Source organism: Streptomyces polyasparticus (genome assembly GCF_014493765.1).
GTDB lineage: Bacteria > Actinomycetota > Actinomycetes > Streptomycetales > Streptomycetaceae > Streptomyces > Streptomyces polyasparticus.
In genome coordinates this window covers 169,815-226,979 of record NZ_JACTVJ010000014.1, presented here as the reverse complement: position 1 = coordinate 226,979, position 57,165 = coordinate 169,815, and the positions used below count along the sequence as shown (strand labels likewise).

Annotated in this window: 47 protein-coding genes, 1 pseudogene and 1 riboswitch (1 of these 49 cut by a window edge); of the genes and pseudogenes, 26 read left to right on the top strand and 22 right to left on the bottom strand. The window is 71.7% G+C overall.

Annotated elements, in window-relative coordinates:
* The first annotated feature begins 183 nt into the window (after positions 1–183).
* The gene (locus tag H9Y04_RS28820) at positions 184–1,449 is read left to right on the top strand and encodes an extracellular solute-binding protein (RefSeq protein WP_438818158.1); all 1,266 of its coding nucleotides are present in this window, start codon (positions 184–186) and stop codon (positions 1,447–1,449) included.
* A gap of 202 nt (positions 1,450–1,651) precedes the next feature.
* Here H9Y04_RS28820 and H9Y04_RS28815 read toward each other — a convergent pair whose 3' ends face one another.
* The gene (locus tag H9Y04_RS28815; RefSeq protein ID WP_187816978.1) at positions 1,652–1,897 is read right to left on the bottom strand and encodes a DUF3263 domain-containing protein; all 246 of its coding nucleotides are present in this window, start codon (positions 1,895–1,897) and stop codon (positions 1,652–1,654) included.
* A gap of 396 nt (positions 1,898–2,293) precedes the next feature.
* Here H9Y04_RS28815 and otsB point away from each other — a divergent pair, with 396 nt between their 5' ends.
* Positions 2,294–3,154 carry a trehalose-phosphatase gene (otsB, locus tag H9Y04_RS28810; RefSeq protein ID WP_187816977.1) on the top strand — a complete coding sequence of 287 codons (861 nt, stop codon included), beginning with the start codon at positions 2,294–2,296 and terminating at the stop codon, positions 3,152–3,154.
* A gap of 137 nt (positions 3,155–3,291) precedes the next feature.
* On the opposite strand, the gene H9Y04_RS28805 is transcribed toward otsB, so the two are convergent.
* The 3 genes from H9Y04_RS28805 to H9Y04_RS28795 form a co-directional block, all read right to left on the bottom strand.
* Positions 3,292–4,752 carry an alpha,alpha-trehalose-phosphate synthase (UDP-forming) gene (locus H9Y04_RS28805; protein ID WP_187816976.1) on the bottom strand — a complete coding sequence of 487 codons (1,461 nt, stop codon included), beginning with the start codon at positions 4,750–4,752 and terminating at the stop codon, positions 3,292–3,294.
* Positions 4,753–4,848: 96 nt separating this feature from the next.
* A complete protein-coding gene (locus H9Y04_RS28800; protein ID WP_236071577.1) occupies positions 4,849–6,834 on the bottom strand; it encodes a DUF7927 domain-containing protein in 1,986 nt (661 codons plus the stop codon).
* 139 nt (positions 6,835–6,973) lie between these two features.
* Positions 6,974–7,924, bottom strand: a complete 951-nt coding sequence (locus tag H9Y04_RS28795; protein WP_187816974.1) for a glucosyl-3-phosphoglycerate synthase — start codon at positions 7,922–7,924, stop codon at positions 6,974–6,976.
* A gap of 150 nt (positions 7,925–8,074) precedes the next feature.
* Positions 8,075–8,221, top strand: a riboswitch (SAM riboswitch).
* A gap of 18 nt (positions 8,222–8,239) precedes the next feature.
* Between H9Y04_RS28795 and thrC the strand changes: the two genes are divergently transcribed.
* The 7 genes from thrC to H9Y04_RS28760 all read left to right on the top strand — a co-directional run bounded on the left by thrC (position 8,240) and on the right by H9Y04_RS28760 (position 16,281).
* Positions 8,240–9,526, top strand: coding sequence for a threonine synthase (gene thrC / locus H9Y04_RS28790; protein ID WP_187816973.1), 1,287 nt, complete (start codon positions 8,240–8,242; stop codon positions 9,524–9,526).
* Positions 9,527–9,558: 32 nt separating this feature from the next.
* Positions 9,559–9,834 carry a MoaD/ThiS family protein gene (locus tag H9Y04_RS28785; protein WP_119103018.1) on the top strand — a complete coding sequence of 92 codons (276 nt, stop codon included), beginning with the start codon at positions 9,559–9,561 and terminating at the stop codon, positions 9,832–9,834.
* 436 nt (positions 9,835–10,270) lie between these two features.
* On the top strand, positions 10,271–10,474 hold the full coding sequence (locus tag H9Y04_RS28780) for a cold-shock protein (RefSeq protein WP_003986833.1): 204 nt from the start codon (positions 10,271–10,273) through the stop codon (positions 10,472–10,474).
* Between the two features lie 336 nt (positions 10,475–10,810).
* Positions 10,811–12,433: a chaperonin GroEL gene (gene groL / locus H9Y04_RS28775; protein WP_187816972.1), complete on the top strand. Its 1,623-nt coding sequence runs from the start codon at positions 10,811–10,813 to the stop codon at positions 12,431–12,433.
* Between the two features lie 333 nt (positions 12,434–12,766).
* Positions 12,767–13,645, top strand: coding sequence for a preprotein translocase subunit SecD (locus tag H9Y04_RS28770; protein ID WP_308801136.1), 879 nt, complete (start codon positions 12,767–12,769; stop codon positions 13,643–13,645).
* A 50-nt stretch (positions 13,646–13,695) separates the two neighbouring features.
* Entirely contained in the window at positions 13,696–14,955 is a 1,260-nt protein-coding gene (locus H9Y04_RS28765) for an SLC13 family permease (protein WP_187816971.1), read from the top strand.
* Between the two features lie 183 nt (positions 14,956–15,138).
* Positions 15,139–16,281 carry an NADH:flavin oxidoreductase gene (locus tag H9Y04_RS28760; RefSeq protein ID WP_187816970.1) on the top strand — a complete coding sequence of 381 codons (1,143 nt, stop codon included), beginning with the start codon at positions 15,139–15,141 and terminating at the stop codon, positions 16,279–16,281.
* Between the two features lie 190 nt (positions 16,282–16,471).
* Here the strand turns inward: H9Y04_RS28760 and H9Y04_RS28755 are convergent, their stop codons facing one another.
* The 3 genes from H9Y04_RS28755 to H9Y04_RS28745 form a co-directional block, all read right to left on the bottom strand.
* Entirely contained in the window at positions 16,472–16,738 is a 267-nt protein-coding gene (locus H9Y04_RS28755; RefSeq protein WP_187816969.1) for a DUF4031 domain-containing protein, read from the bottom strand.
* Positions 16,735–17,112, bottom strand: coding sequence for a DUF8819 family protein (locus tag H9Y04_RS28750; RefSeq protein WP_187816968.1), 378 nt, complete (start codon positions 17,110–17,112; stop codon positions 16,735–16,737). The genes H9Y04_RS28755 and H9Y04_RS28750 overlap by 4 nt, the downstream gene beginning before the upstream one ends.
* 126 nt (positions 17,113–17,238) lie before the next feature.
* Complete coding sequence (locus tag H9Y04_RS28745) at positions 17,239–18,474, bottom strand: Cmx/CmrA family chloramphenicol efflux MFS transporter (RefSeq protein WP_187817095.1); 1,236 nt, start codon at positions 18,472–18,474, stop codon at positions 17,239–17,241.
* Between the two features lie 157 nt (positions 18,475–18,631).
* Here H9Y04_RS28745 and H9Y04_RS28740 point away from each other — a divergent pair, with 157 nt between their 5' ends.
* The 3 genes from H9Y04_RS28740 to H9Y04_RS28730 all read left to right on the top strand — a co-directional run bounded on the left by H9Y04_RS28740 (position 18,632) and on the right by H9Y04_RS28730 (position 22,139).
* Positions 18,632–19,555 carry a MurR/RpiR family transcriptional regulator gene (locus tag H9Y04_RS28740; protein ID WP_187816967.1) on the top strand — a complete coding sequence of 308 codons (924 nt, stop codon included), beginning with the start codon at positions 18,632–18,634 and terminating at the stop codon, positions 19,553–19,555.
* Positions 19,556–19,621: 66 nt separating this feature from the next.
* Positions 19,622–20,590 (top strand): N-acetylmuramic acid 6-phosphate etherase, encoded by a 969-nt coding sequence (gene murQ, locus H9Y04_RS28735; protein ID WP_187816966.1) that lies wholly within the window; start codon positions 19,622–19,624, stop codon positions 20,588–20,590.
* Between the two features lie 40 nt (positions 20,591–20,630).
* On the top strand, positions 20,631–22,139 hold the full coding sequence (locus H9Y04_RS28730) for a PTS transporter subunit EIIC (RefSeq protein WP_187816965.1): 1,509 nt from the start codon (positions 20,631–20,633) through the stop codon (positions 22,137–22,139).
* Between the two features lie 165 nt (positions 22,140–22,304).
* Here the strand turns inward: H9Y04_RS28730 and H9Y04_RS28725 are convergent, their stop codons facing one another.
* On the bottom strand, positions 22,305–22,958 hold the full coding sequence (locus tag H9Y04_RS28725; protein ID WP_187816964.1) for an HD domain-containing protein: 654 nt from the start codon (positions 22,956–22,958) through the stop codon (positions 22,305–22,307).
* Between the two features lie 41 nt (positions 22,959–22,999).
* Between H9Y04_RS28725 and H9Y04_RS28720 the strand changes: the two genes are divergently transcribed.
* From H9Y04_RS28720 to H9Y04_RS28705, 4 genes and pseudogenes are all read left to right on the top strand, one after another.
* Positions 23,000–23,977 carry a hypothetical protein gene (locus tag H9Y04_RS28720; RefSeq protein WP_187816963.1) on the top strand — a complete coding sequence of 326 codons (978 nt, stop codon included), beginning with the start codon at positions 23,000–23,002 and terminating at the stop codon, positions 23,975–23,977.
* A 185-nt stretch (positions 23,978–24,162) separates the two neighbouring features.
* Positions 24,163–24,830, top strand: a pseudogene (locus tag H9Y04_RS28715) (maleylpyruvate isomerase family mycothiol-dependent enzyme).
* A 204-nt stretch (positions 24,831–25,034) separates the two neighbouring features.
* On the top strand, positions 25,035–26,483 hold the full coding sequence (locus H9Y04_RS28710) for an MFS transporter (RefSeq protein ID WP_187816962.1): 1,449 nt from the start codon (positions 25,035–25,037) through the stop codon (positions 26,481–26,483).
* Positions 26,484–26,671: 188 nt separating this feature from the next.
* On the top strand, positions 26,672–28,288 hold the full coding sequence (locus H9Y04_RS28705; protein WP_187816961.1) for a class I tRNA ligase family protein: 1,617 nt from the start codon (positions 26,672–26,674) through the stop codon (positions 28,286–28,288).
* Positions 28,289–28,340: 52 nt separating this feature from the next.
* On the opposite strand, the gene H9Y04_RS28700 is transcribed toward H9Y04_RS28705, so the two are convergent.
* Together H9Y04_RS28700 and H9Y04_RS28695 are read right to left on the bottom strand one after the other, a co-directional pair.
* On the bottom strand, positions 28,341–29,375 hold the full coding sequence (locus H9Y04_RS28700) for a helix-turn-helix transcriptional regulator (protein WP_187816960.1): 1,035 nt from the start codon (positions 29,373–29,375) through the stop codon (positions 28,341–28,343).
* A gap of 101 nt (positions 29,376–29,476) precedes the next feature.
* Positions 29,477–31,747 (bottom strand): heavy metal translocating P-type ATPase, encoded by a 2,271-nt coding sequence (locus H9Y04_RS28695; protein ID WP_187816959.1) that lies wholly within the window; start codon positions 31,745–31,747, stop codon positions 29,477–29,479.
* A gap of 165 nt (positions 31,748–31,912) precedes the next feature.
* Here H9Y04_RS28695 and H9Y04_RS28690 point away from each other — a divergent pair, with 165 nt between their 5' ends.
* The 3 genes from H9Y04_RS28690 to H9Y04_RS28680 all read left to right on the top strand — a co-directional run bounded on the left by H9Y04_RS28690 (position 31,913) and on the right by H9Y04_RS28680 (position 35,482).
* Positions 31,913–32,824: a DUF8832 domain-containing protein gene (locus H9Y04_RS28690; protein ID WP_187816958.1), complete on the top strand. Its 912-nt coding sequence runs from the start codon at positions 31,913–31,915 to the stop codon at positions 32,822–32,824.
* Positions 32,825–32,952: 128 nt separating this feature from the next.
* Complete coding sequence (locus H9Y04_RS28685) at positions 32,953–33,642, top strand: copper homeostasis protein CutC (RefSeq protein WP_187816957.1); 690 nt, start codon at positions 32,953–32,955, stop codon at positions 33,640–33,642.
* 196 nt (positions 33,643–33,838) lie between these two features.
* Positions 33,839–35,482: a DNA repair helicase XPB gene (locus tag H9Y04_RS28680; RefSeq protein WP_187816956.1), complete on the top strand. Its 1,644-nt coding sequence runs from the start codon at positions 33,839–33,841 to the stop codon at positions 35,480–35,482.
* A gap of 8 nt (positions 35,483–35,490) precedes the next feature.
* Here the strand turns inward: H9Y04_RS28680 and H9Y04_RS28675 are convergent, their stop codons facing one another.
* Both H9Y04_RS28675 and H9Y04_RS28670 read right to left on the bottom strand, forming a co-directional pair.
* A complete protein-coding gene (locus tag H9Y04_RS28675) occupies positions 35,491–36,432 on the bottom strand; it encodes an AraC family transcriptional regulator (RefSeq protein WP_187816955.1) in 942 nt (313 codons plus the stop codon).
* A gap of 61 nt (positions 36,433–36,493) precedes the next feature.
* Complete coding sequence (locus H9Y04_RS28670) at positions 36,494–37,423, bottom strand: NADP-dependent oxidoreductase (RefSeq protein ID WP_187816954.1); 930 nt, start codon at positions 37,421–37,423, stop codon at positions 36,494–36,496.
* A gap of 287 nt (positions 37,424–37,710) precedes the next feature.
* Between H9Y04_RS28670 and H9Y04_RS28665 the strand changes: the two genes are divergently transcribed.
* Positions 37,711–38,367 (top strand): hypothetical protein, encoded by a 657-nt coding sequence (locus H9Y04_RS28665; protein WP_187816953.1) that lies wholly within the window; start codon positions 37,711–37,713, stop codon positions 38,365–38,367.
* A 22-nt stretch (positions 38,368–38,389) separates the two neighbouring features.
* Here the strand turns inward: H9Y04_RS28665 and H9Y04_RS28660 are convergent, their stop codons facing one another.
* The 3 genes from H9Y04_RS28660 to H9Y04_RS28650 form a co-directional block, all read right to left on the bottom strand.
* Positions 38,390–38,746, bottom strand: a complete 357-nt coding sequence (locus tag H9Y04_RS28660) for a hypothetical protein (protein ID WP_187816952.1) — start codon at positions 38,744–38,746, stop codon at positions 38,390–38,392.
* Positions 38,747–38,750: 4 nt separating this feature from the next.
* Entirely contained in the window at positions 38,751–39,899 is a 1,149-nt protein-coding gene (locus H9Y04_RS28655) for a glycosyltransferase 87 family protein (RefSeq protein ID WP_438818162.1), read from the bottom strand.
* Positions 39,900–40,022: 123 nt separating this feature from the next.
* On the bottom strand, positions 40,023–40,217 hold the full coding sequence (locus H9Y04_RS28650; protein ID WP_187816951.1) for a hypothetical protein: 195 nt from the start codon (positions 40,215–40,217) through the stop codon (positions 40,023–40,025).
* Between the two features lie 385 nt (positions 40,218–40,602).
* Here H9Y04_RS28650 and H9Y04_RS28645 point away from each other — a divergent pair, with 385 nt between their 5' ends.
* Positions 40,603–42,678 carry a HelD family protein gene (locus tag H9Y04_RS28645; RefSeq protein ID WP_498067169.1) on the top strand — a complete coding sequence of 692 codons (2,076 nt, stop codon included), beginning with the start codon at positions 40,603–40,605 and terminating at the stop codon, positions 42,676–42,678.
* A gap of 66 nt (positions 42,679–42,744) precedes the next feature.
* On the opposite strand, the gene H9Y04_RS28640 is transcribed toward H9Y04_RS28645, so the two are convergent.
* Both H9Y04_RS28640 and H9Y04_RS28635 read right to left on the bottom strand, forming a co-directional pair.
* Entirely contained in the window at positions 42,745–43,875 is a 1,131-nt protein-coding gene (locus H9Y04_RS28640; protein WP_187816950.1) for a DUF6282 family protein, read from the bottom strand.
* A gap of 360 nt (positions 43,876–44,235) precedes the next feature.
* Entirely contained in the window at positions 44,236–45,396 is a 1,161-nt protein-coding gene (locus H9Y04_RS28635) for a hypothetical protein (RefSeq protein ID WP_187816949.1), read from the bottom strand.
* Between the two features lie 313 nt (positions 45,397–45,709).
* Between H9Y04_RS28635 and H9Y04_RS28630 the strand changes: the two genes are divergently transcribed.
* Positions 45,710–46,612, top strand: a complete 903-nt coding sequence (locus H9Y04_RS28630) for an aldo/keto reductase (RefSeq protein WP_187816948.1) — start codon at positions 45,710–45,712, stop codon at positions 46,610–46,612.
* 101 nt (positions 46,613–46,713) lie between these two features.
* Entirely contained in the window at positions 46,714–49,131 is a 2,418-nt protein-coding gene (locus tag H9Y04_RS28625) for a helicase-associated domain-containing protein (RefSeq protein ID WP_187816947.1), read from the top strand.
* A gap of 9 nt (positions 49,132–49,140) precedes the next feature.
* Here H9Y04_RS28625 and H9Y04_RS28620 read toward each other — a convergent pair whose 3' ends face one another.
* From H9Y04_RS28620 to H9Y04_RS28610, 3 genes are read right to left on the bottom strand one after another with little or no spacing between them, the layout of a single operon-like run.
* Entirely contained in the window at positions 49,141–49,956 is an 816-nt protein-coding gene (locus H9Y04_RS28620) for an ABC transporter ATP-binding protein (protein ID WP_187816946.1), read from the bottom strand.
* A complete protein-coding gene (locus H9Y04_RS28615) occupies positions 49,953–51,014 on the bottom strand; it encodes a FecCD family ABC transporter permease (RefSeq protein WP_187816945.1) in 1,062 nt (353 codons plus the stop codon). The genes H9Y04_RS28620 and H9Y04_RS28615 overlap by 4 nt, the downstream gene beginning before the upstream one ends.
* Positions 51,011–52,042, bottom strand: a complete 1,032-nt coding sequence (locus H9Y04_RS28610; RefSeq protein WP_187816944.1) for a FecCD family ABC transporter permease — start codon at positions 52,040–52,042, stop codon at positions 51,011–51,013. Before H9Y04_RS28610 ends, H9Y04_RS28615 begins: the two co-directional genes overlap by 4 nt.
* 116 nt (positions 52,043–52,158) lie before the next feature.
* Between H9Y04_RS28610 and H9Y04_RS28605 the strand changes: the two genes are divergently transcribed.
* A complete protein-coding gene (locus H9Y04_RS28605; RefSeq protein WP_187816943.1) occupies positions 52,159–52,785 on the top strand; it encodes an HAD family hydrolase in 627 nt (208 codons plus the stop codon).
* A gap of 23 nt (positions 52,786–52,808) precedes the next feature.
* On the opposite strand, the gene H9Y04_RS28600 is transcribed toward H9Y04_RS28605, so the two are convergent.
* Together H9Y04_RS28600 and H9Y04_RS28595 are read right to left on the bottom strand one after the other, a co-directional pair.
* Positions 52,809–53,045, bottom strand: coding sequence for a hypothetical protein (locus H9Y04_RS28600; protein WP_187816942.1), 237 nt, complete (start codon positions 53,043–53,045; stop codon positions 52,809–52,811).
* Between the two features lie 92 nt (positions 53,046–53,137).
* Positions 53,138–54,319 carry an acetyl-CoA C-acyltransferase gene (locus H9Y04_RS28595; RefSeq protein WP_187816941.1) on the bottom strand — a complete coding sequence of 394 codons (1,182 nt, stop codon included), beginning with the start codon at positions 54,317–54,319 and terminating at the stop codon, positions 53,138–53,140.
* Between the two features lie 247 nt (positions 54,320–54,566).
* Between H9Y04_RS28595 and H9Y04_RS28590 the strand changes: the two genes are divergently transcribed.
* Complete coding sequence (locus H9Y04_RS28590) at positions 54,567–56,357, top strand: fatty acyl-AMP ligase (RefSeq protein ID WP_187816940.1); 1,791 nt, start codon at positions 54,567–54,569, stop codon at positions 56,355–56,357.
* A 14-nt stretch (positions 56,358–56,371) separates the two neighbouring features.
* A protein-coding gene (locus tag H9Y04_RS28585) for an acyl-CoA desaturase (protein WP_187816939.1) crosses the window boundary here: on the top strand, positions 56,372–57,165 show its 5' portion. The gene runs 124 nt beyond the window's last position; 794 of the gene's 918 nt are visible here — the first part of the coding sequence; it begins with the start codon at positions 56,372–56,374; its stop codon lies beyond the right edge, outside the window.

Sequence of the window (57,165 nt, the reverse complement as noted above, 5' to 3'; positions counted from 1 at the left end):
TTCCCGTACGCGCGGCCGTGGATTCGCGTGCGCGGGGCGACGGATTCCCGTACGGGCATTGGCCAACGGATGCGACAACGGTGACCCTCCGTTGCCGAAGTGATATCTGAGTGGTGTAGACCTGGTGAAGGACACAGGACGTCACGGGGGACTGACTGGATCACGACGAGGGTGGGAACAGCTGTGCAGCGGCGCACAAACGTACTGATCGCGGCGGGTGCCGCGCTGGGCCTCACGATGACACTGGCGGGCTGCGGCAGCACCGGCTCCGGCGAGGTGACCCTCAAGCTCGTGGCGGCCGATTACGGCGACTCCTCGGCGAACAGCTCCGAGCACTACTGGGCGGACCTGGTCGAGAAGTTCGAGGCCAAGCACCCGGACATCAACGTCGAGGTGACCGTCCTCTCCTGGAACGACGTCGATGCCGAAGTGGCCAAGATGGTCAAGGCGGGCGAAGCGCCGGACATGGCGCAGATCGGTGCGTACTCGGACTTCGCGGCGCAGGACAAGCTCTACCCCGCGGACGAACTGCTCTCCATCCCGACCCAGGGCGACTTCCTGTCCTCGCTCACCTCGGCCGGTGAGGTCGACCGGATCCAGTACGGCATGCCGTTCGCCTCGTCGACGCGCCTGATGTTCTACAACAAGGACCTCTTCGCCGAGGCGGGCATCACCAAGCCCCCGACGACCTGGGAGCAACTGGCCGCCGATGCCGAGCAGTTGAAGGAAAACGGTGTCAAGTACCCGTTCGCCCTGCCGCTCGGCAAGGAGGAGGCGCAGGCCGAAAGCCTGATGTGGCTGCTCGCCGGCGGCGACGGCTACACCGACCAGATCGGCTCGTACAACCTCGACTCCGAGCTGAACGTCAAGACCTTCGACTGGCTGAAGACCGACCTGGTCGACAAGGGCCTGGTGGGCCCGGTCGCGCCCGGCAAGCTCAACCGCCAGGACGCCTTCAACGCCTTCTCCAACGGCGAGGTCGGCATGCTCAACGGGCACCCGACGCTGATCGCCCAGGCGAAGAAGAAGGGCGTGGACTTCGGGATGGTGCCGCTGCCCGGCCGCAGCGGCAAGGCGAAGGCCACGATGGGTGTGGCCGACTGGATGATGGCGTTCAAGCAGAACGGCCACCGCGACCAGATCGGTGCGTTCCTCGACTTCGTCTACAGCAAGGAGAACGTCCTCGACTTCTCCGAGCGCTACAACATCCTGCCGGTGACCAACTCGGCGGTCGACGCGATGAGCGAGGACGCCAAGTTCAAGCAGCTCGAACCGTTCCTCAACGCGCTGCCCACCTCGCAGCTCTACCCCGTCGGCAACACGTCCTGGGCGCAGGTCAGCGCGGACATCAAGGAGCGGATCGGCAAGGCGGTCGCGCCGGGCGGCTCGCCGGCCGCGGTCCTGACCGACATCCAGAACAAGGCACGGGCGGCGGAGGCGGCGGAGTAACTCCGCGCCGCGCGGAGCGGCTTCGGATTGCTTTGCGCCGCGCGGAGCGGGTTCGGAACGCCTTGCGCTGCGCGGAGCGGGTTCGGAACGCCTTGCGCTGCGCGGAGCGGCTTCGGATTGCTTTGCGCTGGCGGAGCGGCTTCGGAGCGCTCCGCGCCCCCGCCGAGCAGGCCTCCTGCTGCGGAGAGCACCGCGCCCAGGGTCACCTGCGGGCGCGGCGCTCTTCGCGTATCCGGCGCAGGCGGTTGATCGTCACCGGGTCGTGGGCCAGGGCCCGCTCGTCGTCGAGCAGGGCATTGAGCAGCTGGTGATACCGCGTGGGCGACATCCCCAACTCCTCCCGCACGGCGCGCTCCTTGGCCCCGGGCGAGGACCAATTCCGCGCGGCAAGCGCCAACACGGCCCGCTCCCGCTCATTGAGCCCGTGCGTCTCAGCCTGATCGGCCATGGACCCCGCCTTCCGTGCGCTGAACAGACCCCGCCCTCCCGGGGGCCGAGCCCTCTCAAGGCTATCGGCGCGCACTGACATCGCCCGGCTGCGGCGGTGGCACCGCTCGGGAGCGAGGTGTGGGGCCCCGCCCCGGCAGGGAGGAGCCCCGCCCCGGCAGGGAGGAGCCCCGTCCCGGCAGGGAGGGGTCCTGCCTCGGTCGGGAGGCGGCCCGCCCGGCCGGTAGGCGTGGGCGCTGCCTTGGCTGGGAGGGGGCCTGCTCGGTCGGGAGGCGGAACACCATCCCGCCCCGAGGGCCCCGCCCCGACCCCGAGGCGCGGGCCGCGACCGGTCGTCGAGCGCAGATGACGTGATACGCCATGGGCCGCCCGGCTGACGCCTGGATAGGGTCGGGTCATGGGCAGCCTTCCGTATCGCACGTTCGATCTGCCGACGCCGTCCACGCCCGAGGGGCGGGACGGGCTTGCCGCGTTGCTCGCGCGGCCCGGGCACGCCGTGATCGCCCTCGACTTCGACGGCACGCTCGCCGAGATCGTCCCCGACCCCGAGCAGGCCCGGGCACACCCCGACGCCGTCCCCGCACTCGCCGCGCTCGCTCCGCGCGTGGCGTCCGTCGCGGTGGTCACCGGACGCCCGGCGGGAGTCGCGGTCCGCTACGGCGGATTCGCGGGCGTGCCCGGTCTGCAGCACCTGGTCGTGCTCGGGCACTACGGCGCCGAGCGCTGGGACGCGGTCTCCGGCACGGTCCACGCGCCCGAGCCGCACCCCGGGGTGGCCGCGGCGCGGGCCGAACTACCCGGATTCCTGGACTCGTTGGGCATCTGGCACGGCACCTGGATCGAGGAGAAGGGCCGTGCGGTCGCGGTCCACACCCGCCGCGCGGAGGACCCCGCGGCGGCCTTCGAGGCCCTGCGCGCCCCGTTGGCCCGGCTCGCCGCGCGCCACGGCCTGATCGTCGAACCGGGGCGTCTCGTCCTTGAGTTGCGTCCGCCCGGCATGGACAAGGGGGTGGCCCTGGCCGCGTACGTGCGGGAGGTCGGTGCGTCGTGCGTGCTGTACGCGGGGGACGACCTGGGGGATCTGCCCGCGTTCGCCGCGGTGGAGAAGCTTCGCTCGGAGGGGTTGCACGGGTTGCTGGTCTGCAGCGGTAGTGGGGAGGTTGCGGAGTTGGCCGAGCGTGCGGATGTCGTGGTGGACGGGCCGGGTGGGGTGGTGGGGCTGCTGCGGGGGCTGGCGGCGGCGGTGGCCCAGGCCTGAGGTCTCGTCGCCGTCTGCGGGCCGGTTGCGCCTGCGGCGGGCTTCTCTCCCCGCCCCGCCCCTTCCCGAAACCGGGGGCTTTGCCCCCGGACCCCCGCATCCGAACTCCGTTCGGATCTGCTCAAGCGCCGCAGGGGCTAGTTGCGCAGCGCCTCCACCTGCTCCAAGAACCAAGCCCCCGGCGGCAGCGCCGTAGCCGCCGCCGCCAAGCGCTTCGTGCGTTCCGCGCGTTCCTCCGCGGGCATCGTGAGCGCGGCGAGCAGTGCCTCCGAAGTGCCCACCACGTCATAGGGGTTGACCACCAGCGCGTCCTCGCCCAGCTCCGCGTACGCGCCCGCCTCCCGCGAGAGCACCAGGACGCAGCCCTCGTCGGAGACGACCGGCACTTCCTTGGCGACCAGGTTCATGCCGTCGCGGATCGGGTTCACCAGGGCCACGTCCGCGAGGCGGTACGCCGCCAGCGAGCGGGCGAAGTCGTCCTTGACGTGCAGGATCACCGGGGTCCAACCCTCGGTCCCGTACTCCTCGTTGATCTCCGCCGCGAGCCGCGAGACCTCCGCCGTGTAGTCGCGGTAGACGGCCAGGTCCTGGCGGGACGGATAGGCGAACGCGACATGCACGACCCGCTCCCGCCACGACGGGTGCTCCGCGAGCAGCAGCCGGTACGCGTGCAGCCCCCGCACGATGTTCTTCGACAGCTCGGTCCGGTCCACGCGCACGATCACCTTGCGCTCGCCGTCGCCGCCGATCTGCTCGCGCAGCCCCGCGAGGCGCTCCGCCACATCCGGCCGCTGCGAGCGCTCGCGCAGGAAGTCCGCGTCGGCGCCGAGCCCGTGCACCCCGAGCAGGGTGCGGTGGAAGCGCCCGTCCGGCGTGCGGAAGCCGACGCTCGGCGTCGCGTCCTTCGGCCAGTACGTCATCACCTCGTACGACCCGAGCACCGCACCGCAGCACCCCTGGAAGGCCTCCAGCCAGCGGGTCGTCAGGAAGCCGAGCCGGTCCGCGCCGAGCATCCCGAGAAGCAGCTCCTCGGCGATGTCGTCCGGCAGCATGCGGAAGTAGTCCACCGGCGCCCACGGCGTGTGCGAGAAGTGGCCGATACGCAGGTCGGGGCGCAGCGCGCGCAGCATCCCGGGCACCAGCGCCAGGTGGTAGTCCTGCACCACGACCGTCGCCCCCTGCGCCGCCTCCTCGGCGAGCGCCGTGGCGAAGGCCCGGTTGTACGTGCGGTACGCCTCCCACTGCCGCCGGAACTCCGGCCCGAACGAGGGCTCCAGCGGGGTCTGGTACAGCAGGTGGTGCACGAACCACAGGACCGAGTTGGCGATCCCGTTGTACGCGTCGGCGTGCACGTCCGCGTCGATGTCGAGCATCCGCACGCCCGGCTCGCCGGCCCCGCGCCGTACGGCCTCGCGGTCGCCGTCGCTCAGCGCCGAGCACACCCACAGGGAGTCCTCGTCGGATCCGATCGCGGAGAGCCCGGAGACGAGACCGCCGCCGCCGCGTCGCGCGTCGAGGGTGCCGTCCTCCCGTACTGCATACGAAACGGGGCCGCGGTTGGACGCGACGAGAACCTGCGCACCGTGCTCGGAGACCATGACGCGAACCTAGCCCGTGGCGTAAACGCTCAAACGTACGGATGGCCGGGTCCCCGTCACAGGGACCCGGCCATCGAGGTGGGGAGAGGTCAGCGATCAGTCACGGCGTGACCGGGACGCCGCCAGGGCCAGCGCGCCCAGACCGCACATCACGATCGCGAGCCCGCCGTACAGCATCATGTTCGAGTTCCCGCCCGTCTCGGCCAGCGCCGGCGGGACCGGCCGGGCCTGGGTCCGCTTGCTGACGACCACGGCGACGCACGGATCCGTACCGCCCGCCCTGGTCTTCACCGGGGTGCAGGTGGTCTTCGGGACATCGCCCGTCACCGGGATCACCAGGACGCCGCCCGGGGTGCAGGAGGCCTTCACCGTCTGCTTGATGGTGACCTTGCCGCGGGCGGGCACATCGCCCGTCCACACCCAGTTCGAGCCGCTCTTGGTGATCTTGCCGCTGCTCGCCGTCGGGGTGCCGTTGCCCGCCGTCACCGGCCAGTGGATCTTCGCGGCCCGGCGGACGTACGCCGAGTCGTTCGAGATCGTGATGGTGTTGGTGGTGCTCGCACACGGCGGGACGACCGGGGTCTGCGGTTTGACGACGATCTCCAGGAACGGTGTCGGCTTCGGCGGCCGCGGGTCCTCGATCACCGGCGTGGCGCCGCAGGCCGGGTCGGTGGAGCCCTCGTCGCAGTTGGTGCGCGGGGACTCGACGTCGATGCTGTTGCGCATCCTGCCGTCGCCGGTGCGCGGGTTGTTGATGGTCACCGAGTAGGTCACCGTCACGGTCTCCCCGGCCGGGATGTCCCCGGTGAAGGAGATCTTCGGCTCGTCGTAACTCACGTTGCCCGACGGCTCGGCCCGCGCGTCGTTGTTGTACGTCGCGTCGTCGAGGTTGTCCGTGAGGTCGTCGGTGAACTTGGCGTTCGGATACGGCAGCCGGCTGATGTTCTTCGCCGTGACCGTGTACGTCAGCGTCCCGCCGGGTGCGACGGTCGTCGGCGAGGCCGTCTTGGTGATCTCCACGTCCGGCACGGGAACGGAGAACGCGAGCGCCGAGGGCACATACGTGTCACTGCGCGTACGGAAGGTCAGATCCGCCGTCGTGGCGCCCTGCGGGATGGTCTGCGCGGGGATCTCGACCGTCTTCGCGTCGATGCTGAAGTTGTTGGGGTCGCAGGGGTTCACACACCCCATGGCGTGGCTGTCGAAGAAGTTGTTGGTCGCGCCTTCCTCGTTCGGGATGTTGGTCCCGTTGACGAGGAACGTGTCCCGCAGGACGTTCGCGTCGCCCTCGAACGCGGTGACACCGGCGCGCAGCGGACCGTCGCCGGAGCGGTAGAAGCCGTCGACCGAGATCGTGGTGTCCGGGTCGCTGGAACGCTGCACCACGTGACCGCCGTAGAGGTACACGTGCTTGCGGTCCGGCGCGTGGTCGGCGTTGGGGGCGTCGTACTTGTAGACGACGTAGAGCGACCAGCCGCCGACACAGCCCTTGCCGGTCGGCGCCCAGATGTCGCCGACGGCGATCTCCACGTCGGAGCCGGTGGGCACCGAGGCGAACTGGCCGGTGACGTCGGCTTCGGCGGTGTAGTAGTGCGGGCCGCCGGTCGCCTCCGGCGTCCTGACCGCGTTCTGCACGGTCACCCTGGTCTCGGCGCCGCCGCCGACCCTGAGCACCGGCTGCTTGGTGAGCGGGTCGCCCGCGGGCTTGGTGCTGGGGCCCGCGGTGTCGCAGACATCGATCAGCTGGGTGCCGAACCTGCGGTACGTACCGGTGTTGCCGCCCCAGTACATCCGCGCGTACGCGACCTCGGCGCCCGGCGGGATCTGCACCTTGCCCGTGCTGGAGTTGATCACCGTCGAGGTGAGGCCGGCGGTGTCCGTGTACTGCATCGTGAACTGGTTGTTGTTCAGATTGCTCGCGCCCGACTGCGCGTCACGGCAGGCCGTGGCCTCGGCGGGCGGTGCGGACGGGCAGTCGAGCACCGCGTTGCCCAGCGTGATGAAGTCCCCGTACAGGGCCTCGTCATAGCGCTTCGCGAACGGCTCGACCACCACGGCGGCGGCAGGAGTAAGTGCGGTCAAGGAGGTGGCCACCGTCGCGGCGGCCACGAGAGCGCCGACCGTGCGACGGCTGACCTTCCCCAAAGCTTTTTTAACCCACATAAATGGGAAATTTAGGGAATACCATTGATCGTTCCGGGCTCCGCCACGCGCGGCGGCCTTATGCCACCCGGCCGCGCGCCCGATACTCGGCGATCTCCGCCATCGGCGGCCGCTCCTCGGTGTCCACCTCGTGCGTCCGCGGCTCGAACCCGTCCGCACCCCGCTCGAACTGCGTGAGCTTCGGCCGTACGAGATGGCCGCGGGCCAGCCGCAGCTGGGCGGTGCGGTAGATCGCCGCCGCCATCCGGCCGAGCGCCCGCCCGTCCTGGTGCCGGTGCTTGCGCACGCCGACATCGACCTGCGCCAGGGCGTCGAGGCCCATGGAGTGCAGCGCGTCGACGAGGAGGCCGAGCTCCACCCCGTATCCGACGGGGAAGGGCAGCTGTTCCAGGAGCGAGCGCCGGGCCGCGTACTCGCCGCCCAACGGCTGGACGAATCCGGCCAGTCGGGGCCAGTGCAGATTGAGCAGCGGGCGGGCGACCAGCTCCGTGACCCGCCCGCCCTGCCCCACCTCGTCCCCGAGGGGCCGGTCGTACATCGCCTTCACGAACTGCACATCCGGCTCGGTCAGGAGCGGGCCGACGATCCCGCTGACGAAGTCCGGCGAGAACTCGCGCAGATCCGCGTCCACGAAGCACACGATCTCGCCGCTGGTCACCAGGAGCGAGCGCCACAGGACCTCGCCCTTGCCGGGCACGGCGGGGATCCGCGGCAGGATCGCGTCGCGGTGCACCACGCGCGCGCCGGCCGCGGCCGCCACCTCGGCCGTACGGTCCGTGGAACCCGAGTCGATCACCACGAGCTCGTCGACCAGCGGGGCCTCGGCGGACATCAGCTCACGCCGGATCACGGTCACGATCTGCCCGACCGTGGCCTCCTCGTCGAGGGCGGGCAGCACGACGCTGACCGTCGTCCCCTGCCGCGCCTTCTCGGCGAGCAGCAGGTCGAGCGGCCGGTCCTTCGCCGACCAGGAGCGCTCCCGAAGCCAGCGCTCCACCTCTTCGAGCACGTCTGCTTACCTCTCGTGTGTGATCCATCTCGCCGTTCGGACGACTATCTCAACGGTCGGGGCCTTCGGTTACAGTCTTGAACAGCGCACATCACCACCGCATGTCGGGGTGCATGACGCCATAAACACCTGGCGGACACCAGGTCATACCGCTCATCCAGAGGGGCAGAGGGATACGGCCCGTTGAAGCCCCGGCAACCCTCCAGTCAGTCACTCGCACCGCGCGACGCGAGGTCCCTGACTCGGGAAGGTGCCAAATCCGTCTTACGGCGAAGTGCGTCGTAAGGAAGATGAGGAGAAAGGGCCTCGCCTGCCATGGCTGTTCAGACTGTTGAAGCCACCGCTACTTCCGTAGACCTCGGCCCCGCCGCCGCACTGTCCTGCCGGGAGTGCGGCCACCGGGTACCGCTCGGTCCGGTCTTCGCCTGTGAAGAGTGTTTCGGTCCCCTTGAGATCGCCTACGACTTCTCCGCGTACGAGACCGAAGAGCTCCGCGCCCGTATCGAGGCCGGTCCCGCGAACATCTGGCGTTACGCGCCGCTCCTGCCCGTCCCCGCGGACGTGGCCGAGAAGCCGAACCTGAACCCGGGCTGGACCAAGCTCGTCAAGGCCGACAACCTCGCCCGTGAAATCGGCTTCGAGCAGGGCAAGCTGTTCATCAAGGACGACTCCGGCAACCCCACGCACTCCTTCAAGGACCGCGTCGTCGCCCAGGCCATCGAGGCCGCCCGCGCCTTCGGCTTCACCACGCTCTCCTGCTCCTCCACGGGCAACCTCGCGGGCGCCGTCGGCGCCGCCGCGGCCCGCGCCGGCTTCCGCTCCTGCGTGTTCATCCCGCACGACCTGGAGCAGGGCAAGGTCGTCATGGCCGCCGTCTACGGCGGCGAGCTCGTGGCCATCGAGGGCAACTACGACGACGTGAACCGCTTCTGCTCCGAGCTCATCGGCGACCCGCTCGGCGAGGGCTGGGGCTTCGTGAACGTCAACCTGCGCCCGTACTACGCCGAGGGCTCCAAGACCCTCGCGTACGAGATCTGCGAGCAGCTCGGCTGGGAGCTGCCCGACCAGCTGGTGATCCCGATCGCCTCGGGCTCGCAGCTCACGAAGATCGACAAGGGTCTGCAGGAGCTGATCAAGCTCGGTCTGGTCGAGGACAAGCCGTACAAGATCTTCGGTGCCCAGGCCGAGGGCTGCTCCCCGGTCTCGGTGGCCTACAAGGCCGGCCACGACGTGGTCCGCCCGCAGAAGCCGAACACCATCGCCAAGTCCCTCGCGATCGGCAACCCGGCGGACGGCCCGTACGTCCTCGACATCGCGCGCCGCACCGGTGGTGCGGTGGAGGACGTGAACGACGAGCAGGTCGTGGACGCGATCAGGCTGCTCGCGCAGACCGAGGGCATCTTCGCCGAGACCGCGGGCGGTGTGACCGTCGGCGTGACCCACAAGCTGGTCAAGGACGGTGTCCTCGACCCGTCGAAGACCACCGTGGTGCTCAACACCGGTGACGGCCTCAAGACCCTCGACGCGGTCGCCGGTACGGGCGCGACCGCGACCATCCGCCCGAACCTGGACGCCTTCCGCGCCGCGGGTCTCGCGAGCTGACCTCCCCACACTTCCCGAAAGGCATCGGTCCCATGAGCGTGAACGTCCGTATCCCCACCATCCTGCGCACCTACACCGGCGGGCAGGCCGAGGTCGCCGCCGAGGGCGCGACCCTCGCCGAGGTCATCGCCGACCTGGAGAAGAACCACACGGGGATCGCCGCCCGCGTCCTCGACGACCAGGGCAAGCTGCGCCGCTTCGTGAACGTCTACGTGAACGACGACGACGTGCGCTTCGAGCAGGGTCTGGAGACGGCCACCCCGGACGGGGCCGGCGTCTCGATCATCCCCGCCGTCGCGGGCGGCTGACCGTCTGTCTCTTCTTTGTGAGTTGCCCTCTCCGCGCAGGAAGCGGAGGGGGCAATTCTGCATGGTTGAGAGAGGTACAGTTGGGAATGCTGTTTCGCCCTTTTACGCGGGTGCGGTGAGAGTGTGCCGGGAGCATATGAGAACTCCTCGCGTACACGGACAAGAACTGGCCTTCCTGTGCGCACCGTTCGCACGATTCACGCCCTTTGTCTGGCCCGACTTGCCCTGAACTCCGGTGAATTCTCCGTAAATTCCCGATCGGTCGTGCCCAGAATTCTCGTCCGATTGACCTGTTGCAGACGGCAGTTGGACAGATACATTCAGCGGCGGTCGACGCGTTCCGGCGCACACACACCCCTACCTGTCGGGGGGTGAGTTCTGACCCGGATCCGCGAAGTGCGGATCTGTGCAAGGGCCAGTAATAGGGGAGTTAGGCATGGCTCAGGGCACCGTCAAGTGGTTCAACGCGGAGAAGGGCTACGGCTTCATCGCGGTCGACGGTGGTGCGGATGTATTCGTCCACTACAGCGCGATTCAGATGGACGGTTACCGCACCCTTGAAGAGGGCCAGCGGGTCGAGTTCGAGATCTCGCAGGGTCAGAAGGGGCCGCAGGCGGACATGGTCCGTGTGGCTGGCTGATCGCGCCGGAGCAGTCTGCAACGACGTGATGAAGGGTCCGCATCCCGGAGACGGGGTGCGGGCCCTTCTGTTTGTGCGCCTCCCCTGCGTTCGTGCGTGCGCCTTGTGTGCCTATGGGTGAGGTGCCCGATCTTCGGGAGCCGCTTGCACTCGACAGGGGCGAGTGCTAATCATTGGCGTTAGCACTCTCCCAGTGAGAGTGACAGAAACTTGGATCGGACCGATGAGGTCCACTGGGCCGGGTGGGGCAAGGAACCATCGGGGCCGGGGGCCGTCCGTCGCGGGCATCGCGCTCGATCCGGAGCAATCCACCCCTGTCCGGGAGGACCACTTCACATGGCCAAGATCATCGCGTTCGACGAGGAGGCACGGCGCGGTCTCGAGCGCGGGATGAACCAGCTCGCCGACGCCGTCAAGGTCACCCTTGGCCCCAAGGGCCGCAACGTCGTCCTCGAGAAGAAGTGGGGCGCCCCCACGATCACCAACGATGGTGTTTCCATCGCCAAGGAGATCGAGCTCGAGGACCCGTACGAGAAGATCGGCGCCGAGCTGGTCAAGGAAGTCGCCAAGAAGACGGACGACGTCGCCGGCGACGGTACGACCACCGCCACCGTTCTCGCCCAGGCGCTCGTCCGCGAGGGTCTGCGCAACGTGGCCGCGGGTGCCAACCCGATGGCCCTCAAGCGCGGCATCGAGAAGGCCGTCGAGGCCGTCTCCGGTGCGCTGCTCGACCAGGCCAAGGAGGTCGAGACCAAGGAGCAGATCGCTTCGACCGCCTCCATCTCCGCCGCCGACACCCAGATCGGCGAGCTCATCGCCGAGGCCATGGACAAGGTCGGCAAGGAAGGCGTCATCACGGTCGAGGAGGCCCAGACCTTCGGTCTGGAGCTGGAGCTCACCGAGGGCATGCGCTTCGACAAGGGCTACATCTCGGCGTACTTCGCGACCGACATGGAGCGCATGGAGGCCGTCCTCGAGGACCCGTACATCCTCATCGCCAACTCGAAGATCGGGTCCGTCAAGGACCTGCTCCCGCTCCTCGAGAAGGTCATGCAGTCCGGCAAGCCGCTGCTGATCATCGCCGAGGACGTCGAGGGCGAGGCGCTCTCCACCCTGGTCGTCAACAAGATCAAGGGCACCTTCCGCTCCGTGGCCGTCAAGGCCCCGGGCTTCGGCGACCGCCGCAAGGCGATGCTGAACGACATCGCCATCCTCACCGGCGGCGAGGTCATCTCCGAGGAGGTCGGTCTCAAGCTCGAGAACGCGACCGTGGACCTTCTGGGCCGTGCCCGCAAGGTCGTCATCACCAAGGACGAGACCACGATCGTCGACGGTGCCGGTGACAGCGAGGCCGTCAACGGCCGCGTGAACCAGATCCGCGCCGAGATCGAGCAGTCGGACTCCGACTACGACCGCGAGAAGCTCCAGGAGCGCCTCGCGAAGCTCGCCGGCGGCGTGGCGGTCATCAAGGCCGGTGCCGCGACCGAGGTCGAGCTCAAGGAGCGCAAGCACCGCATCGAGGACGCCGTTCGCAACGCGAAGGCGGCCGTCGAAGAGGGCATCGTCGCCGGTGGTGGCGTGGCCCTGCTGCAGGCCTCCACGGTCTTCGAGAAGCTGGAGCTCGAGGGTGACGAGGCGACCGGCGCCAACGCCGTGCGTCTCGCGCTCGAGGCCCCGCTGAAGCAGATCGCCGTCAACGGTGGTCTCGAGGGCGGCGTCATCGTCGAGAAGGTGCGCAACCTTCCCGTCGGCCACGGCCTGAACGCCGCGACCGGTGAGTACGTCGACATGATCGCCGAGGGCATCATCGACCCGGCGAAGGTCACGCGTTCTGCCCTGCAGAACGCCGCGTCCATCGCCGCGCTGTTCCTCACCACCGAGGCTGTCATCGCCGACAAGCCCGAGAAGGCCGGTGCCCCCGCGGGTGGCGGCATGCCGGGTGGTGACATGGACTTCTGATCCTCGCGGATCGGTTGTTCTGTCGAGCGTTCGCTCGTTCGCAGGGGCGGTGCTTCTTCCTTCGGGGAGGGGCGCCGCCCCTGTGGCGTTTCCGGTGCGGGTGGGTGGGGGTGCGGGTGGTGCGCCTGCGGCGGGCTGATTTCCCCTACCCGCCCCTTCCCGAAACCGGGGCTGCGCCCCGGACCCCCTTGGGGCTTCGCCCCTTGCCCCCACTGGGGGCTGCGCCCCCAGACCCCGCCTGCTCAAGCGCCGCAGGGGCTGGATGGTCTGCTCAAGCGCCGCAGGGGCTGGATTTGCCGGACCGGCCGGGGTGTTCGCTGGCACCATGGCCGGGTGAACTCGGGGAAGCGGCGCCTTCGGGGCGTGAAGTGGGGTCTCGTGCCGGCGGGCGTGGTGCTGGCGCTCGCGGCCTGTGGTGGGGCCTCCTCGGGCGACGGGGACTGGCTCGGGCGTGCCACCGGGGCGGGGTCGTCCGCGCCGGCGGACGGATCCTCCTCGGCGTCTGCGCCACCGGCGTCCGGCGGGAGTATCAGCGTCACGTTCACGCCCCGGGGCAGTGCGGGCCCGCCGCCCGCCGAGGCCCTCGAGCAGACCGCCGCCCTGATGCGGAAGCGGGCCGAGAGCGCCGGGCTGCGGGGTGTCGAGGTCGCCGTGAAGGACGGCGGAATCGTCGTCAGCGGGGGAGGCGGCGACGAAGAGGCGCTCAAGTCCCTCGGCCGCACCGCCGAGTTGGGCTTCCGGCCTGTGCGGAACGCACAGATGGTGGCGAAGGACGCGTGCCAGGTGCGCGAGGCCGCAGCGGCCGAGCCGCTCACCACCTGCGGCACGGACGCGAGCGGCGCCACCACGCAGTACGTCCTCGAACGGGTCGCCCTGCCGGGCACCGAGATCGCCCGCGCGCAGGCGGCGCACGACAAGGCCATGGGCACCTGGACCGTGAACCTGGAGTTCACCGCGCAGGGCACAGCCCACTTCGCCGACGTCACGGCCGAGCTGGCGCAGCAGCAGCCGCCGGCCAACCAGTTCGCGATCGTCCTCGACGGCGAGGTCGTCTCCGCGCCGTCGGTGCAGCAGGCGCTCACCGGCGGCCGGGCACAGATCTCCGGCTCGTTCACCGAGCGCAGCGCACGGGAGCTGGCGGCCCAGCTCTCCTCGGGTGCGCTGCCGGTCGACCTGGAGGCGTCGAGCGTGACGCGGGTGCCGGGCAGCTAGGCGCGCCGCCTTGCCGCGGGCTGCCCACCGGGTGTCCGTGCGCAGGAGCGATGATCGGGTACGTGCTGATCGAGTCCCTGGCCGTGGCCGCCCTCGTCGTCGTCCTCGTGTGTGCCGTCGTACGGCCCTTCGGGAGGGCCGAGGCGTGGTTCGCCGTGCCCGCCGCGGCCGTCGTGATCGTGGCCGGTGCGCTGCCGCTCGCGGAGGTGGAGGAGGAGGCCGCCCGGCTCGGACCCGTGATCGGGTTCCTCGCCGCGGTCCTCGTCCTCGCCAAGCTCTGCGACGACGAAGGGCTCTTCCACGCCTGCGGTACATGGATGGCGCGCTGGGCCAGGCACCGTCCGCGGCGGCTGCTCGGCTCGGTGTTCGCGCTCGCCTCGCTGATCACCGCCGCGCTCAGCCTGGACGCCACCGTCGTCCTGCTCACCCCGGTGGTCTTCGCCACCGCCGCGCGCATGGGCGCACGGCCCGCGCCCCATGTGTACGCGAGCGGCCACCTCTCCAACACGGCCTCGCTGCTGCTCCCCGTATCGAATCTGACGAACCTCCTCGCGTTCGCCGCCACCGGTCTCAGCTTCACGCGGTTCGCGCTGCTCATGCTGCTGCCGTGGCTGGTGGCCATCGCCGTCGAGTACGGGGTGTTCCGGTGGTTCTTCGCCGCCGATCTCGATGCGCCCGCCGCGGCCACGGACGCCGACGAGCCGCCCGAGCTGCCGCTGTTCGCCCTGGTCACGGTGTGCGCGACGCTCGTCGGGTTCGGTGTCGCGTCCGCGGTCGGCATCGACCCGGCCTGGGCGGCGGCCGCGGGTGCGGCGGTGATGGCGGTACGGGCGCTGAGCAGGCGGCATGTCACGCCGGCCGGGATCGTGCGCGCGACGCACTGGCCGTTCCTGCTGTTCGTGCTCTGCCTCGGCATCATCGTGCGGGCCGTGGTCGACAACGGACTCGGTGTCGCCCTCGCCCATGTCCTGCCCGACGGGAGCTCCCTGCCGGCGCTGCTCGGCACGGCCGCGCTCGCCGCGCTCCTCGCGAACCTGATCAACAACCTGCCCGCGGTCCTCGCCCTGATCCCGCTCGCCGCCCCGTCCGGTCCGGGTGCGGTCCTCGCCGTGCTGCTCGGCGTGAACATCGGGCCCAACCTGACGTACACCGGCTCCCTGGCCACGCTCCTGTGGCGGCGGATCGCGCAGCAGCACGACCACGACGTACGGCTGCGGGAGTTCACCGTGCTCGGGCTGCTCACCACGCCGGCCGCGCTGTTCGGGGCGACGGTGGCGTTGTGGGTGGGATTGCGTGGATTGGGGGTCTGAACGGCTCCCAGGGTGGCGCGGCGCACGTATCCGGGATCACACGGGCAGCGCCTCGGGAGACGGAATGCGGTGCGGGATGCGGCCGTTGCAGTGGACACCGACCGGTACATGCACACCGGTCGGTATGTTCGTGCCCGCCCTGTCCGTGCTCGTCCATGAGCCCCCTTCCCAAGGAGCCCCCACGTGACCCTCGCCGATGCCTCCACGCCCGTCGGCACCTCGGGCCGTGCAGCCGAGGTCCTGTCCCGTCCCCTGCGGCTTGCCGGTCTGACCGTCCCGAACCGCATCGCCATGGCGCCCATGACCCGGATGTTCTCGCCGGGCGGCATACCCACCGACGACGTGGTCTCGTACTACGCGCGCCGTGCCGCCGCGGGCGTCGGCCTGATCATCACCGAGGGCACGTACGTCGGTCACGCTTCGGCCGGCCAGAGCGACAGCGTGCCGCGCTTCCACGGCGAGGAGCAGCTCGCCGGCTGGAAGAAGGTCGTGGACGCGGTGCACGCCGCGGGCGGCACGATCGTGCCGCAGCTGTGGCACATCGGCATGGTCCGCAGGGCCGGCGAGCCGCCGTTCGCGGACGCCGAGCCCATGGGTCCGTCCGGCATCTACAAGCCAGGTGCGAAGCCCACCGGCAAGGCGATGGAGCAGGCCGACCTCGACGAGGTGATCGCGGCCTTCGCGCAGGCCGCGGCCGACGCCGAGCGCCTCGGCTTCGACGGGGTCGAACTGCACGGTGCGCACGGCTACTTGATCGACCAGTTCCTGTGGGAGGGCACCAACCGCCGCACCGACGCGTACGGGGGCTCCGCGGTGGCCCGGACGAAGTTCGCGGCCGAGATCGTCGCGGCGGTCCGTGCCGCCGTCTCGCCGTCCTTCCCCGTCCTCTTCCGCTTCTCGCAGTGGAAGCAGCAGGACTACACGGCCCGCCTCGCCGAGACCCCCGAGGAGCTGGCGTCGATCCTGACCCCGCTCGCCGAGGCCGGTGTCGACGTCTTCCACGCCTCGACCCGCCGCTACTGGCTCCCCGAGTTCGAGGGCTCCGAGCTGAACCTCGCAGGCTGGACGAAGAAGATCACGGGCAAGCCCGTGATCTCTGTCGGTTCGGTGGGTCTGGACGGCGAGTTCATCAAGGCCTTCCAGGGCGAGGGCTCGCAGCTGCGCTCCCTCGACGACCTTCTCGACCGCTTCGAGCGCGACGAGTTCGACATGGTGGCGGTGGGGCGGGCGCTGCTCCAGGACCCGGAGTGGGCGGCGAAGGTGCTGTCGGGGCGGGGGTCGGAGCTGAGGGCTTACGACGCGGCGTCGCTCGGGTCGCTCAGCTGACGCCCCGGGGGCCGGCCGGGTGCGGGCCGCGGCCGGCCGGTGCCCCCGCGGGCGGGTGGCCCCTTCTTGTCACAAGGTGACCAACGTCCTAGGTGGCGTGGGGAGTTGATGTCGCTCTGGGCCGGGACCGCTCCCTCCACGCGGCCTATGTCACGGGAGGAGTCCGTCGGGGCGGCCTAAGGAACCCGACTCAGGCCGGCCGCCCCTTGGGGCGGCGCAGGCCGGAGGTGGTCAGGAGGCGGACGACCTCGCGGGAGGAGACCTCGACCGCGCCCGCCCGCACCGCGTCCGCGTAGCGGGATTCCGGGATGTCGTAGTGATCGCGTTCGAAGGCACGTGCGGGGCAGCCGATCCGGGCGGCGAACGCGTGCAGTTCCTCGTACGAGGAGTCACTCACCAGGTGCGACCACATCCGCCCGTGGCCCGGCCACGTGGGCGGGTCGATGTAGACCGTCACCGCGTCACCTCACCGAGCGCCCCCACCCGCGCCACGACCACTGCGGCCTTGGCGCAGACCCAGTGCGGATCGGGGCCGAGCTCCGGCTCCACCTCGAGGGCGTGCGGATCGCCCGATCCGCAGACGGGACACAGGGGCCAGCGCCCGTACCGTTCGAGCAGCGCGTCCTGGACGTCCTGCGCCACCAGACCCGCCAGGTACTCCGCACCGTCCGGCCACTGCTCGACCCACCAGCGCCGGTGCGCCACCGAGTCCTCGACCAGCGAGACGACATCGGCTTCGGCCACGTCACCGGCCACGAGGTCGGCGAGCACGAGGGCGCGTGCCGTGTGGAGTGCCTGCTCCAGGCGGGGCTTGTGTTCCGCGTCGTCCATACCGCCATTGTGCTCCTGGCCCGATGGGCCGTGTCGGCCCGGATCGGACCCGCCCACTAGGACCGCACCCCGACCGTCACGTGCCCGCCCATCACGACCGCACCCCGACCGACACGTGCCCGCCGCCTAGGACCGCACCTCGACCGCCGCACCCCCGGCCGCGTCTGCGGCCGTGCTCCCGGCCACCTTCCGCGAGCGGGACACGCCGTCGCCGCCCCGGCTCCGCTGCAGTCGCAGTGCCGCGTACGCCGTCAGCAGGGCCGTCACCGTCATCGCCGCCCCGGCCCACGCCGGCGAACGGAAGCCGAAGCCCGCGTCGATCACCGTGCCGCCGAGCCAGGGGCCGCCGGTGTTGCCGAGGTTGAAGGCCGCGGTCGTCGTCGCGCCCGCGAGGGTGGGCGCGGCACCGGCGAGGTTGAACATCCGGGCGTTGAGCGCGGGCGCCGTGTAGAACGCGGAGAAGCCGAGCAGGAACGACAGCGCGACCACCGCCACCGCACTGCCCGCGAACAGCGCGAACGCACCGAGGAAGACCGTCGACGCGGCGATCCCGCTGAACATCACGCCGAACAGGTGCGCATCCGCGATCCGCCCGCCGACCGCCGTACCGATCAGCGCGCCCACACCGAAGAGCCCGAGCACCCACGGCACCCAGTGCGAGTCGAGCCCGGCCACGTCGGTGAGCAGCGGTGCGAGATAGCTGAACGTGCAGAAGACACCGCCGGCCGCGAGCGCGATCAGCGCGATCTGCAGCCAGACGGCACGGTCCTTGTAGATCGCGAGCTCGCGCCGCAGCTGCGGCTTCTGCTCGGGGAGCGGGATGCGCGGGATCAGCATGACAACGCCGACGAGCGCGATCGCGGAGGAGACGGCCACGGCCCAGAACGCCGAGCGCCAGCCGAGGGTCTCGCCGAGGAAGGCGCCGGCGGGGACGCCGAGCACGTTCGCGACCGAGAGCCCGCCGATCATCACGGCCATCGCGCGGGCCCGCTGCCCGAGGTCCACCATCGCGATGGCGACGGCCGCGCCGACCGCCCAGAAGCCCGCACAGGCGAGGGCGGCGATGACCCGGGAGGCGAAGAGGATCTCGTACGAGGGGGCGAGGGCGCCCATGATCTGGCCGAGGCCGAAGACGGAGATCAGGGTGATGAGGGTGGTGCGGCGCGGCAGCCGCAGCGTCGCCACGGCGAGCAGCGGCGCGCCCACGACCATGCCGATCGCGAACGCCGAGATCAGCAGTCCGGCCTGCGGGATGGTGACGTCCATGTCCCGGGCGATCTCCGGGAGCAGCCCGGAGAGCATGAACTCGGCTGTCCCCAGGGCGAATACGGCCACCCCGAGGGTGTAGACGGCTATGGGCATACGGGTGCGCGTAGCGGGTGCGGGCATGTCAGGTGCAAACACCTGTGAGGCGGCTTTCATTCCGGGGCCCGTGAGGAAACCGTGACCCAGGTCCTGTGATGAAGCCGGGACCAAGGGCCTCTTGACGACATAAGAAGACGGAAAATATCTTTCAAGCGTGAGCAGTGACCTGAAGGAAATTTTCACGGGCGGCACCCAGGCGCCGGCACCGGCGGCCCTCGCGGCCAAGGTGCGTACGCTCGCCCCGTCCATGACGCGCTCCATGCAGCGCGTCGCCGAGGCCGTCGCCGGCGACCCGGCCGGCTGTGCGGCCCTGACCGTGACGGGCCTGGCCGAGCGCACCGGCACCAGCGAGGCGACCGTGGTGCGCACCGCGCGTCTGCTCGGCTACCCCGGCTACCGCGATCTGCGCCTGGCGCTCGCGGGCCTCGCGGCCCAGCAGCAGTCGGGCCGCGCGCCGGCCGTCACCGCCGACATCGCCGTCGACGATCCGCTGCCCGACGTGGTCGCCAAGCTCGCGTACGACGAGCAGCAGACCCTCGCCGACACCGCCGCCGGTCTGGACATGGCCCAGCTCGGCGCCGCCGTCACCGCCCTCGCGGCCGCCCGCCGCGTGGAGATCTACGGTGTGGCCGCCTCGGGTCTGGTCGCGCAGGACCTCGCGCAGAAACTGCTCCGTATCGGGCACATCGCCTTCGCCCACTCCGATCCGCACCTGGCCGTCACCAACGCGGTGACCCTGCGCTCCGGCGACGTGGCCATCGCGATCACGCACTCGGGCTCGACCGGCGACATCATCGAGCCGCTGCGCGTCGCCTTCGAGCACGGCGCGACGACGATCGCGGTCACCGGCCGCCCGGACAGCCCGGTCACGCAGTACGCGGACCACATACTCACCACCTCCACCGCGCGCGAGAGCGAGCTCAGGCCCGCCGCGATGTCCTCGCGCACGTCCCAACTGCTCGTCGTGGACTGCCTGTTCGTCGGCGTCGCGCAGCGTACGTACGAGACCGCGGCGCCCGCGCTCGCCGCCTCCTACGAGGCGCTCGCACACCGGCACAGCCCGCGTACGACCCGCTAGGGACACCCACAGCCCCCCGCAATTCCTGCCGCCACCCCTCACCCGCACATGGAAGAGCACCCCGTCATGACCTCCACCACGCCCGAAACCGCCGATGCCGCCGGTTCGGACAGCACCTACGGCGAGCTGCGCGCGCAGCTGGCGACGCTGACGACCGAGGCGTTCCGGCCCGAACTCGCCGAGATCGACCGGCAGTCCACGCTGGAGATCGCGGCCACGATGAACGCCGAGGACGCCTCCGTGCCGGCCGCCGTCGCCGAGCGGCTGCCGCAGATCGCGGCCGCGATCGACGGCACGGCCGAGCGGATGGCGCGCGGCGGACGGCTGATCTACGCGGGCGCCGGTACGGCGGGACGCCTGGGCGTGCTCGACGCCTCCGAGTGCCCGCCGACCTTCAACACCGACCCGTCCGAGGTCGTCGGCCTGATCGCGGGCGGCCCCTCCGCCATGGTCACGGCAGTGGAAGGCGCGGAGGACTCCAAGGAGCTGGCCCGCGAGGACCTCGACAACCTCGGCATCACCGCCGACGACACCGTGGTCGGCATCTCGGCCTCCGGCCGCACCCCGTACGCGATCGGCGCCGTCGAACACGCCCGCGCGAAGGGCGCGTTGACCATCGGCCTGTCCTGCAACGCCGACTCGGCCCTCGCGGCCGCGGCCGAGCACGGCATCGAGGTCGTGGTCGGCCCTGAACTCCTCACCGGCTCCACCCGGTTGAAGGCGGGCACGGCCCAGAAGCTCGTCCTCAACATGCTCTCCACCATCACGATGATCCGGCTCGGCAAGACGTACGGGAATCTGATGGTGGACGTCCGCGCCTCCAACGAGAAGCTGCGGGCCCGCTCCCGGCGCATCGTCGCCCTCGCCACCGACGCCTCCGACGAGGCCATCGAGGCGGCCCTCACCGGAGCGGACGGGGAGGTGAAGACCGCCATCCTCATGATCCTCGCGGATATCGACGCCGCTACCGCGAACAGGCTCCTGACCGGCTCGCACGGCCATCTGCGCGCCGCGCTGCAGGCAGCCGGCAGCTGACCCACCCCGCACTTCCCCCCAGAGCAAGGCACCACCGCACATGAGCACCGAAGACAAGAACCGCGCCACTGCCGCCGCGATCCTGCCCCTCGTCGGCGGCGCGGCCAACATCACCTCGATCGCCCACTGCATGACCCGCCTCAGGCTTGGTCTGCGGGACCGCTCCCTCGTCCAGGACGAGGCCCTGAAGGCCGTACCGGCCGTGATGGGTGTCGTCGAGGACGACACGTACCAGATCGTGCTCGGCCCGGGCACGGTCGCCCGGGTCACCCCCGAGTTCGAGGCGCTGGTCGCCGAGGAGCGCGAGAACTCCCCCGAGGCCGAAGCCGAGGCGCACCCCGTCTCGGCCGACGAACTCGCCTCCCAGGGCGCGGCGATGAAGGCGGCGCGGAAGGCGAAGAACCAGACGCCGTTCAAGCTGTTCCTGCGCCGGATCGCGAACATCTTCGTCCCGCTGATCCCGGCCCTCATCGGCTGCGGCATCATCGCCGGCCTCAACGGCCTTCTCATCAACCTGGGCTGGCTGCCGTCGGTGACCCCCGCCCTCGCGGCCATCGCCTCCGGCTTCATGGCCCTGATCGCCGTCTTCGTGGGCTTCAACACGGCCAAGGAGTTCGGCGGTACGCCGATCCTGGGCGGCGCGGTCGCGGCGATCATCGTCTTCCCCGGTGTCGCCAACGTCGAGGCCTTCGGCCAGCAGCTCTCGCCCGGGCAGGGCGGTGTGCTCGGCGCGCTCGGTGCGGCGGTGCTCGCCACGTACATCGAGAAGTGGTGCCGCAAGTGGGTCCCGGAGGCGGTGGACGTGCTGGTCACCCCGACCGTCACGGTGCTGCTCTCCGGCCTGGTCACGATCTTCGGCCTGATGTTCCTCGCCGGTGAGATCTCCACGGGCATCGGCACGGCCGCGAACTGGCTCCTGGAGAACACGGGCGGCTTCGCCGGCCTCGTCCTCGGCGGCCTCTTCCTGCCCCTGGTCATGCTCGGCCTGCACCAGGCCCTGATCCCGATCCACACCACGCTCATCGAGCAGCAGGGCTACACCGTCCTGCTGCCCATCCTGGCGATGGCGGGCGCGGGGCAGGTCGGCTGCGCGATCGCGGTATTCAAGCGCCTCAAGCACAACACCTCGATCCGTACGACCATCAAGTCGGCGCTCCCCGCGGGCTTCCTGGGCGTCGGCGAGCCCCTCATCTACGGTGTCTCGCTGCCCCTTGGCCGCCCCTTCATCACCGCCTGCATCGGCGGCGCGGCGGGCGGCGCGTTCGTCGGCACGTTCTCGATGCTCGGCGACAAGGTCGGCTCGACCGCGATCGGCCCGTCGGGCTGGGCCCTGTTCCCCCTCCTCGACGGCAACAAGGGCCTCGGCCTGACCATCGCGATCTACGCGGGCGGCCTGCTCGTCGGCTACCTGGTCGGCTTCTTCGCCACGTACTTCTTCGGCTTCAGCAAGCAGATGCTGGTGGATCTGAACGTGCCGCAGGAGTCGGTCGTGGCGTCGGCCCCGGCCGCTCCGGCCGCGAAGCCGGCCACGGAGCCCGCACGGCTCTGACCTGACGATACGGACCCACGAAGGGCGGCACCCCCAGGTGCAGGGGATGCCGCCCTTCGTCTGCCGACCGCAGGGGCTGTATCTGCCGGACCGGCTGGAAGCCCCACCGGGCCGCAGCCGCGGAACCGGCCCCAAGACGAAGCAGGGGCGGCGGACCAGCCGACGTCAGGACTGCGAGGCCGTCAGGGAACGGAGCTCGCGCTCCAAGTTGGCCCGGGCCCGGGGCTCCCACTCCCTCACCCCGTGCGGCGTGTGGAAGAGGCGGGGGAGGGTCAGGAGCTGGGAGAGGATCTGGGCTCGGCCCGAGCGGAACGCGTCGTCCGGGACGAAGGCGTACTCCTCGCGTACTGCCTTCGTATACGCCGCATACGACGCGGGCTCCGAGGCCAGGATCGCCAGGTCCGCATCACAGAGCACCTGCCCGTCACGGTCGTCCGCGTCCGGCGCGTGCGTGACCGTCAGACGCACCAGGCGGGCCACCTCGGACACGGCCGCGGGCGCCAACCCCGCCTCGGCGAGCGCGCGTTCGGCCAGGCGGGCCGAGCGCTCCTCGTTCTCCGAGCGTTCGGGCAGGTAGACGGCGTCGTGGAACCACGCGGCAAGGCGCACGAGTTCGGGCGAGTGGGCATGCTCGGCCAGCGCCTCGACATGGTCGAGCACCGCGGTGAGGTGCGCGAGCGTGTGATAGCGGCGCTGCGGTTCGGCCCAGCGGGCCAGGAGATTGTCCGCGTACGGCAGCGGGTCGGGCTGCTCCGCCCCGCCCCGGGCCCGGATGAGCGCCTCCGACCAGCGGCTGCGCAGTTTGTCGTAGTCGGCCATGGCGGCAGCCTAGGCCCCGGGCCCGCGGGTAGGGACGCGCCATGGAGAGCAGGCCGTACGACAGCGGACAGGGCGAGCCGGGCGGGCCGGGCGAGCCGGGCGAGCAGGGCGAGCGGGGCGGCGAGCAGGGCCGATGGAACGACAACGGGCTGAGCGGCCGCGGGCAGGCGGACTACGGACGTGCCGACCGCGGGCAGGCGGACTACGGGCAACCCGACCACGAGCCAGACGGCCACGGACAACCCGACAATAGGCAGGCCGACCGCGAGCAGGCCCAACTCGACGCCGCAAGGCTTCTCGCCGTCCGCCGCAACGGATCCGGACACGCCGCCTTCTGGCTGGGCTGCGCCGCCGCCCTCCTCGCCGCCCAGGGCGTCCGCCTCCTCGGCTCCCCCGAGCTCGGCCGCGAGGGCGACCTCACCTCCGTGGGCGACCTCGCCTACTTCACGCTGGTCACCCTGCTCCTGACCGGCCTCTCCCTCTACGCGACCCTCGTCACCGTGCGCCGCACCCGCGCGGGCCGCGCCACCAACAAGGCCTACGCCCTGGCCGGCGGTGCACGCGCCGTGGTCGCCCTGGTCCTGACCGCCGTCGCCGGCCCGCTGCTCCTCGGCGAACTCCGGGACGCACCGGACGACTTCAGGCCGCAGAGCGCCACATCGGTCAGGTCACCGGCCGGTCAGGGCGCAAGCGTGCGGTACGGCAACGGTCTCGAAGTCACCGTACGGACCACCGCCTCCGCGACACCGGGCCGCTACAACGTCACGGCCACGATCCACAACACCTCCGCCCGCGACATCCCCGTCGACCAGCAGTGGGCGGTCGCGTACGGCCCGCGGGGCGTCCTCGACGAGACGGCCTACCCCAGCCGGGTGCTGTGCGGCGACAGCAGCATCGGCCCCGGCATGCGCCGTACCACGGTCTTCGGTTTCGTCGGGACGCCCCAACAGCCGCCCGTGGCCATCGAGTTCGCCCCGGGCGGCGACTACGAGGCCGCGTACTGGGCGAGCGCGACGTGACCCCCACCATGAAGCCACCTGCCACCCCGCCACGCAGCCCACCCCGCCACGCAGCCCACCCCGCCCACCCCGCCACGCAGCCCACCCCGCCACCCAGTCGCCCGGCCACAGAGCCGCCCGGCCACAGAACCGCAGAACCGCACCCTCTCTGGAACACGCAGCCCCCGCCCTCTACCCTCCGCCGCATGACCGACACCACGGACACCCACGACCCGGAACTCCCCGGCCGCCTGCTGCGGACCGAACGCGACGCCCTCGTACCGCTGTTGAGGTCCTGCCGGACGAGGACTTCGCGCGGTACACGAGCTGCCCCGGCTGGACCGTGCGCCATGTGATCGCGCACTGCGGCTCGGCCCTGATGCGGGTCGTCGAGAGCCGGTTCGAGCCGGATGTCTTCTCGCCGGAGTGCAACGAGCGCGATATCGCCGACCGCGCCACCTGGTCCCACGCCGAGGTGATCGACGAGCTGGAGCGGACGATGACCGAGGCCGGTCCTGTGATCGCGGCGGCGGGCGGCCTGTTCGACGTGATCGCGCTCGGCGAGTGGCTGCACGCCGGTGACGTACGGGAGGCGGTGGGCGCTCCCGGTGCGTACGCAGGAGCGGGGATCGAGGACGCGCCGGCCCTGACCCCGGCGGCCTTCGCGTACGCCAAGACGGCCGTCCCGGTCCACGCGGACCTCGACGGCCGTGACGAACCGCTGGTGCTCGGCTCGTCGGGCGAGCGCCCGCCGGCCCGCTTCATCGGGTCCGCGCCCGTGTTCCTGCGCCTGATCGCGGGCCGCCCGGTGATCGGCGCACGCTACGAACTGGCGGGCGCGAAGGAGGCGGAGCTGAATCTGTTCGGCCGCTGAGTACTGAGGCCCGCCTGCCGAAGGGCGGCGCCGGAACCCCACAACAGGGGGATTCCGGCGCCGTTTTCGCGTCCAAGGGCAAGCGGGGACACGATCACCTCTTGTATACCCCCTGGGGGTGTGTTAGCTTCCCATCTCGTCAAGCGTAGATACCCCCTAGGGGTATCAGAACGCATCCGCTTCAAGCCGGGAGGGATGGAAGAAATGGACACGCAGACCACACATCCGCGCCGCTGGTGGGCCCTGCTCGTGCTCGCCGCCGCGCAGTTCATGGTGATCATGGATACGAGCATCATCGGCGTCGCGCTGCCGAAGATGCAGGAGGACCTGGGCTTCTCGCCGGGCGATCTGCAATGGGTGTTCAACGCGTACGTGATCGCGTTCGGCGGACTGCTGCTGCTCGGCGGCCGGCTCTCCGATCTCCTGGGCGCCAGACGAGTGTTCAGTGCCGGCTGGGTCGTCCTGATCGCGGGCTCCGTCGTCGCGGCCGCCGCGCAGAACGCCTGGGTCGAGGTCGTCGGCCGCGCCGTACAGGGCGTCGGCGGTGCGCTGATCGCGCCCGCCGCGATGACGCTTCTGATGATCCTGTTCGCGCACGACCCGAAGGAGCTCGGCAAGGCGATGGCGCTCTACGGCGCCGCCGCACCCGCGGGCGGTACCGCGGGCGTCTTCCTCGGCGGTGTCTTCACCGAGTGGTTGAGCTGGCAGTGGATCTTCATCATCTACATCCCGATCGGCCTCGCCACCCTCGCCGCCGCCAAGCTGCTCCCCGAGGTCGCCGGCCGCCGCGGTGCCGTGGACGTTCTGGGCGCCGCGGCCGTCACCGCGGGACTCGCGCTCGCCGTGTTCGCCGTGGTCCGCGCACCCGAGGTCGGCTGGGGTTCGACCGGCACCGTGCTCCAACTCACCGGAGCCGCAGCTCTGTTGCTTCTCTTCTTCGTGATCCAGAAGAGCGTGCGCGAACCGCTGATGCCGCTCGGGATCTGGCGCGTGCCGCGTCTGGGCTCCGCCAACCTCGCGATGGCGCTGCTCGGCGCCGCGTGGATCCCGATGTGGTACTTCCTCAACCTGTATCTCCAGCAGGTGCTCGGATACGGGGCGTTCGCGTCCGGCGCCGCACTGCTGCCGATGACCGGACTGCTCATGGTCTTCATGACCCTGATCACCGCGAAGCTGCTCGCCCGCTTCGGGGCCAAGCCGCTGATCGCGGGCGGGCTCTTCGTCCTCGCGCTCGGGCTGCTCTGGCTCTCGGCGGTCGAGCCCACCGGGACCTTCGTGGTGGACGTCCTGCCCGCCTCGCTGGTGGCGGCGCTCGGTATGTCCCTCGCGTACATCCCGACGATGATGGCCGCGCTGTCCGGCGCTCCGCAGGAGCAGGCGGGTCTGGCCTCCGGCATCGTCAACACCACGTATCAGGTGGGCTCCGCGCTCGGCCTCGCCGCGCTCACGGCTCTCGCCACCTCGCAGGGCGCCGGCCGGCTGGGCGACGCGGCCGCGCTGACCGACGGATTCCGTGCGGCGTTCCTCGGGGCCGCGGCGATCGCGGCGGTGGGCGGTGCGCTGACCCTGGCCGCGATGCGCGGGGAACGCGGGCCCGCGGCCGGCGGCTCCCCACAGGCTGTGGACGGCGCGGACACGAAGGTCGCCGCATAGGGCGCGGAGGGCCGGACGCGGTGGCGTATCCACGCAATGGCGTGGATGCGCAGCCCCGGGCCCGGCCGCCGGACGATCTCCCGTGCCAGGCTGGACGCAGCACGAAGCCACTCCGAAATCCCCCTGGAAACAAGGGGGTTCGGGGTGGCTTCCGCTTTGTTCCTGCGCCTTGCGAGGAGGTCCGCCCCATGAACACGCCCACCGACGAGTCCACCGACAAGCCCACCACCTCCACGAGCACCCCGCCCGACGGGCTGTGGATCACCACGACGCCCCTCGCCCCCGACGGCGAACTGCACATCGGCCGCCTCGCGGGCCCCTACGTGGCCGCCGACGTCCTCGCCCGCTTCCTGCGCGCCGACGGCCGCCCGGCACTCCTCACCACGGGCACCGCCGACCATCGCAGCTCCGTGGAGGTGCGGGCGCAGCGCGGCGGGCGGGAGCCCGGTCAGGTCGCCGACAGCTTCCGGGCCGCGATCGTGGCGGACTGGCGGCGCTCGGGGGTCGCCTTCGACCGTGTGGTGCGGCCGCTGCGGGACAGGAGCTACCGGGCCGGTCTGGTACGGCTGTTCAAGAAGCTGTACGAGGAAGGGGCCTTGGTGCCGCGCACCCGGGCCCTGCCGCACTGCGAGCCCTGCGCGCGTACCCTGCACGGCGCCCATGTGCGCGGCGGCTGCCCGCACTGCGGTGCCGTATCGGGCGCGGGGGTGTGCCGGGCCTGTGCGCGGCCCCACCACGGCGGCGATCTGACCGATCCGGTGTGCGTGCGGTGCGGTGCGGCCGCCGTGCCGAAGGAGACCCGCGGGCTGTGGCTGCCCCTCGAACCGCTGCGGGAGCAGCTCGTCGAGCACTGGGCCGCGGCCGCGCTGCCGCCGCGTCTGGCCGCGTACTGCGAGCGGCTCGCGGCCGGCGGCCTCCCGGAGATCGCCGTCACCAACCCGGGTGCGTGGGGCGTCCCCGTACCGGTCGAAGGCTTCACGGACCAGCGGATCGACGCGGTGTTCGAGGACGCCGTGATGCAGGTGGTCGCGCACGGCGGTCTCGGGCCGTCAGGTCCCGCGCTGCCTCAACAGGCCCTGCATTTCGGCGGGTTCGGGCATGCGCTCGGACCGGTGGTGCTGCTGCCCGCCGTGCTGATCGCGCTCGGTGTGAAGCCGGTCCAGCGGACCCTCGTCAACTGGACCTACCGCGTGGACGACGCGCCGGGCCGGCACGGCGCGTGGGCGCTCGACCTGCTCAACGAGTACGGCTCCGACACCGTGCGCCGCCATGTCGTCGAGACCTGGCCGCTCGGCCGCAGCACCGTCTTCCGCGAGGTGGGACTCCACCGGACGCGGCAGGTACTCGACGAGGAGTGGAACGGCTGGCTGCGGACGCTGTTCGCCGCGGTGGAGGAGGGCAGCGGCGGCGTGGTGCCTGCTGCGGCGGCCGGTGGTGCCGGGTGGCGGGCCCTGACGGCCCGACTGCACGCCTGCGCACGGGAGTTGCGCGTCGCGTACGAGGCGGACACGTTCGATCCGCGCGGCGCGGTGCCCGTGCTCGACGCGGTGGTGCGGGGCGCGGCGGAGTTCGGGCGGATGCACCGGAGCGCGCCCGGCGGACCGCAACAGGAAGTGCTGACCGGGCAGTTGGCCGTGGCCGCGGCGCTCGCCGCCTGGTCCTGGCCGCTCATGCCGGAGGGCGCGGGACGGCTCGCGGCCGCGCTGGGCATCGAGGCGGGCGCTCCCGTGACGGCCGAGGCGCTCACCGCACCCCCGGCTGGGACGCGGATCGTCGCGCCCGGTGCGCCGGTGTTCGCGTTCTGAAGGAGACGGCCACTGCCCCGGGAGCCGTCACCCGTCAGTGAGCCGTCACCCGTCAGTCGTCCAGCCACCCCAGCCGCGCCGCCCGCACCCCCGCCTCGAACCGGCTGGCCGCGCCCAGCTCCTGGAGCAGCTCCGCGATGATCCGGCTGACGGTGCGCAGCGAAACCCCGAGGTCCCGCGCGATCCGCTCGTCCTTGAGGCCGTCGGCAAGGAGTCGGAGCACGGCCCGCTGCTGGTCGGTGAGGGCGGGGCCTTCGGACCCGTCCGCCTCCCCGCCGGTGTACGGGGTCGCCGCCTCCCACACGTGCTCGTACCACTTCAGGTAGCCGCGAACGAGACCGCTGCCGGTGGCCTGGATCGCGCCCGCCCGGACGTCGGCGGGGTCGAGCGGGAGCAGGGCGGTCTGCTCGTCGGCGATCACCATGTTCATCGGCACGTGCGCGATCTGGCGCAGCTCGACCCCGGCCTCGGCCTTGCGGCGCAAGTACCGGGCGATGTCAGGGACCAGGGCGGCCCGCCGGCTGTAGACGGTGCGCACCCGGACGCCCCTCGCGAGCTGGCCGATGTCGCGGGCGAGGGTGCGCTCGGGGATGTCCCGGTGGAACGGTCCGGGGGACATCGAGGCCATCGTGTGCTGCAGCGTGTCCGACATGTCCTGCAGGACCTGCTGGATGTGCCGGTAGTCGGTGAGGACCCGGAAGGAGACCTCGGGGTCCGTGGTGGCGGCACCGGCGTGCAGGAACCGGTCCGCGAGCGAGGCCAGGACGTCGTGGGTGCGGTTGGCCTGGGTCAGCTGGGCCCGCAGCCGTTCCTGCTCCTGGCGGAGCAGCCGCAGCAGGGCGGCTTCCGGTTCGACCACCGCGATGTTGTCCGAAGTCGCCTCCGGAGGCCGGCCGTTCAGGAGTGCGAGCCGGTCGTCGTGCTGCTCCCCGGTCGGCACGATCAGGCCCAACTCCAGGAGTTCCGCCCGGTGTTCGGCCCGCTGGGCGGGGGAGAGGCCGAGATCCTCGCCGACCTGGTCGAGGCTGGTGACGCCCCGGGTTCTGAGCTCCTGGTACAGGTTGAGTGTGGTGTCCGTGCCGCTCATGTCTCCCGCCCCCGAAAGCCGTGGTCCTCGAACTCCCCCGGGGTATCACCCGGGGGAGTTCGAGGAGATCAGTGACCTTCACGGAAATCAAGCGGCTTTGATCAAGAGGCCTTGAAGCTCCGCAGCCGCAGCGAGTTGCCCACCACGAACACCGAGGAGAACGCCATCGCCGCGCCCGCGATCATCGGGTTGAGCAGGCCCGCGGCCGCAAGCGGCAGCGCGCCCACGTTGTAGGCGAAGGCCCAGAACAGGTTCGAGCGGATCGTGCCGAGCGTGCGCCGCGACAGCCGGATCGCGTCGGCGGCCGCGCGCAGGTCTCCCCGTACGAGCGTCAGATCGCCGGCCTCGATGGCCGCGTCCGTGCCCGTGCCCATCGCCAGGCCGAGGTCGGCCTGGGCCAGGGCGGCCGCGTCGTTCACGCCGTCGCCGACCATCGCGACCGAACGCCCCTGCGCCTGCAGCTTCTTGACCACGTCCACCTTGTCCTGCGGAAGGACCTCGGCGATCACGTCGTCCGCGTCGATCCCCACCTCGGCCGCCACCGCCTGCGCCACCGCCTTGTTGTCGCCGGTCAGCAGGATCGGGGTGAGGCCCAGGGCGCGCAGCCGGCCGATGGCCTCCGCGCTGGTGTCCTTGACCGCGTCCGCGACCTCCAGGACCCCGCGCGCCTCGCCGTCCCACGCCACCGCGATCGCCGTACGGCCCGCGGCCTCGGCGGCGGCCAGCGCGCGCTCGAGGTCGACCGGCAGGTGGATCGCCCACTCGGCGAGGAGCTGGGTGCGGCCGACCAGGATCGCGTGGCCCTCGACGATGCCCTGCACGCCGAGCCCGGGAACGTTCGCGAAGTCCTCCGGTACGGGCAGGGCGCCGCCGGTCTCCTTGACCGCGCCCGCCGCCACCGCCTGCGCGATGGGGTGCTCGGAGGCGTTCTCCAACGCACCTGCCAGACGCAGGAGTTCGGAGGGGGTGACCCCGTCCGCGGTGTGCGTGGCGAGCAGGGTCATACGGCCGGTGGTCACGGTCCCCGTCTTGTCGAGCACGATCGTGTCGACGCGGCGGGTGGATTCCAGGACCTCGGGGCCCTTGATGAGGATGCCGAGCTGGGCGCCGCGCCCGGTGCCGACCATCAGCGCGGTCGGCGTCGCGAGCCCGAGGGCGCAGGGGCAGGCGATGATCAGGACCGCGACCGCCGCCGTGAAGGCCGCGGCCCAGCCGGCCCCGTTGCCCAGCCAGAAGGCGAGGGTCGCCAGGGCGAGCCCGATCACGACCGGCACGAAGACCGCGGAGATGCGGTCGGCCAGGCGCTGAGCGGCGGCCTTGCCGTTCTGCGCGTCCTCCACCAGGCGGGCCATCCGGGCGAGTTGGGTGTCCGAGCCGACCCGGGTCGCCTCGACGACCAGGCGGCCGCCCGCGTTCAGGGTCGCTCCGGTGACCGCGTCACCCGCGCCGACCTCGACCGGCACGGACTCGCCGGTGAGCATCGAGGCGTCCACGGCGGAGGAGCCCTCGACCACGGTGCCGTCCGTGGCGATCTTCTCGCCGGGCCGCACCAGGAAGCGGTCGCCCACCTTCAACTCGGCGACAGGAATGCGGACTTCGGTGCCGCCGTCCCGCAGCACCGTCACGTCCTTGGCGCCGAGTTCGAGCAGCGCCTTCAGGGCGGCGCCCGCCTTGCGCTTGGAGCGGGCCTCGAAGTAGCGCCCGGCCAGGATGAAGGCGGTGACGCCCGCGGCCGCCTCCAGATAGATGTTCGCGGCGCCGTCGCTGCGCGCGATGGTCAGCTCGAAGGGGTGCGTCATGCCCGGCGTCCCCGCCGTACCGAAGAACAGCGCCCACAGCGACCACAGGAACGCGGCCGACGTGCCGACCGAGATCAGCGTGTCCATCGTCGCCGCGCCATGGCGGGCGTTCGTCCACGCCGCCTTGTGGAACGGCCAGGCGGCATACGTGACCACGGGCGCGGCGAGCGTCAGGGACAGCCACTGCCAGTACTCGAACTGCAGGGCCGGGATCATCGCCATCGCGATCACCGGCACCGAGAGCAGGACCGCGGTGGTCAGCCGCTCGCGCAGCGGCCGCAGTTCATCTGCCTCGGCGGCCGGCCGCGCCTCGTCGGCGGGCCGGGGCGGCTCGGGCTCCGCGGCCGTGTAACCGGTGGCCTCGACCGTGGCGATCAGGTCCTGTACGGAGACGTCCTCGCGGAAGGAGACCTTGGCCTTCTCGGTCGCGTAGTTGACCGTGGCCTCGACCCCGTCCATCCGGTTGAGCTTCTTCTCGATGCGGGCGGCGCAGGAGGCGCAGGTCATTCCGCCGATGGCCAGCTCGACCTGTGCCTGTGCCGTTGCGGGGCCGGTGTCGATCTCGGTGGTCATGACTGCGGTCTCCTCGCGTCGTCCTATACCCCTAGGGGGTACTTCGGTCTGCGCCATCAGGTATACCCCCCACCCCTATCGAAAGCAAGCGGCTCCCGCGCTTGACTTTATACCCAGGGGGGGTATGTATTGGAGGAGTCGAGCCCGAGACCCAAGGAGCAGGCCATGAACACAGCACTCCGGATCACCGCCTTCGCCACGGCACTCGCCGCGACCTTCGGCACGGCGTACGCGGTCGGGAACGGGATCGACCCGGTGATCGAGAAGAAGGACGGCGGGGCCGCGGCGCACGCGGAGGAGGGTGGCGGTCACGGTGACGGCCACGGTGAGAAGGGCGACAAGACCGCGCCGGCCGCCGAAGCCTCGTACCGCATCGGACTCAAGACACCCCGGCTGACCGCCGACCGGCGCGGCGAGCTGAGCTTCGTCATCGAGGACGAGAAGGGGCGCCCGCTGACCGCGTACAGCCGCGAGCACGGCAAGGAGCTGCATCTGATCGTGGCCTCGCGGGACCTCACTGTCTACCGCCATCTGCACCCGGCGCGGGACGCCACCGGCACCTGGTCCACGCCCGTCGATCTCCCGGAGGCCGGCAGCTACCGGATCTTCGCGGACTTCAAGGCCAAGGGCGCCGCCGAGGGCACCGTGCAGGCGGCCGAGGTCGCGGTGGCCGGACCGTACAAGCCGAAGGAACTGCCCAAGGCGTCCACCGTCGCCGAGGTCGACGGCTACGAGGTGCGGCTCGGCGGCAAGCTGACGCCGGGCAAGGCGAGCGACCTGGTCCTGAACGTGAGCAAGGACGGCCGCCCGGTGAAGAACCTCCAGCCCTACCTCGGCGCGTACGGCCACCTGGTCGCGCTGCGCGAGGGTGACCTGGAGTATCTGCACGTCCACCCGAACGAGGGCGGGCCCGGTCCGGACATCTCCTTCACCGCGGAGACCACCGCCAAGGGCGCGTACCGGCTCTTCCTCGACTTCCAGCACGAGGGCAAGGTCCGTACGGCGGCCTTCACGGTGTACACGGACGGGGCGGCGCAGCCGCAGCCCGAGGGTGAAGGTGGCGGGCACGGTCACTGATCGTCTCCCCTCGGACCCGATCACCGCGTACTCTGGATTGGACTAGACCAGCGAAGGTCTGGGAAGACCTGAGCAGACCTGCCGACCTGAGCAGTCGCGATCAACGGTGATCCGTGAGGAGTGGGCCCATGACGAAGCGTGCAGTCCTTGAGGTGATCGCCCTCGGGCCCGAGGACGCGGTCGCCGCACAGGAAGGCGGCGCGGACCGGCTCGAAATGGTCACCGACATGGCGGCCGACGGGCTCACTCCCAGCGTGGCCACCTTCAAGGCGATCCGTTCGACCGTGGACATCTCGCTGCGTGTGATGCTCCGGGCCGCGGACGGGTTCGCGGCCGGTGACGTGTCCGCGCTTGTGCGGTCGGCGCATTCGCTGCGCGAGGCGGGGGCGAGTGAGTTCGTGCTCGGGTTCCTGGACGAGACGGGTGCGGCGGACATGCCGACCGTCGAGGCGCTCGTGGATGCGCTGGACGGTGCGCGCTGGACCTTCCACCGGGCGATCGACCGGGCGGCCGACCGTGACGCCCTGCGCAAGCAGCTTGCGGATCTGCCCGGTCTGGACACGTATCTCACGGCCGGGTCCCCGGCGGGGGTCGACGACGGGCTGCCGACGCTGGTCACGGAGGCGGCGCGGGCGGGGGATCCCGGCTACGAGCCGCAGATTCTGGTCGGTGGCGGGCTCGGGCTGCGGCACGTGCCGCAGCTTCGCGAGGCGGGTATCGATGCGTTCCACATCGGGTCTGCGGCGCGGCCCGGCGGGTGGGATCTTCCGGTCTCGGCGGCTGCTGTTGCCGAGTGGCGGGCTGCCGTGGATTCGTAGGCGCTTGGTGGGGGCGGGTGCGCCTGCGGCGGGCTTTTCTCCCCGCCCCGCCCCTTCCCGGCTGTGACATTTTGCGGCTCCGCCGCGTGGGGGGCTGCGCCCCGGACCCCTCATCCGAGCTTCGCTCGGATCTGCTCAAACGCCGCAGGGGCTGATGCGGCACACTGGACGTTTGGTCAGCAGAAGGGGTACGCCTGTGAACGGGCCGCTCATCGTCCAGTCCGACAAGACCCTCCTCCTCGAGGTCGACCACGAGCAGGCCGACGCATGCCGCCGGGTCATCGCTCCGTTCGCCGAGCTGGAGCGGGCGCCCGAGCACATCCACACGTACCGCGTGACGCCGCTCGGGCTGTGGAACGCCCGCGCCGCCGGGCACGACGCCGAGCAGGTCGTGGACGCGCTCGTGCAGTACAGCCGCTACCCCGTGCCGCACGCCCTGCTCGTCGACATCGCCGAGACCATGGACCGCTACGGCCGGCTCACGCTCTCCAAGCACCCCACGCACGGTCTGGTCCTGACGACCACCGACCGGCCCGTGCTCGAGGAGATCCTGCGCTCCAAGCGCATCACCCCGCTCGTCGGCGCCCGGATCGACCCGGACACCGTCGCCGTGCACCCCTCCGAGCGCGGCCAGATCAAGCAGACCCTCCTCAAGCTGGGCTGGCCCGCCGAGGACCTCGCCGGTTACGTGGACGGCGAGGCGCACGCCATCGATCTCGACGAGACGGGCTGGGCCCTGCGCCCGTACCAGAAGCAGGCCGTGGAGAACTTCTGGCACGGCGGGTCAGGGGTTGTCGTCCTGCCCTGCGGTGCCGGCAAGACGCTGGTCGGCGCGGGCGCGATGGCGCAGGCCAAGGCCACCACGCTGATCCTCGTCACGAACACCGTCTCGGCCCGCCAGTGGAAGCACGAGCTGGTCAAGCGGACCTCGCTCACCGAGGAGGAGATCGGCGAGTACAGCGGGACCAAGAAGGAGATCCGGCCCGTCACGATCGCCACGTACCAGGTGCTCACGACGAAGCGGAAGGGCATCTACCCGCACCTTGAGCTCTTCGACTCCCGCGACTGGGGACTCATTCTTTACGACGAGGTGCATCTGCTGCCCGCGCCCGTCTTCAAGTTCACCGCCGACCTCCAGGCCCGCCGCCGTCTCGGTCTGACGGCCACGCTCGTACGCGAGGACGGCCGCGAGTCCGACGTGTTCAGCCTGATCGGGCCCAAGCGCTTCGACGCTCCCTGGAAGGAGATCGAGGCGCAGGGCTACATCGCGCCCGCCGACTGCGTGGAGGTACGCGTCAACCTCACGGACTCCGAGCGGCTCGCGTACGCGACCGCCGAGACCGAGGAGAAGTACCGGTTCTGCGCGACGACCGCCACGAAGCGGAAGGTCACGGAGGCGATCGTCAAGAAGTTCGCCGGGCAGCAGATCCTCGTCATCGGCCAGTACATCGACCAACTCGACGAGCTGGGCGAGCACTTGGACGCACCCGTCATCAAGGGCGAGACCAGCAACGCGCAGCGCGAGAAGCTCTTCAACGCCTTCCGGGAGGGCGAGATCAGCGTTCTCGTCGTCTCCAAGGTCGCGAACTTCTCCATCGACCTGCCCGAGGCCACCGTCGCGATCCAGGTGTCCGGCACCTTCGGTTCGCGCCAGGAGGAGGCCCAGCGCCTCGGCCGAGTGCTCCGCCCCAAGTCGGACGGGCACCAGGCGCACTTCTACTCGGTCGTCGCCCGCGACACCATCGACCAGGACTTCGCGGCCCACCGCCAGCGGTTCCTGGCCGAGCAGGGGTACGCGTACCGGATCGTGGACGCGGACGATCTGCTCAAGGACGCCTGAGTCAACTGCTAGGCGGCTGCCCGTAGTTCGCGGCGGTAGCCGCCCGGTGCCCGGCCGTACTCGCGCTTGAAGGCCTTGGCGAACGCGTACTCGGAGCCGTATCCGGTACGTGCCGCCACGGCCGCCAGCGGTGCCTCCGACTCGCGCAGGAGCCGGGCCGCCGTGGTCATCCGCCAGCGGGTCAGATAGGCCATCGGCGGCTCGCCCACCAGCTCGGTGAACCGCTTGGCGAAGGCCGCGCGGGACAGACCCGCGCGGACGGCAAGGTCCTGCACGGTCCAGGCGCGGGCCGGATCGCCGTGCAGCGCGGTGAGCGCGGGGGCGACCGCCCGGTCCGCGAGGGCGGCGGCCCAGCCGCGGGCCGACTCCGCGGGCTGCTGCTCGTGCCAGGCGCGCAGGATGTACAGGAGCAGCGAGTCGATCAGGGCGGGCACGATCCCGGCCGAACCCATCCGCGGCCGGTCGAGCTCGGAGCGCAACAGGCCGATCGCGGCGGCCAGTTCGGGGCAGTCCGTGCCCGCGGCCGGAAGGTGGATGAGCTGCGGAAGGCGGCTCACCAGGGGGTGCGGCCTGGACTGGTCCAGGTGGTACGAGCCGCAGAGCAGATCGGTCCGCTCGCCGCCCGCGTCCTCGGTCCCCACCGTGACCGTGCCGAGCGGCGCCCCCGGGTGGAACTCGGTCCCGTGCGGCTCCAGCGGTGCGGTGTCCGGGTGGTCGGCGAGTCCGTGGCCACTGCCGTGGCTCAGGAAGACCACGTCCCCGGTGCGCAGGTGGACCGGTGCGCCCGCGCCCGCCGGCGGGATCAGCCAGCAGGCACCCGAGAGCACCACGTGGAAGCCGGCGCCGCCGACCGGGGGCAGGGACATCGCCCAGGGGGCGTGGCCCGTGGTGCGGACGGAGGCCGCCTTGCCCGTACGCATGGAGGCCAGCGCCTCGGTGAGGATGTCCAACTCCCGCCCCTTTCCGTCCCGTACGCCGCGCGAGCCGCCTGCGTTGCGTGGGCCACGTAGCCTATGCGGACACCTCCAGGACGACCTTGCCCCGGGTGCGGCCGGATCCGACCAGCTCATGGGCCTTGGGAGCCTCTTCGAGCGGCAGCGTCTGCGCGACGTGCGGGCGGACCAGACCCTGGTCGATCAGGGCCGCGATCGCTTCGAGCGAGGCGTAGTCGGGCTCGACGGAGACACCGGCGAAGCGCCGTCCCGCGGCCTCGATCCGGGCGGCGAGCTCGGTGTTCCAGTGCTCCATGATGCTGACGAGGGTGCCGCCGGGCCGCAGTACCTTGAGCGCGTTCTCGCCCTCGGAGCTGGAGTCGAAGACGACGTCGAGGTCCCGGGCCGCCTCGGTGTAGTCGGTGGTGCGGTAGTCGATGACCTCGTCGGCACCCAACTCCCGTACGAAATCGTGGTTGGCGGCACTGGTCAGGGCCGTCACGCGGGCGCCGCGGGCCTTGGCGATCTGCACCGCGAAGTGCCCGACGCCGCCGGCCGCGCGGTGGATCAGCACCCGCTGGCCCGCGCGGATCCCGGCCGCGTCGACGAGTCCGTGCCAGGCGGTGAGCGCGGCGAGCGGGACGGCCGCGGCTTCCGTGTGCGTCAACGACTCCGGCTTGCGGGCGACTTGACGCGAGGGCATGGCCACGTACTCGGCGTACGCGGTGGCGGCCCGCGGGAAGAAGGGCATGCCGAACACCTCGTCCCCGGGCTTGAACCGGGCGCCGGGGCCGGCCTGTTCGACCACCCCCGAGATGTCCCAGCCGACCCCGAACGGCGGCTCGCCGAGCAGCGGCAGGGCGCCGGCCCGTACGGCCAGGTCGACCGGGTTCACGCCGGCGGCGTGCACCTTGACCAGGACCTCGCCGCCGAGCGGAGCGGGCCGGTCCGTCTCCGTGATCCGGAGGACCTCGGGACCGCCGAAGGACTGCTGCAGTACTGCGCGCATGGTGAACTCCCTTGAGTCTGAGGTGAGTCGGCGCCGGCCTCCGTCGGTGGCGGCGCCTTCGATGTCCGTAACTCTAGGAAGATCGACTGAGCGTCTGAATATCTCCGAGCCTCCAAAAGATGTCCCAGCGTCCACAGTGTGGGGATGGTGTCCGAGGTCGGCAACGATCGCTTGCGCCGGCGACGGAATCGTCCCTTCACGCCCCACACTGCTGCGGTCGGTTCCTCGACCAAGGACCGGCGCGCATACGCACCTGCACACGCACGCTGCATTCATGGGGGAACGCAATGCGTACGAACTGGAAGCTCTGCCTCTTGGGCGCCACCGCCGTACTGGCCCTGACGACCACGGCCTGTGAGCCCTCGGAAGGCGACGGCGCCGACGCCAAGCCGCCCGCCACGCCGACGACCGAGCCCGCCACGCCGACCACGGAGCCCGCCTCACCGACCACCGAGCCCGCCACCAAGTCGCCCACCACGCCCGCGGGGGAGGACTACTCGGACCGCCAGACCCCGCCGGGGCCGGTCTGCGAGAACGACGGCGAAGGCCCGTACGGGAGGCTCGTCGGCTACCTGAAGGACGGCACCGACGACAAGGAGGGCAACGACCTGCTCTCCTTCCACATCGGCTCGTACGACTGCGGCGACGGCAGCCACCCGGTCCTGGAGATGGAAGGCGGGGGCAACCACACGACCGCCGTCCCCGTCGACGAGAAGCACGTGAAGGTGGTCGTGGCCGGTCAGCTGGCCGACGAGCTGGGCGGCAGGGAAGTGGACGCCCAGAGGTTCCTGGGCAAGCTCGCCGAGATGGAGAAGGCCGGCCGGCTCGGCATCGACCAGGACCCCCTGGAGTTCTACTTCCAGTTGAGCGGTGACAGCGCGGTCGATCCGTACGAGGGCGGCAGGGCCGTCTACCTGTACCAGGTGAACACGCTCGGCGGCTGAGGTGCCCGGCGGCGAAGCGAGCCTACGCGTCGCCGTCGAGCAGGATCAGCACGGGCGCGAGCAGCATCACGGCGTACTGGGCGCGGACGAGCCAGGTGCGCGCCCGGGGCGTGAGCGCGCCACCCGGCAGGAGCAGGGCGAACGCGCCGAGGAAGAAGGCCGGCCAGAGCAGGAAGAAGCCCGCGTCGATCAGGGGGCCTCCGACTCCCTTGCCCTGGTGGGCGTCGACCAGCGTCAGCATCGCGCACAGGAGCCACACGGGCGCGAGGAGCACCATGCCCACACCCGCGATGACGCGCAGGGTCTTCGGCCGCACAGGCGGGATGGCGGCCGTCGTGGTGACTGCGGTGCCGGTCGAGGTCGCTCGGTCGGTTGTCATGTCTTCATCCCAGCAGGACGGAGTCCTTCGGAGATCCGGTGCGCTGCTCAATGAGCGGTGAGTACGGGTACTCAGGGCGGCGCAGGCGCAGCGCGGCCCAGACGAGCAGAGCGAGGGCGAGCAGCGCGTACGGGGAGGCCAACGGCTGCTGCCACCACGGAAGTCGGAGGTCGAGGTCGCCGTGATGGGGGAGCACCCAGAAGCTGCGGGCCGTGAAGAGTGCGGCCACCGCGAAGGCGAGCCGCGGACGTCCCTCGGCGAGCAGCAGCGCGAGCAGCGGTACGCACCACACCCAGTGGTGGGACCAGCTGATGGGGGAGACGAGCAGGGCCGTGTACGCGGTGATGAGGAGGGACCTGGCGGGCGCGACGGGATGGGTCCGGGCGGCCAGCCACAGGCCGGAGGCGCCGACGAGCGCCGCCGGGGCCAGCCACAACAGGCCGGGCTCCGGATCGCCGAGCGCGCGGGCGATCAGGCCCTGGAGCGACTGGTTGTCCACGATCCAGGCCTTGCCGACGCGGTCGGTCTCGAAGAGGCGGCGGGTCCAGAAGTCGGTGCTAGCGGAGGGCAGCACGAGCGCGCCGAGCAGGACCGTGCCTGTGAAGGAGGCCAACGCGGTGGTGGCGGCGCGCAGTTGGCGGGTGAGCAGGAGATGGACGATGAAGACGGCGGGGGTGATCTTCACGCCGGCCGCGACACCGAGTGCGAAACCCTTGCCGAGCGCGTTCGACGGGCGCTGGAGATCCCACAGGACCAGGCAGATCAGGGCCAGGTTGATCTGGCCGAAGAGGAGGGTCTGGAAGACCGGTTCGAGCCAGAGGCCCACCGCCACGGCCACGTACAGGAGGGGGCGGGGGAGCGGGAGCCGGGCGAAGCGGGCCGAGAGGTGGATCAGGAGCGCCAGGAGCAGGGCGTTGCCCGCGACGAAGGCGAACTTGAGGGCCGGCAGCGGCAGCCAGGCCGTCGGGACGAAGAGAATCGCGGCGAAGGGCGGATACGTGGCGGGCAGGGCCCACTCGGTGACGGTGAAGCCGTACAGATCGGTGCCGTGCATCACGGCCGAGCCCTCGGCCCGGTAGACGAGCGTGTCGGCCATCGGGATGCGCCGGGCCACGCAGAGTGCGGCAAGGGCCAGTACGGAGACCGTGAGCAGAACGCCCGAGCTGGTCACGGTCGGCGAGCGGAAGGTCACAGTCCGGCGGATCACGCGCGTGACCCTAGCGCAGAGTCACCTTCCGCAGAGAAGGGGCTACTTACTGTGTCTGCGTGCTGAGGCTCACTTGCGGCGGCGGACGACGCCCGTGTCCTCGGCGTACTCGCCGAGGATCGCGACGTCTATCGCCGCGCGGGTGAAGACCTTGACGGCCCGCAGGGCGTTGCCGATGTGGTGGGTGTGCCGGACGCCGGTCGCGGTGGCTCCGCTGGGCTGTCCGGTGCGGACGGGGGCTGGGTGGAACGTTGCGCTGCTCATGTGTTCAAGGATGGACGAGGGCCCTTATATCGGACATCGACCTGGGGGCTGAAACCGACCCTCATCCCCATAGGGGACGGTCTCCGACTTTTGGCAGAGGCGCGGTCGCGGGCGGCCGGGGCGAGGTGCGGGCCGGGCGGGGTGCGGGCCGGGCGGGGTGCGGGCCGGGCGAGGTGCGGGCCGGGCGGGGTGCGGGCGCCGCGGGAAAATGGGTTGGCCCCGCCCCGGGCCCGTGATCTAAGCTTCCCGGTCTGCCCGGACCCAGGACGCGCCTTTCGCTGTGGGTCCCGCTTCCCGCCTCCGTAGCACCAGCGGAGTGCCGCCGCCCGGCCGGAAACCGGGGGCTGCCGTGATGTGACCCCTGGTTGGAGGCTGTGCTGTGCCCGTGCACGACGATCCGCGTGCTGATCAAGCCGCAGGCGGGAACCCCCTGGCTCGCGAACGTGCCCACCTGACCGCGTCCCGCGCCGCCCTGCGCGCCATGCGCGAGGACGCGGAGGGCCTGGACATCCGCGATGTCACCGCGAACTGGGTCAACGCCGCCGTCCTGCAGCACCAGATCGACGAGCGCATCAAGGCGCTCGCCGACCTCGCGCACACCCCGCTGTTCTTCGGCCGGCTCACCTATCTGCACGCGGTGGGCGCCGATGAGGCGGAGGGTGCGACGGGCGACCAGTTCTACATCGGGCGCCGGCATGTGCACGACGCCGACGGCGACCCGATGGTGATCGACTGGCGCGCACCGGTCTCGCAGCCCTTCTACCAGGCCTCCAAGCAGAAGCCGATGGATGTCGCCCTGCGCCGCCGCTTCGGCTACACCGGCGGCGAGATCACCGCGTACGAGGACGAGCGCCTCTCCGACCCCGCCGAGGTGGAACAGACCAGCAAGCTGCTCCAGCAGGAGATCGAGCGCCCGCGCGTCGGCCCGATGCGCGACATCGTGGCGACGATCCAGCCCGAGCAGGACGAGATCGTCCGCAGCGGCCTCGGCGGCACCGTCTGCGTCCAGGGAGGTCCGGGCACCGGCAAGACGGCCGTCGGCCTGCACCGTGTGGCCTATCTCCTCTACGCGCACCGCGAGCGGCTGGCCCGCACCGGCACCCTCGTCATCGGCCCCAACAAGTCCTTCCTGCACTACATCGAGCAAGTCCTGCCCGCGCTGGGCGAGTTGGAGGTGCAGCAGGCGACCGTGGACGACCTCGTCGCGCATGTCGAGGTCCGCGGGACGGACGAGGCGCCGGCCGCGCTGGTCAAGGGCGACGCCCGGATGGCCGAGGTGCTGCGGCGCGCGGTGCGCTCCCACGTCACGCTGCCGACCGAGGCACTCATGGTGGTCCGCGGCTCTCGGCGCTGGCGCGTCCCCTCGTACGAACTGGAAGAGATCGTCCAGGAGTTGCTGGACCGCGACATCCGTTATGGTGCCGCACGCGAGGCGCTTCCGCAGCGGATCGCGCACGCCGTGCTCGTACGGATGGAGCAGGCCGGCGAGGCGCCCGACGACCGGGTGCAGGACGCGGTCGCGCGCAATGCGGCCGTGAAGGCCGTGGTCAAGGAGATCTGGCCGCCCGTAGATCCCGCGAAGCTGGTGCTCCGGCTCCTGTCCGACGCGGACTTCCTCGCCGTACACGCGGAAGGTGTGCTGAGCGACGAGGAGCAGAAGACGATCCTGTGGGCCAAGCCCGCGCGCTCGGTGAAGTCCGCCAAGTGGTCCGCGGCGGACGCGGTGTTGATCGACGAGACCGCGGATCTGGTGCAGCGCACGCACTCGCTCGGCCATGTCGTCCTCGACGAGGCGCAGGACCTCTCGCCGATGCAGTACCGCGCGGTGGGCCGGCGTTGCACCACGGGTTCGGCGACCGTGCTCGGGGACCTCGCACAGGGCACCACGCCCTGGGCCACGCGGAGTTGGGACGAGGCGCTGATGCACCTCGGCAAGCACGGGGCCGTGATCGAGGAGCTCACGGCCGGTTTCCGCGTGCCGCGCGAGGTGATCGCGTACGCCTCGCGCCTCCTGCCGTCCATCGCACCCGGTCTCGCCGAGGTCTCCTCCGTACGTGAGTCGCCGGGCTCCCTGTCCGTACGTTCCGTACGGGAGTGGTCCACGCTCGACGCCGATGTGGTCGCGGCGTGTGTGGAGTCCCTGGCGCACGAGGGCTCGACGGGCCTGATCGCGGCGGACGCGCGCATTCCCGCGCTGGCAGCGGCACTTGAGGAGGCGGGCCTCGGCTACTTGGGCCCCGGCGAGGAGACCACCCCGGACACCCGCCTCACCCTGGTCCCGGCCTCCCTGGCCAAGGGCCTGGAATACGACTACGTGGTCCTCGACGACCCCTCGGCCGTCGTCGACGGCGAGCCCGACGAACGCACGGGCCTGCGCCGCCTGTACGTGGCGCTGACGCGTGCGGTGTCGGGGCTGATCGTGGTGCACGGGGCACCGTTGCCGGAGGAACTCACCGTGTGACGCGCGGCGGCGGGCCCGGCCTCACCGCCTGCCGGCCCGCCGCAGGCACCCCATCCACCCCGGCGCCTACCTCGCGCCATCCCCCTGCGGGTACAACGCCCGAGGCGACCGCTCCACCTCCCCTTCGGCAGCCTTCAGCTCAGCCAGCAGCTCCGTGTCGTCGAGCTCCGGCAGCCCGAGCAGCCGAGCCGGATTGTGCGCGGTCATCCGCCGGATGTCGGCGAGGGGAAAGCCGTAGTCCAGGAGCACCGCGATCCATGTCCGCATGCCCTCCACCGCGGTCGGCAGATTCCGCACCCCGTAATCCGTGCCGAGCACCATCTGCGCGGAGCCGACCGCGCGCAGGTCCTCCATGTAGTGCGCCATGGGACGGCCGGTACGCGGGACCTCGCCGCCGCGGTCGATATAGCGCGCCTCCGGGTAGTAGTGCGTCAACGGCACCCCGGTGGCGAAGATGTCGACCAGGCAGCCCTCCAGGAACACCCCCCGCCCGGCCAGTTCCTTCTGCTCGTCCACGCTCAGCTGCCCGCGCGCGGGATGGGAGACGAGCACCTTCCCGATCCCGTACTCCTCGGCGAGCTCCACCACCCGGAACACCTCGTCGTGCGAGACATGCCCGGTGTTGAGGTACACCTCGGGGTGCTCCGCGACCATGGTCAGGATCTCGGCGAGTGCGTCGGTCACCGGCTCGTCCCCGACGGGTATCCGCACGGCCCGGCTCAGCTCCTGCCCGGCGAACTCCGGGTACACCTCGTGCAGCGGCACCGGCACCCCGTCCACCAGCGTGGACTCCCCGCTTGCCTGGGCGTATGTGCAATGCGAGCCGAAACTGATCATCCGGCAGCCCCCCTCCAGGTGGAGGGCGGTGCGCACGGCACGCGGATTCAGCCCGCCGTGCGCCGAGTTCATCAGGTAGCCGCCGAACGTCCTGATGCCCGGCACATGCCGGTTGACCAGCCAGGCTGTTCCCGAGGCCCAGCCGAAGACGTCGTAGTAGACGACTCCCCGCATGCCCCGCTCGCGTGCCTCCAGGGCGATCTCCAGCGGGTCGGCGTGACCCGGGTTGGAGTCGAGGACGGGGCCGGCGTGCACATGGGTGTCGATGGTGCCGGCGAGCAGCCGTTCGGGCAGGTTCATCGAGCGGTGGCGAAAGCCCTGCGGGCCGCCGTCGGACAGGCCGGGACGAAATGCGGACATGGGAATCCCCTCATGGGTCGGTTCACGGCTCGGCGTGGATCGGCGCGGCTCAGTGCGGTGTGGTGCGGCGCGGCTCGGTGCGGATCGGCTCGGTGCGGCTCGGTGGGGATCGGCCGAGGCCGACCCCGTGACATGAGTGGCCGCAGGGGGTCATGGTGTCGTCCCTGGCACCGAGCCCCTTGCGGCCGGTCCCATCCTGCCCGCTGGGGTCTCGATGATGCGCAACTCCGTGGAATGTAAGGGGAGTTGGCCGATCGCTTGGGGAGTCGACTGATCGCGCGGGGGGTTGACCGATCACGTGGGAAGTCGACCCGCCGCGTGGGAAGTCGACGCGCCGCGCGGGGAGTCGACCCGCCCGCCCTACTCCCCGCGAGCCCGCCGCTGCGACCGCCACACCAGGAACAGGGCCGAGGCCACCGCCGCCCCCCGCACCACCCACGGCCACGTCTGCGCGACGGCCTGGCCCATCGCGTCGTCCGCCACGGCCTCACCCCACCGCCCCTCGACGCGGCCCCACAGCCACACCATCCCGGACGCCATCGCGAGCCCCGGCACCCACAGCACCGCGAACTTCGCCTCGTTCGGCGTGAGTCGGCGCGAGGCGTACGCGATGCCCCACCCCGCCACCAGCGGAATGATGCTGCCCATCACCGCACCGGCCACGAGCAGCGCGGCCGCGATCAGGAGCAGCGGATTGCTGAAGCTCAGCGACCGCTCGGCGGGCGCACGCCGCAGCCGCGGGAAGCGCCGGCGGACGGACTCCCCGGCTGCGTCCTCCTCATCGTCCGCCTCGTCCTCCACCGGGACGGCGGCCGCCTTCTTGGGCGGCTCCTCGTCCTCCTTCGGCGGCGGCTTCAGTATTTCGGGGATCTCGATCCCGCCCGTGAACCCGGGCACGGTGTCCGAAGGCCCGAAGGGACGCGCGTCCACCCGCCACCAGTCGGGCTCCGAACCGCTCGGCCCCAGCTCGTCCTCGCCCGCGAGATGCGGCGGCGAGGCCACGGGCCGCTGCGGCTCCGCCTCGGCGGCCTCCTCGGACCTGCGGGGCCGGGGCAGCGTCTTGCGCAGCCCGGGCCGCCGCTTCGCACCGGACGCGTCACCGGCCCGGGCCGAGCCGCCCTGGGCCGAGCCTCCGGTCGGGCCTTGGGCCGATCCGCCCGCCGATCCCCGGACCGGGCCACCTGTCGCGCCCCCGGGCGACCCGCCCGCCTGCGCCGCCCGTCCGCCGAAGCGCCGTATCCGCGTGCGCTGGCTCGGCAGGTCCACGTCCGGCGGCAGTTCGAGGCCCTCGCCCGCCGCCGCCTTCGCCACCAGCTCCTCGGGCGCGCCGATCCGGTCCAGCATCCGGCGCACCGACGCGGGCGTCTCCCCGCCGATGGCCCGGCCGCGCCGCTTGTCGATCTCCGCCCGCAACTCCGTGACCAGGCGCATCCGTGCGTGCGAGGACAGCTGCCGCTGCTGGGCCAGGTCGCCGACCCGGCTCAGATAGTCGAAGACGAGCTGATCGCTCTCGATCGCCACCGAACACCCCTGTCACCGCTCCCGGGCACCCCGCCGCTCCCGGGACCCGCCACTCCCCGGAACCCGGCCCTCCGCAGACGCCCCAAGTCCCTTCCGGACCGCCTCTCTTACGGGCGCCCCGGCGCTTCGACGGTACCGCGCGATCCGCCCCCTGCGCGGCCAAGTACCGGGCGGACGCGTGCCATCCGCGCCCCCGACTGCCACCGGCACACGCACCACCCGCACGACCGAGCGCCACCCGCCCGCGCCATGCAGGATTCAGGCATACGTGAATCCATGGCGTCCCACCCTCCTGAGCGGCCACCATCCCGTCATGACCTCACAGACGAACCATGCGTCGGCGGCAGGCACTTGGAAGCTCGGCGACCACACGGTCAACCGGATCGGGTTCGGCACGATGCGGCTGCCCCAGACCGGCGCGGCGTTCGACCCCGGCGCGGCTCCCCGCGACCGCGACCAGGCGCTCGCCGTGCTGCGCCGCGCCGTGGAACTCGGCGTGAACCACCTGGACACCGCCGCGTTCTACTTCTCCGCCCTGCGCAGCGCCAACGAGTTGATCAACAGCGCGCTCGCCCCCTACCCGGACGACCTCCTCATCGCCACCAAGGTCGGCCCGGGCCGCGACCCCGCGGGCCGGTGGACGGAGCACGCCGCCACGCCCGGGCAGCTGCGCGCCCAGGTGGAGGAGAATCTGCGCCAGCTAGGACGTGACCACCTCGACCTGGTGAACCTCCGTATCGTCGGCAACGGCTCGGTCGCCGAACGCTTCGGCGCGCTCGCCGAGTTGCGCGAGGCCGGCCTCATCCGGCACCTGGGCCTGTCCAACGTCAAGGCGCACCATCTCGCCGAGGCGCAGGCCATCGCCCCCGTGGTCTGCGTCCAGAACATGTACGGCATCGGCGCCTCGCCTCAGGAGCGGGAACTCGTGGACCTGTGCGGTCAACAGGGCATCGCCTTCGTGCCGTTCTACGCGATCGCCGGCACGGCACGCGAGGCCGGAGCGCGCGGCGAGGACAGCGGCGCGGTGGCGGCCGTCGCCCGCGCCCGGCAGGTGAGCGCCGCGCAGATCCGCATCGCGTGGACCCTGCACCAAGGCGCCCACGTCCTGGCCATCCCCGGCACCGGCGATCCCGGCCACCTCGCCGAGAACGTGGCCGCGGGCGCGCTGCGGCTCTCCGCCGAGGAACTCGCCGCCCTGGACTCCATGGACGGATGAGGGCGGATGAGGGCGGAAGAGGACGGATGAGGCCCGGATGAGGGCCGGCTGACGGCGGCGGGCACGGCCCGAGCCGCCCCGCGGACGCTAACGTGGGTCGGATGAGGACCGAGAGCACGGCCGGAGCCACCCCGCGGACGCTGGCCGAAGAGCTGAGGCAGCGCGACGACGCATCGCTTGCCGCCTTGCTGCGGGCGCGCGCCGACCTGCTCAATCCGGTGCCCAACGACCTGACCCAGCTGGCGACCCGGGCCGGCACCCGCGCCTCGGTCGTCCGCGCCCTCGAGCGGCTCGACACCTTCGCGCTGCAGACAGCGGAGGCGCTCGCCGTGGCGCCGGACCCGGCCACGTACGACCGGCTCAAGGCGCTGCTCGCGGGCGACGGCGAGCGGAACGCGGACATCGAGAGCGCCCTGCCGACCGCCCTGGCCACCCTGCGCGACCAGGCGATCGTGTGGGGCGCCGACGACCGTCTCCGGCTGGTGCGCACGGCCCGTGAGCTGCTCTCGCCGAGCCCCGGCCATCCCTCCCCGACGGGCCTGGGTCCGACGGTCGGCGAGACGACCGCGGGGATGTCGCCGGGCCGGGTGCAGCAGCTCCTTGCGGCGGTGGGTCTGGAGCCGACCCACGATCCGGTGTCGGCCGTCACCGCCCTGACGGATGTCTTCTGCGACCGTACGAGGATGAGCGCGCTGCTCGACGAGGCTCCGGTCGAGGCGCTCGAGGTCCTCGGACGGCTGACCTGGGGGCCGCCGTACGGGCAGGTCACCGCGCAGCCCGCGGCCCATGTGCGCTGGCTGCTCGACCGCGGCCTGCTGCTGCCGACCGCGCCCGGCACGGTCGTGCTGCCGCGCGAGGTCGCGCTGCATCTGCGCGGCGGCCGCGCCCACCGCGAGCCGCGGCCGCTGCCGCCGCCGGTAGATGCGGCCTCGACGCACAGCGGGCGGGTGGTCGACGCGACCGCGGCCGGGCAGGCGTACACGGCGCTCGCCACCGTCGAGGAGCTGCTCAAGGACTGGGACGAGGGCGGTCCTTCGGTGCTGCGGGCCGGCGGCCTGAGCGTGCGAGACCTCAAGCGCACGGCGGTCGCCCTGGACGTCTCCGAGCCGGTCGCGGCGTTCTGGGTCGAACTCGCCTACGCGGCGGGCCTGGTGGCCTCCGACGGAGAAGCGGACGAGCGGTACGCGGCGACCCCCGCGTACGACGAATGGCTGGAGCGGCCCGCCGCCGAGCGCTGGAGCGTGCTCGCCTCCGCCTGGCTCGCGGCCACCCGTACGGCGGGCGTGGCCGGTTCGCGTGACTCCAAGGACCGGGTGCTCTCCGTCCTCGGCCCGCATCTGGACCGCTCGGCCGCGCCCGAGGTGCGCCGCCGCGTGCTCAACCTGCTCGCCGAACTGCCCGAGGGCGGCGCGCCCACGGCATCGGCCGTGCTGGAACGGCTCCGCTGGGAGCGCCCGTTGCGCAGTGCGGCCGGGCAGGACGATCTGCGGGCGCGGCTCGCCCAATGGACGCTCACGGAAGCCGAGTTGCTCGGTGTCACCGGGCGCGGCGCCCTCTCCTCGCACGGCCGGGCGCTGCTCGCCGAGGACGAGTCGCTCGTCCGCTCGGGTCTCGCGCCGCTGCTGCCCGACCCGCTGGACCACGTCCTGCTCCAGGCCGACCTCACGGCCGTGGCCCCGGGGCCGCTGGAGCGCCCGCTCGCGGAGATGCTCAGCGTCCTCGCGGACGTGGAGTCCAAGGGCGGCGCCACGGTCTACCGCTTCACGGCCGGCTCCGTGCGCCGTGCGCTCGACGCGGGCAAGTCGGCCTCCGACCTGCAGGCCTTCCTCACCGCGCACAGCCGCACCCCCGTACCGCAGCCGCTGTCGTATCTGATCGACGATGTGGCCCGTAAACACGGCCACTTGAGGATCGGCGCGGCCTCCGCGTACGTGCGCTGCGACGACGAATCCGTCCTCGGCGAGATCCTCGCCGACAAGCGCTCGCAGCCGCTGCGGCTGCGCCGGCTCGCCCCCACGGTCCTCGCCGCGCAGGCCGACCCCGGCACGCTGCTCGAAGGCCTGCGCTCGATGGGCTTCGCGCCCGCGGCCGAGTCCGCCGACGGCGATGTCCTGATCGCGCGCGCCCACGCCCACCGCACCCCGCCGCGCACCGCACCCGAGCCGGTCCCCGACGGCCCGCCGTCCCCGGACGACACGCTGCTCGGCGCCGCGGTACGGGCGATCCGCGCGGGCGACCTCGCCTCGACGACCCCGCGCAAACCGGCCCCGGCCGCGGCCGAGGGCCAACTCCCGCGCACGACGGCGGCGGAGACCCTCGCCACGATGCAGGCGGCGGTGATGACGGGCGACGCCCTGTGGATCGGCTACGTCAACGCCGAAGGCGCCGCAAGCCAGCGCGTGATCGCCCCGGTCCGCGTCGAGGGCGGCTTCGTCACGGGCTACGACCACACGGCGGACGAGGTCCGCACGTATCCGCTGCACCGGATCACCGGGGTCGCGGAGCTGGCCGAGGACTGAACCCCGGGCCTACGAGGCCTTCCAGGGCGCCCCCGGCACCACCAGCGGTGATCCCGTCACCGGGTCCGGGACGACCACGCAGTCCAGGCCGAAGACCTCGCGTACGAGATCGGCGGTGACGACCTCCGAGGGAGGGCCGGCCGCCACCACGCGGCCCGACTTCATCGCGACCAGGTGGTCGGCGTAGCGGGCGGCCTGGTTCAGGTCGTGGAGGACGACCACGACCGTGCGGCCCTTGTCGCCCTTGTCGCCCTTGAATGGTGTATCAGCCAACTGGCGTACCAGGTCGAGGACTTCCACCTGGTGCGAGATGTCCAGATACGTCGTCGGCTCGTCGAGCAGCAGGAGTTCCGTCTCCTGCGCGAGGGCCATCGCGATCCAGACGCGCTGGCGCTGGCCGCCGGAGAGCTCGTCCACGGAGCGTTCCGCGAGATCGGCCACGTCGGTGCGGGTCATCGCCTCGGACACGGCCCGCTCGTCCTCGTCCGACCACTGCTGCCACCAGTGCTGATGCGGCTGGCGGCCGCGCGAGACCAGGTCCGCGACCGTGATCGCCTCGGGCGCCACGGGGGTCTGCGGGAGCAGCCCGATCTGCTGGGCGATCCGCTTGGTGGGCAGCGTGGCCAGCGAGGCGCCGTCCAGGAGCACCGAGCCCGACTTGGGCTTGAGCAGCCGCCCGAGTGCCCGCAGTGTGGTGGACTTGCCGCACGCGTTCGGGCCGACGATCACCGTCACCTCGCCGTCGGGGACCGCGAGGTCGAGGTCCGCGACGACCGTGCGGTCCTCGTAGGCGAGCGTGAGCGCCTGGGTGCTGAGCCGGCTCAAGACGTTCCTCCGACGGTACGGCTGCGAATGATCAGCCAGATCAGATACGGGGCGCCCACGGCGGCGGTCAGCACGCCCACGGGCAGTTCGGTCGGCGAGAACAGCCGGCGCGCGAGCAGATCCGCGAGGACCACGATCACGGCTCCCGTGAGCGCGCTGCTCACCAGCGGGATCTGCGCGGTACGGGTCATCCGGCGGGCGATCTGCGGCGCGAGCAGCGCCACGAAGTCCACCGGCCCCGCGGCTCCGGTGGCCACGGCCGCGAGCACCACACCGAGCGCGACGAGCCCGAGGCGTACGCGCCCCAGCCGTACTCCGAGGGCGGTCGCCGTGTCGTCGTCGAGCGAGACCGTGCGCTGCGCCCGCGCGGCCCACGCGATCGCCGGGACGAGAAGGAGCAGGACCGGGGCGAGCACCTCGGTCTCGGGCCAGCCGCGTCCGTTCAGGGAACCCGTCATCCAGATCTGCGCCTGCTGGGCGACGAGATAGTCGCCCTTCGTCATGAAGAGCGTGGTGACGGACCGCAGCGCGATCGCGAAGCCGATCCCGATCAGGACGAACCGCGTGGCGTGCAGGCCGCCCCGCCAGGCGAAGAGATAGACGAGCGCGGCGGCGAGCAGACCGCCGGCCACCGAGAGATACGGCAGCACGCTGTACGAGGTGATGCCGAACGTCATCGCCGCCACGGTGAGCGCGCTCGCGCCCTGGCTGATGCCGATGACATCCGGGCTGGCGAGCGGATTGCGCGCCACGGTCTGGATCAGCGCACCGGCCACACCGAAGGCCAGACCGACGAGCAGGCCCACGACAAGGCGCGGCAACCGCAGCTCCCCGACGACCAGTTCATCGGGCGAGGACTGTCCGAGCAGCACCTTCACCACCTCGCCGGGCGGGACGAAGGCCTCGCCGACGCAGAGGTACGCGACGCAGGACGCGGCGAGCAGCAGCACCAGGACGGAGGCGACGGCCACCGCGCGCCGGTGCACCAGGAAACGGGCAGGACCCGCCCGCAGGACGCTGTAGCCCGCGGGACGTACGGGGACAGAGGTCGTCGTCACGCCGCCACCGTCTTCCGCCGGACGAGCGCCACCAGGAACGGCACTCCGATCAGCGCGGTCATCACACCGGCCGGCACCTCCGAGGGCGGGAAGACCACCCGCCCGATCACATCCGAGACGAGCAGCATCACGGGCCCGATCAGCGCCGCCATCGGCAGCACCCAGCGATGGTCCGCGCCCACGACCGCCCGCGCGATATGCGGCACCGCGAGCCCGATGAACGCGATCGGCCCGGCCGCCGCGACCCCGACTCCCGTCAGGACGGTCGCCCCGACCCCGCCGACGATCCGTACGGTCGCGACCCGCTGCCCGAGCCCCTTGGCCACGTCCTCGCCGAGCGCGAGCGCGTCCAGACCGCGGGCCACCGAGAAGACGAGCACCACGCCCACGAGCAGGAACGGCCAGACCTGACCGACCACATCCGAGCCGCGCCCCGCGATCGAGCCCACCTGCCAGAACCGGAACTCGTCGAGCGCCGACGCCTTCGTGGTGAGCACCGCCATCGTCACGGACACGAGCAGCGCGTTGATCGCCGCGCCGCCGAGCGCCAGCTTCACCGGCGTCGCACCCCCGCGCCCGCTGGAGGCGATCGCGTACACGGCGACCGAGGCGATCCCGGCGCCCGCGAACGCGAACCAGACGTATCCGGTGAGCGTGTGGATCCCCGCGTACGCGATGGCGATCACCACGGCGACCGACGCGCCCTGGCTGATGCCGAGGATCCCGGGGTCCGCGATCGGATTGCGCGTGATGCCCTGCAGCGCGGTCCCGGCGAGGGCGAGCGCGGCGCCCACCATCAGACCGATCAGGGTCCGCGGCACCCGCAGCTCCCGTACGACGTCGGCGGCGTCGCTGTGCCCGCCGTTGAAAAGCGCGTCGAGCACGGCGGACGGGGCGATCGGCCGGGCGCCGACCGCGAGCGAGAGCAGCACGGCGAGCAGCAGGGCGACGAGGGCCGCCCCGGTGAGGGCGAGACGTCTGACCGCGAACGTGCGGTGCGCCGTGGGGGCGGGGGCGGCGGTCGGCATCGGACCCTTTTCTGCGTACGGGCGTAATGCCGCGCGATCGTCGAAGCTCAGGTTCGGCCAAGTCTAGGACCGGGACCCCGGACGATCACTTCCGGCCGTCCGTCCACAATGGGGCCATGACCTCGAACGCGCGCCCCCAGCCCCTGACCGTCGGTTTCGACCTCGACATGACCCTGATCGACTCACGGCCCGGGATCAAGGTCTGCTGGGAGGCGCTCGCCGCCGAGACGGGCGTGGACATCGACGCCGACCTCGTGGTCGGCCGGCTCGGCCCGCCGCTGGAGCACGAGCTCGCGCACTGGTTCCCGCAGGACGAGATCCCCGCGCTCGCCGACCGCTACCGCGAGATGTACCCCACGTACGCGATCACGCCGAGCCCCGCGATGCCCGGCGCCCGCGAAGCCGTCGCCGCGGTGCGCGCCGCGGGCGGCCGCGCGATCGTCGTCACGGCCAAGCACGAGCCGAGCGCCAAGCTGCACCTCGACCACCTCGGCATCGAACCGGACGCGGTGATCGGCTGGCTGTGGGCCGAGGCCAAGGGCGAGGCGCTCAAGGAGTACGGCGCCTCGGTCTACGTCGGCGACCACCTCGGCGACGTACGCGGCGCCCGTACGGCGGGCGCGCTCTCGGTGGCCGTGCCGACCGGCCCGTGCTCGGCCGAGGAGCTGCGCGCGGAGGGTGCGGACGTGGTCCTCGCGGACCTCAGGGAGTTCCCGGCCTGGCTGGCCGGCCACACCGCGTAGCTCCGGCCGCCCGCACCTCGTACCTACTGAGAAGCCCGTGCCTGCTTGCGCTGGACGGCGATCGACTTCAGGACACCCGCCCCGGCGATCGCGAAGCCCACGCCCATCAGCATGCAGACGGCATACGCGACGGGCGGAAAGGGATCCGTACCCAGGAACAGAGGGGCGACCGTGGCCATGGTGGCCACGGTCCCCACGAGGAAGACGATCGCGCCGATACGTACGAGCCGGTCGCCGGGCCCGGAAGGTGTGCTGCTCACACGGCAAGGATGACAGACCCGGCGGCACCGCGGCCGGGCCGGTCGGGCGGGGCAAGCCGCGCCGGCCGGGCCGCCCGGACGGGCCGGGACCGTCAGGCCGCCGAGTGCACCAGGAGCGCGCTGCCCTGCCCGCCGCCTCCGCACATGGCCGCCGCGCCGGTGCCCCCGCCGCGGCGGCGCAGCGCGTACGCGAGGTGGACGACGAGACGGGCTCCGGAGGCGCCCAGGGGATGGCCGAGAGCCAGGGCGCCGCCGTCCGCGTTGAGGATGTCCGGGGACAGGCCGAGCTTTCCGGCCGAGACGATGCCGACCGAGGCGAAGGCCTCGTTGATCTCCACCAGGTCGAGATCCCCGACACCGAGGCCGGCGCGGGAGAGCGCGGTGCTGATCGCGTTGGCCGGCTGCTCGTGCAGGCTGGGGTCGGGTCCCGCGACCGTCCCGTGCGCCCCGATCTCGGCCAGCGCGGTCAGGCCGAGCTCCGCCGCCTTGCGCGGGCTGCACACCACCACGGCGGCGGCGCCGTCGTTGAGCGGTGAGGAGGTGCCCGCGGTGATGGTCCCGGACGCCCCGAAACTGGGGCGCAGCTTGCCCAGGACCTCCACGCTGGTGTCGGGGCGCACCGTCTCGTCGTGTTCGACGAGCAGCTCGCCACCCCTGCGCTGGGGCACGGCCACCGGAACGATCTCCTCGGCGAGCGCGCCGCTCGCGACTGCCGCGGCGGCCTTGTGGTGCGAGGCGGCCGCGAAGGCGTCCTGTTCCCCGCGGGTGACGCCGTAGCGGCTGTTGTAGCGCTCGGTCGCCTCGCCCATGACCATGTCGTCGAAGCTGCAGTACAGACCGTCGGTCTCCATGGCGTCGGCGAGGGCCGCCTCGCCGTACTTGAAGCCGCCCCGCGATCCGGCGAGCAGATGCGGCGCCCGGGTCATCGACTCCTGCCCGCCGGCCACGATCAGGTCGAACTCCCCGGCCCTGATGAGCTGGTCGGCCAGTGCGACGGCGTCGAGACCGGACAGGCAGACCTTGTTGACGGTCATCGCGGGAGCCCTCATGGGGATGCCCGCGGCGACCGCCGCCTGCCGGGCCGGGTTCTGTCCCGCGCCCGCGCCGATCGCCTGCCCCATGATCGTGTACTCCACCTGCTCGGGTCCGACCCCCGCCCGCGCGAGTGCTTCGCGGATCGCGAGCCCGCCCAACTCCGGTGCGGAGAAGTCCTTGAGCGAGCCCATGAGCTTGCCCATCGGGGTCCGCGCGCCACCCAGGATCAACGACTTCATGCTGCGCTTCCTCTCCACTCCACGGCTCCACTGCTGCGCTCTGTCCGCAGTCCTGTGTCCTCAGGCTGTGTCCTGTGTCCTCGCAGCACGACCGTAGGGCGGCGGGGCGCGGAGCGGGCGCGGCCTCGTGCACGGCAACAACGCTTGTACGGGGCTTTGTTCGCCTGCACAGAGAGCGCCGGTCATCCGTTGACCGGCCCCCGCTCCCGGCATTCCCTGGGTCCGACTTCCCCGAAGGGACTGCCTGATGCACCTCACGACACTCCCCGACATCCTGCGTGAGCGGCTGACCGAACCGCCTACGCTCGCCTACCGGTTCCTCGCCGACGGCACCGAGCAGAGCGCCATGGACTGGAGCTACCACGACCTCGCACGGCGGGCGTCGCAGGTGGCCGCCCGGCTCGGCGACTGCGCGGGGCGGCGCGTGGTGCTCGCCCTCGACCCCGGACTCGCCTATATCGCGGCGCTGTTCGGGATCTTCCAGGCCGGGGCGGTCGCCGTGCCGTCCTTCCCGCCGTTCGGCCGCAAGGCCTCGAACCGCTTCGTGTCGATCGTCGCGGACTGCCGGCCCGACGCGGTCGTCATGGCGAGCCACCACCTGCAGAGCGGGGCCATGGCCGCCGAGCCGCTGTCCGGCGTGCGGGTGCTCACCCTCGACGACGCCGACCTGTCGGACCAGGACGGGCCCGCTCCCGCCGCGGCGGACCGGGACGAGCCCGCCGTGGCGGACCGGGACGAGCCCGCCGTGGCGTACCGGCCGGCCGCGCCGGACGAACCCGCGCTGATCCAGTACACCTCCGGCTCCACCGGCGATCCGAAGGGGATCGTCCTGACGCACGAGAACCTGGTGAGCAACTGCCGTGCCCTGGAAGCCAACATGGGAGCGGACCCGGACCGTGTCGGCTGCAGCTGGCTGCCGCCGTACCACGACATGGGCCTGATGGGCACGATCATGCTGTCCCTGCACGGCGGCTGGCCGCTGGTCCTGCTCTCTCCCGTGCACTTCGTGCAGCGCCCGTACCGCTGGCTCAAGGCGGTGAGCGACCACCGGGCCACCATCTCCGTGGCCCCGAACTTCGCGTTCGACCTGTGCGCCGACACGGTCACCGACGAGGAGCTGGCCACGCTCGACCTGAGCACCCTGCGCCAGCTCTACTGCGGCAGCGAGCCGGTGTTCAAGGCGACGCTCGACCGCTTCCGTGACCGCTTCGGCCCGGCCGGCTACGACGAGGAGTGCGTCATCCCCTGTTACGGGATGGCCGAAGCCACCCTGTTCGTCTCGGGCAAGCCGGACGGCACTCCGGTCAGGACCCGCTGGCTGGGCCGCGAGGGCCTGGAGCAGGGGCGTGTCGTGGCGGGCGCGCCGTGGGCGGACGACGCCGTCGAGGTGGTCAGCTGCGGCGCCGTCGCCGAGGACCACGACGTCACGATCGTCGACCCGAAAACCCTTGCACCGGCGCCTGCCGACCGGATCGGCGAGGTCTGGGTGAGCGGACCCAACGTGGCGCACGGCTACTTCCGGCGCCCCGACCTCACGGCCGCCGCCTTCGTGGCCGGCCCGGCGGGCGAGGGCGGTGACCCGACTCCGGCCCGCCGTCTGCGCACCGGCGACCTCGGCTTCCTGCAGGACGGCGAGCTGTACATCACCGGCCGGATCAAGGACCTCATCGTGATCGCAGGCCGCAATCTCTACCCGCAGGACATCGAACTCTCCGCGCTCACCGCCTGCGAGTGGCTCCGCCGCGCGGCCGCCTTCGGTGTCGTACGTCCCGGTACGGCGGCCGAAGAACTCGTCGTCGTCGCGGAGGTCACCCGGTCCGCGCTGCACACCGAGGACGAACTGGCCCGCGCCGCACGGGAGATCACCGCCGCGGTGACCGTGGACCACGGTGTGGCGCCCGGCGCGGTCCACATCGGCCCGCCCGGCACGGTCGCGGTCACCACCAGCGGCAAGGTCCGCCGCGGCGCGGTCCGCGAGGACTACCTCGCCGGGCGGCTCAAGCGCCCCCGCCCGGCCGCCACTTCCGTCGCTCCCTGACCCCAGGAGTCTGGATGACCACCGCCATGCCCGCGGCCGCCAGGGCCGACACCGATCACCTGGCCCGCCGTCTCGCCTACCTGACCGTCTGCATCCCCGCGGCCGGCTTCGCCGCCGCCGTGGCCTTCGCCTGGACCTACGGGTTCTCCGTGACCGACGGCGCCCTGCTCGCCGGCATGTACCTGGTGACGGCGCTCGGGGTCGAGGGCGGTCTGCACCGCTTCTTCTCGCACAAGGCGTTCGCCGCGGGGCCGGTGGTGACCACCGTCTGGGGCATCGCCGGGAGCATGGCGGCGCAGGGGCCGATCCTCTTCTGGGTCGCCACCCACCGCATGCACCACGCGCACACCGACCGCGAGGGCGACCCGCACTCGCCGCGGCCCATCGGCACGGACCGCCTCGCCCGGCTGCGCGGCCTGTGGCACGGGCACGTCGGCTGGCTGTTCACCGTACGGCGCAGCGGCTGGAGCGGTCATGTGCCGGACCTGATGGCCAACCGGACGGTCATGCGTCTCAACCGCCACTACTTCACCTGGGTGGCGCTCGGCCTGCTGCTCCCCGCCGTCGTCGGCGGTCTCGTCAGCGGCAGCGCGAGCGGCGCCGTCAGCGGGCTGCTCTGGGGCGGTCTGGCCCGGATCTTCCTGCTCGACCAGGTCACTTGGGGAGTCAACTCGATCGGTCACACCCTGGGGAACCGCCCGTACCGGACACGGGACAACAGCCGCAATGTCGCGGCCCTCGCACCGTTCTCGGTCGGCGGCTCCTGGCACAACAACCATCACGCCCAGCCCGCCCTCGCCGTCACCCG

What these genes read in the sequence shown, in the direction of transcription:
- H9Y04_RS28815 (WP_187816978.1), bottom strand. Translation starts at nt 1,897, where the DNA reads ATGGCCGATCAGGCTGAGACGCACGGGCTCAATGAGCGGGAGCGGGCC.
- otsB (WP_187816977.1), top strand. Translation starts at nt 2,294, where the DNA reads ATGGGCAGCCTTCCGTATCGCACGTTCGATCTGCCGACGCCGTCCACG.
- H9Y04_RS28805 (WP_187816976.1), bottom strand. Translation starts at nt 4,752, where the DNA reads ATGGTCTCCGAGCACGGTGCGCAGGTTCTCGTCGCGTCCAACCGCGGC.
- thrC (WP_187816973.1), top strand. Translation starts at nt 8,240, where the DNA reads ATGGCTGTTCAGACTGTTGAAGCCACCGCTACTTCCGTAGACCTCGGC.
- H9Y04_RS28785 (WP_119103018.1), top strand. Translation starts at nt 9,559, where the DNA reads ATGAGCGTGAACGTCCGTATCCCCACCATCCTGCGCACCTACACCGGC.
- H9Y04_RS28780 (WP_003986833.1), top strand. Translation starts at nt 10,271, where the DNA reads ATGGCTCAGGGCACCGTCAAGTGGTTCAACGCGGAGAAGGGCTACGGC.
- groL (WP_187816972.1), top strand. Translation starts at nt 10,811, where the DNA reads ATGGCCAAGATCATCGCGTTCGACGAGGAGGCACGGCGCGGTCTCGAG.
- H9Y04_RS28765 (WP_187816971.1), top strand. Translation starts at nt 13,696, where the DNA reads ATGATCGGGTACGTGCTGATCGAGTCCCTGGCCGTGGCCGCCCTCGTC.
- H9Y04_RS28750 (WP_187816968.1), bottom strand. Translation starts at nt 17,112, where the DNA reads ATGGACGACGCGGAACACAAGCCCCGCCTGGAGCAGGCACTCCACACG.
- H9Y04_RS28745 (WP_187817095.1), bottom strand. Translation starts at nt 18,474, where the DNA reads ATGCCCATAGCCGTCTACACCCTCGGGGTGGCCGTATTCGCCCTGGGG.
- murQ (WP_187816966.1), top strand. Translation starts at nt 19,622, where the DNA reads ATGACCTCCACCACGCCCGAAACCGCCGATGCCGCCGGTTCGGACAGC.
- H9Y04_RS28730 (WP_187816965.1), top strand. Translation starts at nt 20,631, where the DNA reads ATGAGCACCGAAGACAAGAACCGCGCCACTGCCGCCGCGATCCTGCCC.
- H9Y04_RS28725 (WP_187816964.1), bottom strand. Translation starts at nt 22,958, where the DNA reads ATGGCCGACTACGACAAACTGCGCAGCCGCTGGTCGGAGGCGCTCATC.
- H9Y04_RS28720 (WP_187816963.1), top strand. Translation starts at nt 23,000, where the DNA reads ATGGAGAGCAGGCCGTACGACAGCGGACAGGGCGAGCCGGGCGGGCCG.
- H9Y04_RS28710 (WP_187816962.1), top strand. Translation starts at nt 25,035, where the DNA reads ATGGACACGCAGACCACACATCCGCGCCGCTGGTGGGCCCTGCTCGTG.
- H9Y04_RS28705 (WP_187816961.1), top strand. Translation starts at nt 26,672, where the DNA reads ATGAACACGCCCACCGACGAGTCCACCGACAAGCCCACCACCTCCACG.
- H9Y04_RS28700 (WP_187816960.1), bottom strand. Translation starts at nt 29,375, where the DNA reads ATGAGCGGCACGGACACCACACTCAACCTGTACCAGGAGCTCAGAACC.
- H9Y04_RS28695 (WP_187816959.1), bottom strand. Translation starts at nt 31,747, where the DNA reads ATGACCACCGAGATCGACACCGGCCCCGCAACGGCACAGGCACAGGTC.
- H9Y04_RS28690 (WP_187816958.1), top strand. Translation starts at nt 31,913, where the DNA reads ATGAACACAGCACTCCGGATCACCGCCTTCGCCACGGCACTCGCCGCG.
- H9Y04_RS28685 (WP_187816957.1), top strand. Translation starts at nt 32,953, where the DNA reads ATGACGAAGCGTGCAGTCCTTGAGGTGATCGCCCTCGGGCCCGAGGAC.
- H9Y04_RS28670 (WP_187816954.1), bottom strand. Translation starts at nt 37,423, where the DNA reads ATGCGCGCAGTACTGCAGCAGTCCTTCGGCGGTCCCGAGGTCCTCCGG.
- H9Y04_RS28665 (WP_187816953.1), top strand. Translation starts at nt 37,711, where the DNA reads ATGCGTACGAACTGGAAGCTCTGCCTCTTGGGCGCCACCGCCGTACTG.
- H9Y04_RS28660 (WP_187816952.1), bottom strand. Translation starts at nt 38,746, where the DNA reads ATGACAACCGACCGAGCGACCTCGACCGGCACCGCAGTCACCACGACG.
- H9Y04_RS28650 (WP_187816951.1), bottom strand. Translation starts at nt 40,217, where the DNA reads ATGAGCAGCGCAACGTTCCACCCAGCCCCCGTCCGCACCGGACAGCCC.
- H9Y04_RS28640 (WP_187816950.1), bottom strand. Translation starts at nt 43,875, where the DNA reads ATGTCCGCATTTCGTCCCGGCCTGTCCGACGGCGGCCCGCAGGGCTTT.
- H9Y04_RS28630 (WP_187816948.1), top strand. Translation starts at nt 45,710, where the DNA reads ATGACCTCACAGACGAACCATGCGTCGGCGGCAGGCACTTGGAAGCTC.
- H9Y04_RS28625 (WP_187816947.1), top strand. Translation starts at nt 46,714, where the DNA reads ATGAGGACCGAGAGCACGGCCGGAGCCACCCCGCGGACGCTGGCCGAA.
- H9Y04_RS28610 (WP_187816944.1), bottom strand. Translation starts at nt 52,042, where the DNA reads ATGCCGACCGCCGCCCCCGCCCCCACGGCGCACCGCACGTTCGCGGTC.
- H9Y04_RS28605 (WP_187816943.1), top strand. Translation starts at nt 52,159, where the DNA reads ATGACCTCGAACGCGCGCCCCCAGCCCCTGACCGTCGGTTTCGACCTC.
- H9Y04_RS28595 (WP_187816941.1), bottom strand. Translation starts at nt 54,319, where the DNA reads ATGAAGTCGTTGATCCTGGGTGGCGCGCGGACCCCGATGGGCAAGCTC.
- H9Y04_RS28590 (WP_187816940.1), top strand. Translation starts at nt 54,567, where the DNA reads ATGCACCTCACGACACTCCCCGACATCCTGCGTGAGCGGCTGACCGAA.